48 protein-coding genes (2 of these 48 only partly in view) are annotated in these 57,453 nt (G+C 70.9%); 30 read left to right on the forward strand and 18 right to left on the reverse strand.

Going from position 1 to position 57,453, the window contains the following annotated elements; genetic code table 11:
* Positions 1-179 carry the final stretch of a MurR/RpiR family transcriptional regulator gene (locus tag ACH4YP_RS05380; protein ID WP_398490001.1) on the forward strand. Its footprint begins 709 nt before the window's first position, so 179 of the gene's 888 nt are visible here — the last part of the coding sequence; the start codon falls outside the window, past its left edge; its stop codon occupies positions 177-179.
* A 104-nt stretch (positions 180-283) separates the two neighbouring features.
* Complete coding sequence (locus ACH4YP_RS05385) at positions 284-868, forward strand: hypothetical protein (protein WP_398489508.1); 585 nt, start codon at positions 284-286, stop codon at positions 866-868.
* Positions 869-939: 71 nt separating this feature from the next.
* On the opposite strand, the gene ACH4YP_RS05390 is transcribed toward ACH4YP_RS05385, so the two are convergent.
* From ACH4YP_RS05390 to ACH4YP_RS05415, 6 genes are all read right to left on the reverse strand, one after another.
* Positions 940-1,314 (reverse strand): hypothetical protein, encoded by a 375-nt coding sequence (locus tag ACH4YP_RS05390; RefSeq protein ID WP_361061018.1) that lies wholly within the window; start codon positions 1,312-1,314, stop codon positions 940-942.
* Between the two features lie 64 nt (positions 1,315-1,378).
* Positions 1,379-1,861, reverse strand: coding sequence for a roadblock/LC7 domain-containing protein (locus ACH4YP_RS05395; RefSeq protein ID WP_361061020.1), 483 nt, complete (start codon positions 1,859-1,861; stop codon positions 1,379-1,381).
* A gap of 38 nt (positions 1,862-1,899) precedes the next feature.
* Positions 1,900-2,772 (reverse strand): transcriptional regulator, encoded by an 873-nt coding sequence (locus ACH4YP_RS05400; protein ID WP_398490003.1) that lies wholly within the window; start codon positions 2,770-2,772, stop codon positions 1,900-1,902.
* Positions 2,773-2,948: 176 nt separating this feature from the next.
* Positions 2,949-3,347, reverse strand: a complete 399-nt coding sequence (locus tag ACH4YP_RS05405) for a hypothetical protein (protein WP_055617535.1) — start codon at positions 3,345-3,347, stop codon at positions 2,949-2,951.
* A gap of 134 nt (positions 3,348-3,481) precedes the next feature.
* Positions 3,482-4,846: an APC family permease gene (locus ACH4YP_RS05410; protein ID WP_361061022.1), complete on the reverse strand. Its 1,365-nt coding sequence runs from the start codon at positions 4,844-4,846 to the stop codon at positions 3,482-3,484.
* Between the two features lie 115 nt (positions 4,847-4,961).
* The gene (locus ACH4YP_RS05415) at positions 4,962-6,479 is read right to left on the reverse strand and encodes a diaminopimelate decarboxylase (RefSeq protein ID WP_398489509.1); all 1,518 of its coding nucleotides are present in this window, start codon (positions 6,477-6,479) and stop codon (positions 4,962-4,964) included.
* A gap of 144 nt (positions 6,480-6,623) precedes the next feature.
* On the opposite strand from ACH4YP_RS05415, the gene hutU reads away from it, so the two are divergent.
* The 4 genes from hutU to hutI all read left to right on the forward strand — a co-directional run bounded on the left by hutU (position 6,624) and on the right by hutI (position 12,266).
* Positions 6,624-8,288 carry a urocanate hydratase gene (gene hutU / locus ACH4YP_RS05420; RefSeq protein ID WP_361061026.1) on the forward strand — a complete coding sequence of 555 codons (1,665 nt, stop codon included), beginning with the start codon at positions 6,624-6,626 and terminating at the stop codon, positions 8,286-8,288.
* Between the two features lie 170 nt (positions 8,289-8,458).
* On the forward strand, positions 8,459-9,667 hold the full coding sequence (locus tag ACH4YP_RS05425) for an allantoate amidohydrolase (RefSeq protein WP_398489510.1): 1,209 nt from the start codon (positions 8,459-8,461) through the stop codon (positions 9,665-9,667).
* Positions 9,664-11,025: a formimidoylglutamate deiminase gene (locus ACH4YP_RS05430; RefSeq protein ID WP_361053907.1), complete on the forward strand. Its 1,362-nt coding sequence runs from the start codon at positions 9,664-9,666 to the stop codon at positions 11,023-11,025. The genes ACH4YP_RS05425 and ACH4YP_RS05430 overlap by 4 nt, the downstream gene beginning before the upstream one ends.
* 41 nt (positions 11,026-11,066) lie before the next feature.
* Entirely contained in the window at positions 11,067-12,266 is a 1,200-nt protein-coding gene (gene hutI / locus ACH4YP_RS05435; RefSeq protein WP_398489511.1) for an imidazolonepropionase, read from the forward strand.
* Between the two features lie 25 nt (positions 12,267-12,291).
* Here hutI and ACH4YP_RS05440 read toward each other — a convergent pair whose 3' ends face one another.
* The 3 genes from ACH4YP_RS05440 to ACH4YP_RS05450 form a co-directional block, all read right to left on the reverse strand.
* Positions 12,292-13,641, reverse strand: coding sequence for a DUF418 domain-containing protein (locus ACH4YP_RS05440; RefSeq protein ID WP_398489512.1), 1,350 nt, complete (start codon positions 13,639-13,641; stop codon positions 12,292-12,294).
* A gap of 181 nt (positions 13,642-13,822) precedes the next feature.
* A complete protein-coding gene (locus ACH4YP_RS05445) occupies positions 13,823-15,400 on the reverse strand; it encodes a ricin-type beta-trefoil lectin domain protein (protein ID WP_398489514.1) in 1,578 nt (525 codons plus the stop codon).
* A gap of 380 nt (positions 15,401-15,780) precedes the next feature.
* Positions 15,781-16,680: an RNA polymerase sigma factor SigF gene (locus ACH4YP_RS05450; RefSeq protein WP_361054111.1), complete on the reverse strand. Its 900-nt coding sequence runs from the start codon at positions 16,678-16,680 to the stop codon at positions 15,781-15,783.
* 249 nt (positions 16,681-16,929) lie between these two features.
* Between ACH4YP_RS05450 and ACH4YP_RS05455 the strand changes: the two genes are divergently transcribed.
* The 6 genes from ACH4YP_RS05455 to ACH4YP_RS05480 all read left to right on the forward strand — a co-directional run bounded on the left by ACH4YP_RS05455 (position 16,930) and on the right by ACH4YP_RS05480 (position 22,637).
* Entirely contained in the window at positions 16,930-17,349 is a 420-nt protein-coding gene (locus ACH4YP_RS05455; RefSeq protein WP_361053919.1) for an STAS domain-containing protein, read from the forward strand.
* A 280-nt stretch (positions 17,350-17,629) separates the two neighbouring features.
* Entirely contained in the window at positions 17,630-18,133 is a 504-nt protein-coding gene (locus ACH4YP_RS05460; RefSeq protein WP_361053922.1) for an ATP-binding protein, read from the forward strand.
* Between the two features lie 320 nt (positions 18,134-18,453).
* A complete protein-coding gene (locus ACH4YP_RS05465) occupies positions 18,454-19,149 on the forward strand; it encodes an LPXTG cell wall anchor domain-containing protein (protein ID WP_398490005.1) in 696 nt (231 codons plus the stop codon).
* A 34-nt stretch (positions 19,150-19,183) separates the two neighbouring features.
* The gene (locus tag ACH4YP_RS05470; RefSeq protein ID WP_398489516.1) at positions 19,184-20,101 is read left to right on the forward strand and encodes a hypothetical protein; all 918 of its coding nucleotides are present in this window, start codon (positions 19,184-19,186) and stop codon (positions 20,099-20,101) included.
* Complete coding sequence (locus tag ACH4YP_RS05475; protein ID WP_398489518.1) at positions 20,098-21,282, forward strand: neocarzinostatin apoprotein domain-containing protein; 1,185 nt, start codon at positions 20,098-20,100, stop codon at positions 21,280-21,282. The genes ACH4YP_RS05470 and ACH4YP_RS05475 overlap by 4 nt, the downstream gene beginning before the upstream one ends.
* Positions 21,283-21,359: 77 nt before the next feature.
* A complete protein-coding gene (locus ACH4YP_RS05480; protein WP_398490006.1) occupies positions 21,360-22,637 on the forward strand; it encodes a hypothetical protein in 1,278 nt (425 codons plus the stop codon).
* 100 nt (positions 22,638-22,737) lie between these two features.
* Here the strand turns inward: ACH4YP_RS05480 and ACH4YP_RS05485 are convergent, their stop codons facing one another.
* The gene (locus ACH4YP_RS05485) at positions 22,738-24,234 is read right to left on the reverse strand and encodes an oligopeptide:H+ symporter (protein WP_398489520.1); all 1,497 of its coding nucleotides are present in this window, start codon (positions 24,232-24,234) and stop codon (positions 22,738-22,740) included.
* A gap of 501 nt (positions 24,235-24,735) precedes the next feature.
* Between ACH4YP_RS05485 and ACH4YP_RS05490 the strand changes: the two genes are divergently transcribed.
* Together ACH4YP_RS05490 and ACH4YP_RS05495 are read left to right on the forward strand one after the other, a co-directional pair.
* Positions 24,736-25,413 carry a response regulator transcription factor gene (locus tag ACH4YP_RS05490; protein ID WP_055614806.1) on the forward strand — a complete coding sequence of 226 codons (678 nt, stop codon included), beginning with the start codon at positions 24,736-24,738 and terminating at the stop codon, positions 25,411-25,413.
* 163 nt (positions 25,414-25,576) lie between these two features.
* The gene (locus ACH4YP_RS05495; protein WP_361053935.1) at positions 25,577-26,848 is read left to right on the forward strand and encodes an ATP-binding protein; all 1,272 of its coding nucleotides are present in this window, start codon (positions 25,577-25,579) and stop codon (positions 26,846-26,848) included.
* 20 nt (positions 26,849-26,868) lie between these two features.
* Here ACH4YP_RS05495 and ACH4YP_RS05500 read toward each other — a convergent pair whose 3' ends face one another.
* On the reverse strand, positions 26,869-27,465 hold the full coding sequence (locus ACH4YP_RS05500) for a GtrA family protein (protein WP_398489522.1): 597 nt from the start codon (positions 27,463-27,465) through the stop codon (positions 26,869-26,871).
* Positions 27,466-27,607: 142 nt separating this feature from the next.
* Between ACH4YP_RS05500 and ACH4YP_RS05505 the strand changes: the two genes are divergently transcribed.
* The 3 genes from ACH4YP_RS05505 to ACH4YP_RS05515 are packed head-to-tail and all read left to right on the forward strand — an operon-like array spanning position 27,608 to position 30,563.
* On the forward strand, positions 27,608-28,831 hold the full coding sequence (locus ACH4YP_RS05505; RefSeq protein WP_398489524.1) for a 5-(carboxyamino)imidazole ribonucleotide synthase: 1,224 nt from the start codon (positions 27,608-27,610) through the stop codon (positions 28,829-28,831).
* Positions 28,828-29,370 carry a 5-(carboxyamino)imidazole ribonucleotide mutase gene (purE, locus tag ACH4YP_RS05510; protein WP_398489526.1) on the forward strand — a complete coding sequence of 181 codons (543 nt, stop codon included), beginning with the start codon at positions 28,828-28,830 and terminating at the stop codon, positions 29,368-29,370. The genes ACH4YP_RS05505 and purE overlap by 4 nt, the downstream gene beginning before the upstream one ends.
* Positions 29,371-29,375: 5 nt before the next feature.
* A complete protein-coding gene (locus ACH4YP_RS05515) occupies positions 29,376-30,563 on the forward strand; it encodes a dipeptidase (protein ID WP_361053946.1) in 1,188 nt (395 codons plus the stop codon).
* Between the two features lie 30 nt (positions 30,564-30,593).
* Here ACH4YP_RS05515 and ACH4YP_RS05520 read toward each other — a convergent pair whose 3' ends face one another.
* A complete protein-coding gene (locus ACH4YP_RS05520) occupies positions 30,594-31,784 on the reverse strand; it encodes a methyltransferase domain-containing protein (protein WP_398489528.1) in 1,191 nt (396 codons plus the stop codon).
* A 90-nt stretch (positions 31,785-31,874) separates the two neighbouring features.
* On the opposite strand from ACH4YP_RS05520, the gene ACH4YP_RS05525 reads away from it, so the two are divergent.
* The 4 genes from ACH4YP_RS05525 to groL all read left to right on the forward strand — a co-directional run bounded on the left by ACH4YP_RS05525 (position 31,875) and on the right by groL (position 35,920).
* Complete coding sequence (locus tag ACH4YP_RS05525; RefSeq protein WP_361053952.1) at positions 31,875-32,780, forward strand: polysaccharide deacetylase family protein; 906 nt, start codon at positions 31,875-31,877, stop codon at positions 32,778-32,780.
* Positions 32,777-33,550, forward strand: coding sequence for a polysaccharide deacetylase family protein (locus ACH4YP_RS05530; protein WP_398489530.1), 774 nt, complete (start codon positions 32,777-32,779; stop codon positions 33,548-33,550). The genes ACH4YP_RS05525 and ACH4YP_RS05530 overlap by 4 nt, the downstream gene beginning before the upstream one ends.
* Before the next feature lie 296 nt (positions 33,551-33,846).
* Positions 33,847-34,155, forward strand: coding sequence for a co-chaperone GroES (gene groES, locus ACH4YP_RS05535; RefSeq protein WP_015035628.1), 309 nt, complete (start codon positions 33,847-33,849; stop codon positions 34,153-34,155).
* A 139-nt stretch (positions 34,156-34,294) separates the two neighbouring features.
* Positions 34,295-35,920, forward strand: a complete 1,626-nt coding sequence (gene groL / locus ACH4YP_RS05540; RefSeq protein WP_361053957.1) for a chaperonin GroEL — start codon at positions 34,295-34,297, stop codon at positions 35,918-35,920.
* A 137-nt stretch (positions 35,921-36,057) separates the two neighbouring features.
* Here the strand turns inward: groL and ACH4YP_RS05545 are convergent, their stop codons facing one another.
* The 3 genes from ACH4YP_RS05545 to ACH4YP_RS05555 all read right to left on the reverse strand — a co-directional run bounded on the left by ACH4YP_RS05545 (position 36,058) and on the right by ACH4YP_RS05555 (position 38,636).
* Complete coding sequence (locus ACH4YP_RS05545; protein ID WP_361053960.1) at positions 36,058-36,765, reverse strand: ester cyclase; 708 nt, start codon at positions 36,763-36,765, stop codon at positions 36,058-36,060.
* 195 nt (positions 36,766-36,960) lie between these two features.
* On the reverse strand, positions 36,961-37,734 hold the full coding sequence (locus tag ACH4YP_RS05550) for an SDR family oxidoreductase (protein ID WP_361053963.1): 774 nt from the start codon (positions 37,732-37,734) through the stop codon (positions 36,961-36,963).
* A gap of 224 nt (positions 37,735-37,958) precedes the next feature.
* On the reverse strand, positions 37,959-38,636 hold the full coding sequence (locus ACH4YP_RS05555) for an MOSC domain-containing protein (RefSeq protein ID WP_398489532.1): 678 nt from the start codon (positions 38,634-38,636) through the stop codon (positions 37,959-37,961).
* 79 nt (positions 38,637-38,715) lie between these two features.
* On the opposite strand from ACH4YP_RS05555, the gene ACH4YP_RS05560 reads away from it, so the two are divergent.
* Positions 38,716-39,612, forward strand: coding sequence for a LysR family transcriptional regulator (locus ACH4YP_RS05560; RefSeq protein ID WP_398489534.1), 897 nt, complete (start codon positions 38,716-38,718; stop codon positions 39,610-39,612).
* Between the two features lie 51 nt (positions 39,613-39,663).
* On the opposite strand, the gene ACH4YP_RS05565 is transcribed toward ACH4YP_RS05560, so the two are convergent.
* Positions 39,664-39,999 (reverse strand): WhiB family transcriptional regulator, encoded by a 336-nt coding sequence (locus tag ACH4YP_RS05565; protein WP_189837172.1) that lies wholly within the window; start codon positions 39,997-39,999, stop codon positions 39,664-39,666.
* A 379-nt stretch (positions 40,000-40,378) separates the two neighbouring features.
* Between ACH4YP_RS05565 and ACH4YP_RS05570 the strand changes: the two genes are divergently transcribed.
* The 4 genes from ACH4YP_RS05570 to ACH4YP_RS05585 all read left to right on the forward strand — a co-directional run bounded on the left by ACH4YP_RS05570 (position 40,379) and on the right by ACH4YP_RS05585 (position 45,236).
* Positions 40,379-40,990 (forward strand): response regulator transcription factor, encoded by a 612-nt coding sequence (locus ACH4YP_RS05570; RefSeq protein WP_003948568.1) that lies wholly within the window; start codon positions 40,379-40,381, stop codon positions 40,988-40,990.
* Positions 40,991-41,261: 271 nt separating this feature from the next.
* Positions 41,262-41,849 (forward strand): sigma-70 family RNA polymerase sigma factor, encoded by a 588-nt coding sequence (locus tag ACH4YP_RS05575; protein ID WP_055612680.1) that lies wholly within the window; start codon positions 41,262-41,264, stop codon positions 41,847-41,849.
* A gap of 641 nt (positions 41,850-42,490) precedes the next feature.
* Positions 42,491-43,996 (forward strand): IMP dehydrogenase, encoded by a 1,506-nt coding sequence (guaB, locus tag ACH4YP_RS05580; protein WP_361053974.1) that lies wholly within the window; start codon positions 42,491-42,493, stop codon positions 43,994-43,996.
* A gap of 115 nt (positions 43,997-44,111) precedes the next feature.
* Positions 44,112-45,236, forward strand: coding sequence for a GuaB3 family IMP dehydrogenase-related protein (locus ACH4YP_RS05585; RefSeq protein ID WP_143639123.1), 1,125 nt, complete (start codon positions 44,112-44,114; stop codon positions 45,234-45,236).
* 630 nt (positions 45,237-45,866) lie between these two features.
* Here ACH4YP_RS05585 and ACH4YP_RS05590 read toward each other — a convergent pair.
* Positions 45,867-47,072: a nucleotide sugar dehydrogenase gene (locus ACH4YP_RS05590; protein WP_326759670.1), complete on the reverse strand. Its 1,206-nt coding sequence runs from the start codon at positions 47,070-47,072 to the stop codon at positions 45,867-45,869.
* Between the two features lie 272 nt (positions 47,073-47,344).
* Here ACH4YP_RS05590 and ACH4YP_RS05595 point away from each other — a divergent pair, with 272 nt between their 5' ends.
* Complete coding sequence (locus ACH4YP_RS05595) at positions 47,345-49,051, forward strand: glycerol-3-phosphate dehydrogenase/oxidase (RefSeq protein WP_361053978.1); 1,707 nt, start codon at positions 47,345-47,347, stop codon at positions 49,049-49,051.
* Positions 49,052-49,186: 135 nt separating this feature from the next.
* Here ACH4YP_RS05595 and ACH4YP_RS05600 read toward each other — a convergent pair whose 3' ends face one another.
* Positions 49,187-50,308 (reverse strand): serine hydrolase domain-containing protein, encoded by a 1,122-nt coding sequence (locus tag ACH4YP_RS05600; protein WP_398489538.1) that lies wholly within the window; start codon positions 50,306-50,308, stop codon positions 49,187-49,189.
* 177 nt (positions 50,309-50,485) lie between these two features.
* On the opposite strand from ACH4YP_RS05600, the gene ACH4YP_RS05605 reads away from it, so the two are divergent.
* The 3 genes from ACH4YP_RS05605 to ACH4YP_RS05615 form a co-directional block, all read left to right on the forward strand.
* Positions 50,486-52,852 (forward strand): serine/threonine-protein kinase, encoded by a 2,367-nt coding sequence (locus ACH4YP_RS05605; protein WP_398489539.1) that lies wholly within the window; start codon positions 50,486-50,488, stop codon positions 52,850-52,852.
* A gap of 154 nt (positions 52,853-53,006) precedes the next feature.
* Positions 53,007-55,769, forward strand: a complete 2,763-nt coding sequence (locus ACH4YP_RS05610) for a protein kinase (RefSeq protein WP_398489541.1) — start codon at positions 53,007-53,009, stop codon at positions 55,767-55,769.
* A 200-nt stretch (positions 55,770-55,969) separates the two neighbouring features.
* Positions 55,970-57,453, forward strand: partial view of a protein kinase gene (locus ACH4YP_RS05615; RefSeq protein WP_398490007.1) — the 5' portion only. Its footprint extends 325 nt past the window's final position; only the first 1,484 of its 1,809 coding nucleotides appear in the window; its start codon is at positions 55,970-55,972; its stop codon lies beyond the right edge, outside the window.

Genomic DNA, 57,453 nt, shown 5'->3' on the forward strand with positions numbered 1-57,453 from the left:
TGTCCGACCTGCTGCTTCCCGCCGCCGTCGGGACCGGGCTCGCCTTCGACACGGCGTGCGCGCCGATGCTGCTCGGGCGGGTACTGCTGGAGGCGATGTGCGACGGGCTGCCCCAGGCGCAGGCACGCCTGGAGGAGTTCGACACGCGGGCCGCCGCACGGGGCCTGTTCGTCGAGTAGCGGTACAGCGGCGCCTTTTTTGGTCCGCTCTCAGACGTGTCTCACTTTTGCTCGCTAGCCTGCGTGCCCAAATGAGGCGTCGTCGAGTCGGTGAGGAGCGGATCGTGACGCGCGGAGGGCAGGGACTGGCGAGGGTGGCCGTCGTCGTACGGGCCGGGGCGGCGCCGTTGTGGTGGCTCGGGGTGATCTCGGCGGGTGTGGGTGCGCTGGTGCCCGGGATCACCGGGCGGCGGATCGGGGTGATGGCGGGAGCCGCGCTCTTCCTGATCACCGCGGCCGTGGTGGCCCTGGTACGGCACAGGCGGTACGTGGCCCTGGTGGGCGGGGCAGCCCGGGCCGGGAAGCACGACGTGCTCCAGGACCGGGCCGTGACGGTACGGAACTGGCGGCGCGGGCACCGGTGGTGGCTGCTGCTCGCCCTCGCGGGAGCACTGGGCTCGGCGTTCGCCGTACCCGCGGCCGGCGGGCTGCTGCTCGCCGGAGCCGGGACGGGCCTTCGCCTCAAGGCGGCCCGGATCGGCCGGCTCGAACGGGCGGCCGAGTCGCTCGTCTGGGTCCGCGTCGACTGGCTCGGGCGCGGCGCCGGAGTTCCGGCGGGCAAGCAGGTCAAGGGCTATCGCGCCACGGGGATCGCCGCGGGCGACGCCGCGCCCGGTGGGGCGCGGCGTCGGGGTGACGTGCTCGTCTAGGCGGCGTGCTTCCAGGGGTTCGGGCCGGGCGGGTGCCGGGGCCCGGCAGGTGTTCGGGCCCCGGGGCGGAGTCAGACCTCCAGGTCCGCCTCGATCTTCTTCAACTGGTGCCTTGCCATCGCGAGGTTGGAGCGCTTGGCGTCGAGGACCAGGTACAGGAAGAGCCCGTTGCCGCCGCGGCCCTTGATCAGCCGCAGCAGGTGGTACTGGTCGGACAGCGTGATCAGGATGTCCTCGATCTCGCCCTTGAGGCCCAGGTGCTCCATGGTGCGGATCTTGGCGCGTACGACGTCGGTGTTGCCGGCCGCCGCGACCGTGAGGTCGAAGCCCTTGCTGCCGCCGATCGTGCCGAGCGCCATGCCGCTGGTGTAGTCGACGAGAGCGGCTCCGGTCGCGCCCTCGATGGAGGCAAGGGCCTCTTTCAGAGCGGTTTCGGTGTTGGTCATGGTCGTGCCCGTCCTTTCGGTTCGGTGAGTTCGGACCGGTGGGTTCGGTCCGGTGGATCCGTGCTCAACGGCTCTTGCCGGTCGGCTCGGTGGTGGTGCGCGCGATGCGCGCGGTTCGGGTGCGGGGCGCGGTGGGCTTCGAGGGGGCCCGCGCGGCCGGTGTCGGCCGGCTCTCGACCGCCGCCTCGACGAGCTCCCCGATCCGGGCACCGGAGCGGCGCCCTTCGAGGTGCAGCCGGCCGACGTTCGCCCGGTCGCCGGCCAGCAGCGTCAGCACGGCGGAGGGTCCCGCCGCGTAGGTCGCCAGATAACCGTGCTCGCCGTGCAGCAGCAGTTCGCGGAAATCGCCCCGTCCGGTCGCGTCCGCCATACGCAGGGCGACTCCCAGCGCGGCGGCGGTGAGCGCGGCGAGCCCCTCGGGCTCCACGCCCGGGGTGTCCTGGGCCAGCACGAGGCCGTCGACGCTGGCCGCGAGGGCACCCGTCAGCTGGGGCACTCGGGCCCGCAACCGGTGCAGTTCGTCGAGGACTTCGGCCTCGGCCGCCATCAGTTGTCTCCTCTCGGCACGCTGTCGGAGCGCGCGGATCACAAGGCCTCCAAGGCGTCTCTGAGCCGGCGCAGCAGAGCGACGTCGGGATCGGCCGACGCCTGCGCCGCCTCCGCGGCCTGCGCGACCACCGTGGAGACGGGGGACAGGGGGGTTACGGGCGTTTCCGGCGCCCGGGATCCGTCCGGTCCGGACGGGACGGGCCCGGATTCGGCCGGCCCGGACCGGTCCGGGCCGGACGCGATGGATCCGGACGGGGCCGGCCCCGACACGATCGTCGGCGATCGCGTCGTCACGATTCCGGCGGCCGCGAGCCGTCGGAGGTCGACCAGGGTGTGGAACCCCGGACGGCCGAGCACCAGCGAGATGTCCGACGCCGTGCGCTCACCGTCCACCTGGTCGAGGACCGTGCGCTGACGCGGGGGAAGGACCGAGTCGACGGCACGGCCGGTCCGTACGAGCGGCCCGGTGTCCGTGCCCGGCTCCGGCCAGATGCGGTGCAGCAGCTCGCGACGCCGCAGCGTCTCCCGCTCCACCGCGTCCACGGAGACCGGCCGTACGGGACCGATCCAGTGCGCGACCCCGTAACGGAAGCGCGCCGGACCGCTGCTCGGGCCGAGTGTGAAGAACGCCGCGTCGTACAGCGCTCCCAGGTGGCACAGCTCAAGGGCGCCCGCCGTCAGTCGCCCGCTGTCCACCAGGAACCGTCCGACCCGCCGCTCGGCCCCCGCCTCCGAGACCGCCTCCCACCAGCCGTCCGAGCCCAGCGCGCCGCGGGTGGTGAGCAGCACGTCGAGCCCGGGTGTCGCGGGGCTCTCGGCGTGCACCACCTGGCCCTCGACCAGATACAGCACACCGCGTTCCCGCGTCAGGACGCCGGTGGCGCGCTCCTCGGCGAGACGGCTGAGCATCGGGCTGAGCGTGGACGGGACGCCGGACCGCGGTTCCGCGCGGTTCTGTGGGCCGCGGTCCGGGGAGGTACGGTCCGCCGCGACGTGGTCCGTCCCGACGGGATCCGCCGTGTCGCCGTCGGCCATGTCGTCGTCGGCTCTGTCGCGGCCGGGCAGCGGGCGTGCCTCCATCGTGGTCACCCCACCACCAGCCGTTCCGCCATCTCGCCCAGACGTATGCGGGCCAGCGCGAGATTGCCGTCCGAACGACCCAGCCACAGATGCAGGAACACACTGCTGTCGAATGTCGTACGGACGAAGCGCAGGACGTGGTAGCTGTCCTTGTTGCAGATGATGAGATCTTCGACCGGCGGCTGCCCGCCGGACCAGTCGGCTCCTTCCTCGGGGGCGAAGGCCTTGTGCTCCGCGGCCAGACGGGCGAGTTCCGCCGCCTCGGCCGCGGTGGCCTCGTGGTCTCCGTTGGGTGAGTCCCCGACCGTGCCAAGAGCCAGTCCGCTGGTCCAGTCGACCACCGAGGCTCCCCGGGCTCCGGGCAGTCTCATGGCCTCCAGCAGGCACTCGTCGATTCCGGGCACGGTGCTTCCCTCCCGCCCGTTGTGGTTCGGCTGAGTGACGCCGAAACTACGCAACGTATGCGCGAGGAGTGATGGTTCTGGCATTTTCCTGTGGAACATGCCAGCCGCTGGCTAGAGTGTGTGGATTTTGCCTCTCAGTCCTCGTTCCTTACACGCAACACCACCTTGTTCAGTGCCCACAGGCCCACCCCGACGGCCAGCAGCACTCCGGCGCGGATGTAAACGTCCGCGGGCCGGTCGGCCAGCGGGCCGGCGAGGATCAGGGCGGTGAGGGCGCCGAGCACCGGAAGCACGGTCGGCGTACGGAAATGGTGGTGATCGACGGGGTCGCGGCGCAGTACGAGCACCGCGATGTTGACCACCGCGAACACGCACAGGAGCAGGAACGACGTCGTGTCGCCCAGGCCCTCGATCTCGCCCGTGGAGACCAGCCCGATCGCGAGCACCGTCACGAAGGCGATGCCGACCACGGGTGTGCGACGCGTGGGCAGGACACGGGCCATGCCGCGCGGCAGGATGCGTTCGTTGGCCATGCCGTAACACAGGCGCGAGGCCATCATGATGTTGATCAGCGCGGAGTTGGTGACGGCGAACAGGGCGATGAGCGCGAAGAGTTTGTGCGGGAAGTCGACACCGCCCGCCTTCACGACCTCCAGCAGCGGGCCGCTCGAACCCTCCAGCACCTTGTGGTCGACCAGGAGCGACGAGACCAGCGCCACGAGTACGTAGATCGTGCCCGTGACCGCCACACCGATGAAGATCGCCCGTGGGAAGGTGCGGGCGGGATCCTTCGTCTCCTCGGCCATGTTCACCGAGTCCTCGAACCCGACGAACGCGAAGAAGCCCAGCGCCGTCGCGCCCAACACCCCTGTCATCAGGGCGTATCCGGTGCCGCCGGCCTCGAACTCGCCCAGCCGGGACGGCTCCCCGTCGCCGTTCAGCACGGCCCACGCGCCGATCGCGAGGATGATCACCAGGCCCGTCAGCTCGACCAGCGTCAGCACCACGTTCGTCTTCACCGACTCCGACACGCCCCGCAGGTTCAGGGCTGCCAGCAGCAGGATGAAGCAGATCGCTATCAGCGTCGGCGGCAGCGCGTCGCCCGTCAGCTCCGACAGGTAGTCGCCGCTGAACGCCCGGGCCGCCGCGCTCGCCGACGACAGGCCCGAGCACATCACCATGAACGCGACGATGAAGGTCAGGAAGGGGACCTTGAACGCCTTCTGTGTGTAGAGCGCCGCTCCGGCCGCCTTCGGATACTTGCCGACCAGCTCGACGTACGACGCGGCCGTCAGGATCGCCACGACGAAGCCGATGGCGAACGGCAGCCACAGCGCCCCGCCGACCTTCCCGGCGACCTTGCCGGTGGTGGCGTAGATGCCGGTCCCGAGGATGTCGCCGATCACGAAGAGGATCAGCAGCTTGGGACCGAGGACCCGCTTGAGCCCCGGCTCCTCGGCGGGCGCCGGTGTGCCCGCGGTGGTTTCTGCGGTGGACAAGAGAACCTCCCCCGATCGGTGATCCGTCCGGGGACGTCTTCCCTGTGCCGCGCGGTGGATGCCGGTCGGGCGCCGTCTCGGAGGTTCATCAGAGGGTCGCCCCGGCTCGGGCGCCTCAGAACGTGCCGGTCAGCGACCCCGCGTGCGCCCCTCCCGACTCCGCCACGATCTCGTCGAGCGTCTGCGGCGTCCGGACCACGGCGAACCGCACCCCGCCCGCCCCGTCGGGCCCGAAGCCGTGGATCCCGGGCCGCGCGAGGGAGTTGTACGCGTAGTGGTGCGCGAAGTAGTACGCCCCGGTGTCCAACGCGGCCGCGTAGTCGCCCTGTTCGAGCAACGGCATCGACCGCCCCTCCGCCAGCAGGTCGCCCGCGAAGCACGCGGGACCCGCCACGTCCTGCACCACGTCGGGCCCCGCCTTGGGCCGCCCCTTCGGGTCGTACGCGGCCACCCGCAGCGGCCAGGACTTCGGCGCGTACACCGTGCGGGCCGCCACCTGCACCCCCGCGTGCGTCACCGCGATCGCGCGCCCGCCGGCCGACTTCGCGTACTCGACCCGCGCCAGCACCACCCCGTGCTTGGCGAGCAGCGACCGCCCGAACTCGGTGACCAGCCCGTACCGCCCGTCGAACAGCCCTGGCACCGTCTCCGCGAGCAGCCGCGCGTACTCCTCGTACGTGGGCGTGTGGGTGTCCGAACCGAAGTTCACCGGCAGTCCGCCGCCGATGTCGAGCGTGTCGATCTGCCGCCGCCCGGCCCGCTCGTTGACCTCCTCCGCGAGCCCGTACGTCTCGGTGACCGCGCGTGCCATCAGCTCCAGCGGCATCCCCTGCGAACCGGAGTGCGCGTGCAGCCGGGTCAGCCACGGCCGGTCCAGATACGCCCGCACGACCCACTCGCGCGCCCCTTCGTCCCGCAGCGCCACCCCGAACTTCGAGGTCGCCGTCGCCGTCGACAGCGCCCCGATCGAACCCCCGCCGACCTGCGGATTCACCCGGATCCCGATGGGGGAGCGGGTCGAGGCCGAACGCACGAGGGCGTCGAGGCGGTCCAGCTCCTGCGGGTTGTCCGCGTTGACCGCGATGCCCAGGGCGAGTGCCTCCCGCAGCTCCGCCGGCGTCTTGGCGGGCGAGTCGAGGACCGTACGGGCCGGCGGGACCCCGGCCGCGCGGGCGAGGGCCAGCTCGCCCGGGCTCGCGACCTCCGCGCCGATGCCCTCCCGGTGCAGCAGCCGCAGCACGGGCACGAGCGGGGTCGCCTTCACGGCGAACGCGTGCAGCACGGGCGTGCCCGGTGCCGTCACCGCGTCGAAGGCCGCCCGCAGGGCCGCCGCGGAGGCCCGGATGCCGGTGACGTCGAGGAGCCCGATGATGGGGGTCGCGGGACCGACCAGGCCCTGCTCCACGGCCGCGCGAACGGCCTCGTCCCGCCGCGAGCCCCCGCCCACGGCAGGGCCCTGATCCCCGTCCGAACTGCCTCTCGGCTCACTGTCCGGAGTACTTCCGGGCTCACCGACCGCAGTGCCTCCCGGCTTCCCTTCCGGAGCGTACGGAACCGCGTCCAGCTTCTTCGTGGGGTCGTCCGGTTCTTCGCCCGTCGCGTCCGCGTCCCCTGTGCCTGTGTATGCCGCCATACATCCAGCCAAACATCCACGCCGCGCCCGTGCTGGCCCACGAAGGTATTGACTAGTTCTATTCAGGCGATCAGGATGTGAATATCGACTGAATGACCGGCACCACCCGTCCCGGAGCACTCACCAGCCGCCAGGAGGCAGACCATGTCAGGACCCCGCCCCGTCCGAGCACCGCGCGGAACGGAACTGAGCGCCCTGGGATGGCAGCAGGAAGCCGCCCTGCGGATGCTGCAGAACAACCTCGACCCCGAGGTCGCCGAGCACCCCGACAAGCTCGTCGTCTACGGCGGCACCGGCAAGGCCGCCCGCGACTGGCGCTCCTACGACGCCATGGTCCGTACACTGCGGACGCTCAAGCAGGACGAGACGATGCTTGTCCAGTCCGGCAGGCCCGTCGGCGTCATGCAGACCCACGAGTGGGCCCCGCGCGTCCTCATCGCCAACTCCAACCTGGTCGGCGACTGGGCGAACTGGGAGGAGTTCCGCCGCCTGGAGGCCCTCGGCCTCACCATGTACGGGCAGATGACGGCCGGATCCTGGATCTACATCGGCACCCAGGGCATCCTCCAGGGCACCTACGAGACGTTCTCCGCCGTCGCCGCGAAGAAGTTCGGCGGCACGCTCGCGGGCACGATCACCCTCACCGCCGGCCTCGGCGGCATGGGCGGCGCCCAGCCGCTCGCCGTCACCATGAACGACGGCGTCGCGATCTGTATCGACGTCGACCCGCGCGCCATCGAACGCCGCATCGAGCACCGGTACCTCGACGTGAAGGCCGACTCCCTGGAGCATGCCCTCCAGCTCGCCGTCGAGGCCCGCGACGCCCGCCGCCCGCTCTCCATCGGGCTCCTCGGCAACGCCGCCGAACTGCTGCCGCGCATGCTCGCCGAGGGCGCCCCCGTCGACATCGTGACCGACCAGACCTCGGCCCACGACCCGCTGGCCTACCTCCCCGTGGGCGTCGACTTCGACGACATGGCCTCGTACGCCGCGAAGGACCCGGCCGGGTTCACGACCCGTGCCCGTGAGTCCATGGCCCGGCACGTGGAGGCCATGGTCGGCTTCATGGACGCCGGCGCCGAGGTCTTCGACTACGGCAACTCCATCCGCGGTGAGGCCCAACTCGCAGGGTACGAGCGGGCGTTCGCCTTCCCCGGCTTCGTCCCCGCCTACATCCGCCCCCTCTTCTCCGAGGGCAAGGGCCCCTTCCGCTGGGCCGCCCTGTCCGGTGAGGCCTCCGACATCCACAAGACGGACAAGGCGATCCTCGACCTCTTCCCGGAGAACGAGTCGCTGCACCGGTGGATCAAGCTGGCCGGTGAGCGGGTGCACTTCCAGGGGCTGCCGGCCCGGATCTGCTGGCTCGGCTACGGCGAGCGGGACAAGGCAGGCGAGCGGTTCAACGACATGGTGGCGAGCGGCGAGCTGGCGGCCCCGCTGGCCATCGGCCGCGACCACCTCGACTGCGGGTCCGTCGCCTCTCCCTACCGGGAGACCGAGGCCATGCTCGACGGCTCCGACGCGATCGCCGACTGGCCGCTGCTGAACGCCATGGTGAACGTGGCGTCCGGGGCGTCCTGGGTGTCCATCCACCACGGCGGCGGTGTGGGGATGGGGCGGTCCATCCACGCGGGTCAGGTGTCGGTGGCCGACGGGACGAAACTGGCGGGGGAGAAGATCCGGCGCGTGCTGACGAACGACCCCGGGATGGGTGTCATTCGGCATGTGGATGCCGGGTACGACATCGCGGAGTCTGTTGCGGACGAGCGGGGCGTACGGATTCCCATGCGGGAAGGCGAGTCCGCGTGAGCCTGCCGTTCGGTGGGGAGCGGGACTCTTCTTCCCCCACCCCGCCCCTTCCCGAAACCATGGGCTCTGCCCCTGGACCCCGCCGGGGGCTCCGCCCCCGGACCCCCGATCGGCCTGAACGGCCTCGTCCTCAAGCGCCGGACGGGCTGAAGGGTTCCTCCTTCCTTGAGATGTGGCGGCAGTTGCAGCCCATCGGGCGGCACCCCGATTCCGGTGGGTACCGGCGGTTCGCCTGGACCGGGGCCGATCGGGACTGCCGGGAGTGGTTCGAGGCGCAGGCCCGGGGGCGGGGGCTGACCTATGAACTGGACCGGAACGGGAACCAGTGGGCCTGGCTCGGGGATCCCTCGGCTGGGGACGCCGTGGTCACCGGGTCCCACCTGGACTCCGTACCGGACGGCGGTGCTTTCGACGGCCCCCTCGGTGTCGTGTCGTCCTTCGCCGCGCTGGATGAACTGCGCAGCAGGAACGCGGAGTTCGCCAAGCCGCTCGCCATCGTGAACTTCGGTGACGAGGAGGGGGCCCGGTTCGGGCTGGCCTGTGTGGGGTCCCGGCTCGCGGCCGGGGAGCTCACCGTCGAGCAGGCGCGGCGGCTCCGGGACGGTGACGGCGTCAGCCTGCCGCAGGCGATGGAGGCCGCAGGCTTCGACCCGGACGCCATCGGGGCGGATCCCGAGCGCCTGGCCCGGATCGGCGCGTTCGTCGAACTGCACGTCGAGCAGGGCCGTGCCCTCGACCTCTCCGGCGACCGGGTCGGCATCGCGAGCGCCATCTGGCCGCACGGGCGGTGGCGGTTCGACTTCCGGGGCGAGGCCAACCACGCGGGGACCACCCGGCTCGTGGACCGCCGCGACCCGATGCTGTCGTACGCCGAGACCGTCCTCGCCGCCCGGCGGGAGGCAGCGCTTGCGGGTGCCGTGGCGACCTTCGGCAAGATCTCGGTCGAGCCCAACGGCGTCAACGCCATCCCGTCCCTCGTGCGCGGCTGGCTCGACTCCCGTGCCGCCGACCAGGCGACCCTCGACACGGTCGTGAGCGGCATCGAGAAGGCGGCCCGCGAGTACGCCGACGAACACGGGGTCCAACTGGACGTCGTACGGGAGTCGTTCACCCCCGTCGTCGAGTTCGAGCACGCCCTGCGGGACGAGATCGCCCGCATCCTGGGCAGGGAGAAGGAAGCGGACCTCAAGGTCCCCGTCCTCGGAACGGGCGCGGGACACGACGCCGGGATCCTCTCCGGAACCATCCCCACCGCCATGCTGTTCGTACGCAACCCCACGGGCGTCTCGCACTCGCCGGCCGAGTACGCCGCCGAGGACGACTGCGTGGCCGGGGTGACCGCACTCGCCGACGTACTGGAAGGGCTGGCCTGCACGTGAGCGCGCGAGGCACGACCTACTGGCTGGAGCACGCCTGGCTCGACTCCTTCGTCGAGCCGGGCGTGGCCCTGGACGTGGACTCGGAGGGGCGGATCGCCGCCGTCCGCACGGGCGTCGACGCCCCGCCCCCGGGCGCCGAGATCCTGCGAGGCTTGACCCTTCCCGGGCTCGCCAACGCCCACAGCCACGCCTTCCACCGCGCCCTGCGCGGCACCGTCCAGGTCGGCTCCGGCACCTTCTGGACCTGGCGCGAGATCATGTACTCCTTCGCGGACCGGCTGACCCCGGAGACGTACCACGCGCTCGCCCGCGCGGTGTACGCCGAGATGGCCCTCGCCGGAGTCACGGCCGTCGGTGAGTTCCACTACGTCCACCACGCGCCGGGCGGCACCCCGTACGCCGACCCGAACGCCATGGGCGAAGCCCTCATCGAGGCGGCTGCCGAGGCGGGCATCCGGATCACCCTCCTCGACACCGCCTACCTCGCCTCCGGCCTCCTCAACAAGCGCAGCGGGCAGCCCCCGAACCGGCACCAGCTCCGCTTCTCCGACGGCACCGCGGAGGCCTGGGCGACACGCTGTTCAGTTCTCAAGGACCGGGATCACGCACGGATCGGGGCCGCCATCCACTCCGTACGGGCCGTGCCCGCGGGGCAGTTGGCGACGGTGGCGCGGTGGGCCGAGGAGCGGCGGGCGCCACTCCATGTGCACCTGTCCGAGCAGACGGCGGAGAACGACGCCTGCCTGGAGGCGCACGGCTGCACGCCGACCCGCCTGCTCGCCGACCACGGGGTGCTCGGCCCGCGCACGACGGGCGTCCACAACACCCACCTCACCGACGCGGACATCGCGCTGCTCGGCGGCTCCACGACCGGCACCTGCATGTGCCCGACCACTGAGCGCGACCTCGCCGACGGCATCGGACCGGCCGTCGCGCTCCAGCGGGCGGGCTCGCCGCTCTCCCTCGGCTCCGACAGCCACGCCGTCATCGACCTGCTCGAAGAGGCGCGCGCCATGGAGCTGAACGAGCGCCTGCGCACCCGCACCCGTGGCCACTGGACGGCGGCGGCGCTTCTTCGCGCAGCCTCCGCGGACGGTCACGCGGCCCTGGGCTGGGACGACGCGGGCACGCTCGAACCCGGCGCGCTCGCCGACTTCACGACGATCGCGCTCGACTCGGTCAGAACAGCGGGGCCGGTGCCACGGCTCGGCGCCGAGACGGCCGTATTCGCGGCGACCGCGGCGGACGTGCGCCATACGGTCGTGGGCGGCCGGCACGTCGTACGCGACGGGGCCCATGCCCTCGTGCCGAACGTGCCGCAGGCCCTGGCCGACGCCGTCGAAGCCCTGCGCGCCTGATCCTCGCGCCCAGCCCGAGCCCGAGCCCCGACAAGGACGCCATGAGTACTGCGAACGGCACGACGAACGGCACTACGACCGTCATCACCAACATCGCCAGTCTGGTCACCAACGATCCCTCCCTCGGTGACGGGTCTCCCCTCGGTCTGATCCAGGACGCGGCCGTCGTCATCGACGGCGACCGCATCGCGTGGACCGGTGATTCAAGAGAAGCACCCGCCACTGACAATCGGGTCGACGCCGGTGGCCGCGCGGTGATCCCGGGCTTCGTCGACTCCCACTCGCACCTCGTCTTCGCGGGCGACCGCACCCAGGAGTTCAACGCCCGGATGTCCGGCCGGGCCTACAGCGCCGGCGGCATCCGTACGACCGTCGCCGCCACCCGGGCGGCGAGCGACGAGGAACTGGAACGCAACCTCACGCACTACCTCGCCGAGGCCCTGCGCCAGGGCACGACCACGTTCGAGACGAAGTCCGGCTACGGGCTGACGGTCGAGGACGAGGCCAGGGCCCTGCGCATCGCGTCCGCGCACACCGACGAGGTCACCTACCTCGGCGCCCACATCGTCTCCCCGGACTTCGCCGACGACCCCGCCGCGTACGTCGCGCTCGTCACCGGCGAGATGCTCGACGCCTGTGCCCCGTACGCCCGTTGGGTCGACGTCTTCTGCGAGAAGGGCGCCTTCGACGGCGACCAGGCCCGCGCGATCCTCACGGCCGGCAAGGCGAAGGGCCTGCACCCGCGCGTCCACGCCAACCAGCTCTCGTACGGCCCCGGAGTGCAGTTGGCCGTGGAGCTGGACGCCGCCAGCGCCGACCACTGCACCCACCTGACCGACGCCGATGTGGACGCCCTCGCGAGCGGCGACACGGTGGCGACCCTGCTCCCCGGCGCGGAGTTCTCCACCCGTGCCGAGTGGCCGGACGCCCGCCGCCTCCTCGACGCGGGTGCCACCGTCGCCCTCTCCACCGACTGCAACCCGGGCTCGTCCTTCACGTCCTCCGTGCCCTTCTGCATCGCCCTGGCCGTACGGGACATGCGCATGACCCCGGACGAGGCGCTGTGGTCGGCCACCGCGGGCGGAGCCCGAGCCCTGCGTCGCACGGACGTCGGCCGCCTCACCCCGGGCGCGTACGCCGACCTCGCGCTCCTCGACGCCCCGAGCCACGTCCACCTGGCGTACCGGCCGGGGGTACCGCTGGTCGACCAGGTGTGGCGGCGGGGCGTGCGCGTGGCCTGAGCGGGCCCCCGGGCGGGCCGATCACTCAGCCCGCCTTGGCCCGCGCCCCGTACATCAGCCGCCGCAGTACCGCCTCGGCCGGGCCCCGGCGCCCCGCGCGCTCCAGGGCGTACGCCCCCGCCACCGTGAGCAGCCAGACGCCGAACGCGAAGAGTGCCATGGTCCAGCTGGACAGGTGTTCGCCGAGGCCGAGCCCCCAGGCGGCCAGTGCGGGCGCGAAGAGCAGCGAGTGCGCGAGATAGCAGGACAGGGACCGCTTGCCGACCGCCGACACCGCCGTGACGACCGTGGCGCCAACCCCAACCCCAACCCCAACCCCAACCCCAACACCCGTACCCGCCCCGGCCCTCGCAGCCGTGCCCTGACTCGCGCCCGCCTCCACGCGTGCCCCGCGACCGCTCCACCAACGCACGAAGAGCGCGACGGCCGCGACGTAACCGAGTCCGGCGGCGTTGCCGGTGACGTCCCGGAGCAGGGTGAGCGCGCCCTCCTCGCTCTGTGCGTCGGCCGGTACGTCCAGGGCGCCGACGTGGGCGAGTGCGGCGGGCAGCGCGCCGAGCCAGCCGATCGTGACGCCGATGACGGCTGTGCGGCGCAACAGGGTCCGATGGTTCCCGGGCTCCTCCAGGACGCGGCGGCGGGCCGCCCAGAAGCCGAGCAGGAAGACGACGTATCCGCCGCCGACCAGTGCCAGCGCGGAGGCCAGGAACGTGACGAACAGCCCGGTCTCCAGCCGGGTCCCGGCCGCCGTGAGCCAGTTCCCCTCCTGTGCGGCGTACGCCAGGAAGCCGGGCTCCGCGCCCGCGTCCCCGAGCGTGCCCAACTCGCCCCGGAGCAGGGCCGATACGACGGGCTGGGCCGCGAAGAACACGAGCAGCACGGCACCGACGCAGATCCACCGCTTCAGCGCGCGTTCGCTCCGCCGCAGGAAGACCAGACCGAGTACGAGGCTCAGCACTCCGTAGTAGCCGACGATGTCGCCCGCCATCAGCAGGGTGGAGTGCAGGAGCCCGATGACGATCAGCCACAGACTGCGCCTGCGCAGGATCCCGGCGGCGCCCCGCTCGGAGTTTCCTGCCGCGGTCTGCCGGAGGAAGAGCTGCATCATCCCGTAGCCGAAGAGGAACGCGAAGAGCGGATAGACCCGCAGGTCCAGCACGATGATCATGGTGAACTGCACGGCGTGGTCGAGCCATGAACCGTCCGAGGGCTGCCAGCCCGAGGGGCCGCGCCGGGCCGCCCAGAGGTGGAAGGCGGTGTTGGACAGCACGATGAGCAACAGCATGATCCCGCGTGCGAGGTCGGGTGCGAGCGCCCGTTCCTCGGCCCGCACGCCCCCGCGCCGCACCGGCGTCTCTTCGCTCGTGGTCGTCATGCCCTCAAGTTAGGAAGGGCGTGACCCGGGCGATATCGGTCGGCGGTCCAGCGACGTACGACCAAGGGATGAGACTGAGTCTGGGGACCGCGACCAAAGTCGCCGCGGAACGTCCCGTCGCTGCGAAACGCCCTCGGCCAGGCCCCGGCGAGCAACCCCGGCCCGGCGCCCGCCCAGATGCTCAGGCCGGCCCCGCCCCCGCCCGCCACAGCTGCTCCGGCCGCCCCGTGTCCGGGGCCAGGTCCAGGCCGTCGTCGCCGTACGGAGTCAGCGTGTGGTCCGGGGCGACGGCCGGGCGGACGGCGCCGTCGGCGGACACCGCGAACCGCAGGTTCACGGCGTTGCGGCCGCCGAGCGAGTCGCACTCCCAGATGCCCACGCCGTCGTCGGTCGCGCCGCGGCTGTCCAGACAGAAGTCGGGGTCCGCGTACGACTGCAGCGCGCCCCGGTCGGTGTCGACGCGCCAGCGCTGGGTGCCGGACGAGGAACAGGGGGCCGTGACGACGTCCGTGCCCTTCTCCATGTCGCCGTCCAGGATGTCCAGACAGCGGCCGGTGGAGCGGTTCACGACCTGGGCGTAACCGCCGTTCGGAGGCGGCGCCGGGGCGGACGCCGGGTGGGACGGGCTCGGGGACGCCGGCTTCGACGGGCGCGAACTCCTCGTCGGGGACGGGGAATCGGTGCCGCCCGTGGGGGAGGCGGACGGTGCCGTCGGGACCGTGGCCGTCACCGTGACGGCCGGCGGAGGCACCACGGTCCCCGCGCTTCCCGCCGTGTCGGACGCTGAGCCGCCCGAGAAGAGGAGGAAGAACAGCAGCGGGGCCAGGGCGACCCCGAGCGCCGCGGAGGCCAGCACGAGGCGGCGGGAGGGCGGCCAGGCCCTCAGGGAACCCCAAGTGGCCGACTCCGTCCGCACGGTGGCGCGCGAGCGGGCCACCGCGCCCGTGCCGTACGCCGTGCCGCCCCACGGCAGCAGGCCCTCGGCCAGGCCCGTGTGCGGGTCGTCCCGCAGCGCGGACAACTCCTCGTACGCGGTGGCGCAGTGCGCGCACTCGGCCATGTGGGCGCGCAGATCCGTGCTGTGGCGGGGGCTGTCGGGGCGTACCGACTCCTCGATCAGGCGGCGGAAGTCCTGGCAGCGCGGATCGCCGGAGGCGGCGAGATGGCTCTTCAGGAAGGACGCGCGCAGGGCCTGGACCGCCGGCTCCGTCCCGTACGTCACGTCCTCGCGGGTGAGTCCCAGCAGGCCCGCCGTGTTCTCCTCGGGCTCCCGCTCCACGATCCCGTACCAGGCGAGGCCCTGGACCCGGGAGGGGAGCGACCGGAACGCGTCGAGCAGCGGCGGCGTCGGGCCCTCGGGACCGGCCGTGCGCAGCCGCGCGAGCAGTCCGGGGTCGAGCCGGCCGGCCCGTTCGTCCCCGGCCCAGGTGACGGCCACCCGCCCCGCCAGCAGCAGGAGTTGGTGCCGCCAGGGGCCGCCCGGGTCGGAGCCGCGCGCGGTCTCCTGGGCCGCCAGGGCGAACGCCCGGTCCGTCAGCTGCCGCGCCGCGGAGTCGACGGTGGTGCACAGGCGGGCGTACGCGAGGACCGCCGGCCGATGGCGCACGCGCAGTTCGCGCAGTGCCGCGTACGCGGTCCTGGTGTCCGCGCGCAGCAGCTCGGTGAGCCGCGCGTCGGCAGCGCCCGCGTGCACGCCACCCCCGCCTTCGCCCCGGCTCCCGGCGTCATCGCCGGTCCCCTGCCCCTCGCCCCGAACCATGCACGTGCCTCCCTGCGCCTCCGCGCCTCACCCGCCGGACAACTGACATACCAGCCAGTTTGGCGGGTGACCATAGTGATGGAAGGCGACCAGTGAGGAAAGGGGTTCCCGCGGGTAACTCGGGGACCGCGAGGGCCTGAACCCGGGCGATCCGAGGGCCTGGACCCGAGCGGCCAGAGGGCACGGACCCGCGCGATCCGCCGCCCGGAAACCGCATGCCCCGCGGACCGGAAGCCGCGTCCCCCCTGGACAACGCACTCGGGGCCGGGCCGGATCATCCGGCCCGGCCCCGAGCGCACATCTACGCGCCCTGTGTGCCGGTACGACCTCACACCCTCTGCGGTGGTGCGGTGGTGCGGTGGTCGCGGCGAGGGCGACCGTCACTCCTCGACGGTCAGGCCCCTGCGCAGCCGTACCAGCGTCCGCGAGAGCAGTCGCGAGACGTGCATCTGCGAGATGCCCAGTTCGTCACCGATCTCGGACTGGGTCATGTTGGCGACGAACCGCAGGGACAGGATCTGCCGGTCGCGCGGCGGGAGTTCGGCGATCAGCGGCTTCAACGACTCGACGTACTCGATGCCTTCGAGCCCGTGGTCCTCGTAGCCGATCCGGTCCGCCAGCGCGCCCTCGGAGTCGTCCTCCTCGGGCTGGGCGTCGAGCGAGCTGGCCGTGTAGGCGTTGGACGCCGCCATGCCCTCGACGACCTCGTCGTTCGACAGCCCCAGACGCTCCGCCAGCTCTCCCACCGTCGGAGCGCGGTCCAGTTGCTGCGCGAGTTCGTCGCCCGCCTTGGCCAGGTCGAGGCGGAGTTCCTGCAGTCGGCGGGGTACCCGCACGGACCATGAGGTGTCGCGGAAGAAGCGCTTGATCTCGCCGACGATGGTCGGCATCGCGAAGGTCGGGAACTCGACGCCACGGCTGAGCTCGAACCGGTCGATCGCCTTGATCAGGCCGATCGTGCCGACCTGGATGATGTCCTCCATCGGCTCACTGCGGGAGCGGAACCGGGAGGCGGCGAACTTCACCAGGGCGAGATTGAGTTCGACCAGGGTGTTGCGTACGTACGAGTAGTCGTACGTACCTTCTTCCAGCGACTCCAGCCGCTCGAAGAGGGTCTTGGACAGGGCCCGTGCGTCCACTGGCCCGACCTCGTCAAAAGGCGGGATCTCCGGAAGTCCGGCGAGGCCGACGTTCTCGTCGGCGGACTCGTCTTCCAGTCGTTCCAGAGGGGGTGTCGACGTCGCCCTCTGGGACTGCGATGCGTCGAGCCGGGGTGACATGGTGTCCTCCATCGTTCTCGGCATATGGCTGCCGATGCCAATACGTGCACTGCGGTGTGCGGCGCCTCCAAAGCCGGCCGTGTCGAAAACTGTCTCTACTAGCCCTACCCGCTTTCGCGACTCTCTCGCAAGTGTGTTTCATAGTGAAATGTCCGTTTCTTGGCGGTTGTTCGGGTGTTGAAGAGTGCAGGGAAGGCGTAGGGTTCGAGGGCGTATCAACAGCCACGACGGTCGGAAGAGAGACACGGCATGGACCGCGGGACGGTCGGCAGCGCACAGTCGGGCCGGCTTCTGGTCGAGGTGCGGGAAGAGGGCGCCAGCGCCGTCGTGACCCCGGCCGGTGAGTTGGATCACCATACGGCGGATCTACTGCGCGAACCGATCGAGGATTGCCTCGACCGCGGGTTCGCGCGGCTCGTCGTGGACTGCTCCCGGCTGGAGTTCTGCGACTCCACGGGGCTGAACGTACTGCTCGGCGCCCGGCTGAAGGCCGAGGCCGCGGGCGGCGGGGTCCATCTGGCGGGCATGCTGCCGGTGGTGTCCCGGGTCTTCGAGATCACCGGGGCGGAAGCCGTCTTCACCCTCCACGACACGCTCGAAGAGGCTCTGAGCGATCCCGGATCCAACGGGTCCGAGGCCGGAAAACCTGAGCCCGACCCGGGCGACTAGTCGCCGCGAGGCGCTCCTCTGAGGCAAAGTTATGCCTCGGTTGTGTCCGTGTGATCAGCGCGTTACCAGAGTCACAGCATCCATGCCGAATAAGTGGGTGTTCTGACGGTTCGGTCGGGCAGGAGACACCCTGAATATGTCAACAGACCGAACGGCAAGCGCGCGGCAGTCACCGGACGACTCCCGGATCCAGAGTGTCCCTGAGCTTTCCGAATGTCCTGAATGTGCTGAGTACTGAGTCTTGAATCGTGAACTGGTGAATCGGTGAGGTGAAGCGCTGATGAGCACCACCCGGCCTTACCCGCCGGGCGACCGCGGCCCGGAACCGGGTGACGGCGGCGCTTCCGGGTCGCCTCCGGGCGGCACGCCCGTCGTGCGTCGGGCCCGTCGGCTGAACTTCGACGGCGCGAGCGGGGTCGTCCCGCTCGCCCGCGACTTCGCCCGCCAGGCGTTGTACGAGTGGGGCTGGCTGCCCGCGGCCACCGCCGACCAGCGGGCCGCGGCCGAGGACGTTCTGCTGGTCGTCTCCGAGTTGGTCACGAACGCCTGTCTGCACGCCGAGGGCCCGGACGAGCTCTCGATCGCCTGCGAGAACAAGGTGCTCCGTGTCGAGGTCTCCGACCGGGGGTCGGGTCAGCCCGCCCCGCGCACGCCGCACCGGGCCGGCCGGCCCGGTGGCCACGGGATGTTCATCGTGCAGCGGCTGTGCCTGGACTGGGGCGTGATCCGTTCGGCCGGGGTCGCGGGCAAGACGGTCTGGGCGGAGCTCGGGGCGCCGGCGTAGCCGTTCCGCCGGGTTTGGCGTTGCCGGCCGGGTGCGTGCCCTGTGCGGGTGCGCCGTGGCTTGTCGCGCCCCGCGGTCAAGCCGCACATGTCACCGCCCCGCGCCTCTTCGGGGCGCCTGTGTCCAGGTCCCTCCGGGGGTTACCCGTGGTTCAGGCTTTTCCCCTTCCCTCACTTGATGCGCGTCGGATCCCCACGGATCCGGCGCGCACTTTGTCTTCCCTCGGCAAGGCCCCGGGCGTACCTTGACGGCCGATCTGATGTGCCGTCAGGAACGCCATCAGGAAAGCCTTCAGGAACGAGGGGACCGTGTCATACCGGATGTACCCGAAACGAACCGCCGCGCTCGCGTCCGCCGCGGCCCTGGCCGGCTCGGCGGTGCTGATGGCCGCCCCCGCTGCCCGGGCCGACGTGGTGGACGTCAACTACCAGTGCAAGACACCCATCGGTGACAAGTCGGCCGTCTCGCCCATCGACATCAAGGGCGTCAAGAGCGGCAGCGGCTACCAGATCACGATGACCTTCGAGAAGGGCGTCTCGTCCAGCCCCGTGGACCTGGGCAAGGGCGCGATGAACCCGAGCGCGGTCATCAAACTGGGCGGCGCCGACACCGGCACCCTGGCGGTCAAGGGGCCCGCCAACCCGGAGACCGTGCCCGCCAACACCCCGATCAAGATCACCGACCTCACGGGTACGTACACCCCGAAGAAGACCGGCAAGGTCACCTTCACGCCGGGTGTGCTGACCATCAAGGCCCTCGGTACGACGACCACGTGCACGCCCTCCAACGCGCCGAAGGTCTCGCTGACCCTGGACGTCACCGCGGCCGGCGGCGGCACGACGGGCACGACCGGGACGACGGGCTCCTCGCAGGACGCCCCCGCGGGCGGCGAGGAACTCCCGCAGACCGGCCCCGAGGACTCCGCGATCGCCCTCGGCACGCTCGGCGGCACGGTGCTGCTTGCGGGCGCGGCCGGAGTGCTGTGGCTGACCCGGAGGAACCAGGCCCACCGCTGACCCGCACGTCCCGCTTCTGGTTTCGGAGCCGCCGATGCCGTTCGTACCGTCCGCCGCCCGTGTGCTCTGTCTCGCCGCCGTCGTACTTCTGGCCGTCGCTCCCACCGCCGCGGCCGACGGCGGCTGGTCCGTCGTGCCGTCGGCAGGCGGGCGGGACGCACGGCCGTACTTCTACGCGGAGGGCGTGCCCGGCACGGTCCTGCGGGACACGGTGTCGGTGCTGAACCCGGGCGGGAAGCCGCTCACCGTACGGCTCCGGGGAGCGGACGCCGACAACACGAGGAACGGCGGATTCTCCGTGCGGACCAGGGCGACGGACACCGGTGCCTGGATCACCTTCGCCGAGCGGACGGTGCGGATCCCGGCCCGTACCCGCGCGGACGTGCCGTTCACCGTGAGCGTCCCGGCGGGCGCCACGCCCGGCGACCACCCCGGCGCGATCGTCGCGAGCGCCACCGGCCGGACCTCGGCCGTACGCGTCCAGCTGCGGGTGGCGGGCCCGACCCTCGCCGCGCTCACCGTCGAGCACGTACGGGTCACCGGTGGGCGCATCTCGTACGAACTGGTCAACCGCGGCACCACCGTGCTGACCCCGAGACTCGCCGTACGCGCCGAGGGGCTCTTCGGCGAGGTGCTGGACCGGGCCCCGCGCACCCTGCCCGTCGAACTGCTCCCCGGCCGCCGCGTCAAGCTCACCGAACCCTGGCCCCACCCGCCCGCGATCGACTCCGTGGACGTCGAGGTCACGGTCACGGCGGCGGGCGGGGCGCACGACGAGGCGGGCGCGTCGGCGCGGTTCGTGCCGTGGGGAACGGTGGCGGGCACGGCGATCGGGCTCGCGATGTGTGCGGCCGGCGGCCACTGGTTCGTACGACGTCGTGGGCGGCCTCGGGAGACACCGGACGCCGGACAGCCGCGTACGGAAGTCGAGTTGACGGGAGCGGTGACGTGAGCGCGAGAAGAGGGGTGCGGATTCCGGCGGTTGTCGTGGTGCTCGCGCTTGTTCTGTTCCCCATGGCCGGGGCGACCGCCTCGGCGGCCGAGAAGCCGGCGGTCAAGCTCTCCAAGTCCCAGGCGGGGACGGGCGGTTCGATCACCGTGAGCGGTACGGGGTGGCGGCCGAACGCGCTGCTCATGATGCTGATCTGCGGGCAGTCCTCGACCGACCGGGGCGTGATCGGCGGGACCAACTCCTGTGCCAACGCGGACGGCCGGGCCGTCACGACCGACGCGAAGGGCGCCTTCAGCAAGAAGCTGCCGGTCGCCGAGCCGCCCAAGCCGTGCCCCTGCGTGGTGCACGTCGCGACGGTCACCGGGGAGAAGGCGGAGGCGGACGCCCCGTTCCTGGTAGCCGGACACGACGTGGAGCCGCTGCCCAAGCAGGACAGCGGCGGACGGCTCTCGGTGCTCACCGACACCCGGCTCGACGGGTCGAGCGGCCTGCTCGCCTGGTTCGGTGCGCCGCCGTCCCGCAAGCTCGTCTTCACCGTCGGCAACGTCGGCACCAGCGCCGTCAAGAACCCCGTCTTCCAAGTCGGCACCTCCCACGGCGTGTTCGCCCCGCAGTGGGAGGAACAACAGTGGCGCGGCACCATCGGGCCCGGCGAGAAGGAACGGATCACCCTGCCGGTCGAGCTGACCACAGGCGCGCACGGCAACTACACGGTCTCGCTCAAGTTCGGCGGCAAGGTGCTCGCCGAACAGCCGTGGGGCGTGGGGCGGCCCTGGGGCGTGACGCTCTTCTGGATCCTGGTCTGTGTCGTCGTACCGGCCGCGCTCTTCCGGATCGGGATGGCCGTGGTCGACCGGATGCGGCCGAGCGGATCCGCCGGCCGTGCCGGGCGCTTCGGCGCGGGCCGGAGCGGGCGTGCGGGGCGTCCCGGCCGCGGTGCGCACGGTGTGCGGCGCGGCGGTCTCCGGCTGCCCGAAGTCACCCTGCGCATGCCGAAGTCGATCCTCACGCCGGCCTCCCCGGAGTCCGAGGCCGACACCACGACAGGTACGCCGTCGCGTACGAACCCGACCCTGCCCTGGTTCACCCCGGACACGGATCCGGGGGCGGCTGAGGCCGATCAGCTCTCCGCACCGCACGAGAACAGTCCGACGACCCCCACCACGAAGGGAAACACGTGAGCACGCAACGGAGAGTCCGGCCGGGGCCGACGCGGCCCAGAGGCAGCCGGAGAGCGGGCGCGGCCGGGGTCGCGATGATGCTCGGCGGTGCGGGAGTCCTGCTGGGCGTGGCCGCGGCGCCGGCCCAGGCCGCCGAGGTGTCCTACGCGACCGACTGCGTACCGCCTCCGGCCGCCGGGCTGCCGACGGTCAAGGGCACCACCAAGGTGGAGGTCACCGCGCCGGCCACGGCGAAGGTCGGTGACGAGGTCGAGGTGGTCTGGAAGTTCACCCAGGCCGCGTCGAAGAACCCCGACCTCATCGACCTGCCCGCCAACTCGGTCCAGCCGTCCGGCACCCTCAAGGCGGCCGGCGCGCAGGCCGCGTCCATCGCGATGCAGGGGCCGCGCGAGAACCCGGCGATTCCCAAGGGCGGGGCGATGGTCCTGTCCGACATGAAGGGAAAACTGAAACTGACCACGGCGGGCGAGGTGACGCTGACGCCGGACGCGTACGCCATCAACGCCTTCTCGACGGACACGAAGTGCACGCCGACGGAGGCGGTGAAGCCCGCGGCGACGATCAACGTCACGGCGGGGGAGGGGACTCCGCCTCCCGGGTCACCCGGTCCCACCGATCCCACGGATCCCGCCAGCCCGCCGCCGACGAGCGACGAGCCGACCCCGACCCCGACCGAGAGCGAGACCGGGGGCGGCGGGGAGACCGACTTCACGGGCAAGGAGGTCAAGATCCCCTACGCGTGCAAGACGCCGATCGGCGACAAGAACGCGACCTCTCCCGTGCAGATCAACGCCAAGAAGGACGGCGGGAGTTACGACCTCACCGTCAAGTTCAAGGGGTCCGTGATGGACAGCCCCGCCGACATCCCGGCGGACTCGGTCAAGCCGTCGATGGAGGTCGCGTTGGGCGGTGCCGACACGGGCACGGTCCATGTCGAGGGGCCGACGAACGCCGAGGCGATCAAGTCCGGGGATCCGATGGTGATCTCCGACATGACCGGCACGTACAAGCCGGGCGCCGACGGGGAGTCGACGCTCTCGCCGGGTGTGCTGACGGTGAAGGCGCTCGGGACGACCACGGTGTGCACGCCGGAGACGAACGTGGTGTCGTTGACGCTGGACACGTCGGCCCAGCCGGGGGGTGCCGCCGGTGGGAGTGGCTCCGCCGGTGGGACCGGGACGTCGGGTTCCGGTGGGTCCGGTGACTCCGGCGGAGGGCTGGCCGACACGGGTGCCGATGACAGTGGAGGGCTGCGGGCGCTCGGGCTCGTCGCCGGGACCGCGATCCTGCTCGGCGGGGCCGTGTTCACGTTCATGCCTCGGAGGCATGGGCACGCTTCGCGTCGAACGCCGTAGGGGTTGAGCGTCGCGGGGAACTGCGGGCCCGTTGTGGCCGATCGCGCAGTTCCCCGCGCCCCTGAAAGACTGCGCAGTTCCCCGCGCCCCTAACAACCCGTCAACGGACGTCGCCCATCAGTGACTTGACCTTGTTGCGGTACATGTGGACCGCGACGCCGGCGATGACGGCGAGGGTGGCTTCCAGGGTGACCACGCCCATGCCGTTGAGGTCGACGCCCGCGATGGAGAGCAGGCCCGTGGTGGCGTCGCCGGCGGTGACGGCGAGGAACCAGACGCCCATCATCTGGGAGGCGTACTTTGCGGGGGCCATCTTCGTGGTGACGGAGAGGCCGACCGGGGAGATGGTCAGCTCGCCGACGGTCTGCACGAAGTAGATGGCGACCAGCCACATCGCGGCGGCCTTGTGACCGCCCTCGGCGATCGACAGGGGAGCCAGGAAGAGGAAGAACGACGCGCCGACCAGGACCAGACCCGAGGAGAACTTCACGATCGTGCTCGGCTCCCTGCCGGCGCGGTTCAGCGCCAGCCAGGCCCAGGCGAAGACCGGGGCCAGGGCCATGATCAGCACCGGGTTCACCGACTGGTACCAGGAGACCGGGAACTCCCAGCCGAACACGGTGTTCTCGGCCGACGACTCGGCGAAGATCGACAGCGTGGAGCCGCCCTGGTCGTAGATCATCCAGAAGACGGCCGCGGCGACGAAGAACCAGATGTACGCGGACATCTTCGACTGCTCGACACGGTCCAGGGACTTGTCCCGCTTGATACGGGCGATGACCCAGACCGGGATGACCAGGCCGAGGACGGTCAGCGGAACCAGGATCCAGTTCAGCGTGTAGTGACCGGAGAAGCCGACGGCGGAGTAGAAGACCGCGGCGACGGCCAGCCACAGCAGACCCTTGCGCAGCGTCGAGGCCTTCTCCGCGGCGGACAGCGGCGTCGGGACGACGTCGGAGCGCGTGTCGAGGTGACGGCGGCCGAGCAGGAACTGGGCCAGGCCCAGCGCCATGCCGAGCGCGGCCAGCGCGAAGCCCAGGTGCCAGTTGACGTTCTCGCCGATGGTGCCGATGACCAGCGGCGCGGCGAACGCGCCGAGGTTGATGCCGATGTAGAAGACGGTGAAGCCGCCGTCACGGCGCGGGTCGTCCGGGCCGTCGTAGAGATGGCCGACCATCGTCGAGATGTTGGCCTTCAGCAGCCCCGAGCCGATCGCGACGAGGCCGAGACCGGCGTAGAACGTGCCGGACGACGGCAGCGCCAGCGTCAGATGGCCGAGCATGATCACCAGGCCGGCGACGGCGACGGTCCTGCGGGGGCCGAGCACGCGGTCCGCGAACCAGCCGCCGGGGAGGGCGAGCAGGTACACGAGGGACAGGTACACCGAGTAGATCGCGGTCGCGGCGGTCGCGCTCAGGTGCAGGCCGCCGGGGGCGACCAGGTACAGCGGGAGGAGTGCCCGCATGCCGTAGTAGGAGAAACGCTCCCACATCTCGGTCATGAAGAGAGTGGCCAGTCCGCGGGGGTGGTCGAAGAAGGTCTTCTCGGAACCGGGGGTGCCCGGAGAGACCGAGTCCTTCGTCAGGCTGGACGCCATGGTCGTTCCTTGCTGGTCGGGACGCGCTGCAGAGCGTCGCGCGCCCGGTGGGGGAGGCGGCCGGCACCGGCGGGGAAGGCCGTCCCGCCCCACGCCCACGGGGAGTCCGCTCAAGGTCCTCGGAGCGGTGGACGGCGACCACCGGGATCCACGCCCCGCACGCGTCCTCGCGCCCGGGGCCCGGCCACAGGTCATTCCATTCGAGGCTGGTAGACACCAGCCCGCACACAAAAGAGACCTTCGGCGTCAAGCTCCCGCCAAAGGTCCCCGCGTGGTGCTACAGGCGTCTGGTCACCATAAGGCCCCATGGCATGGCATTGCCGCATATGACATGACTTGAGAGATGGATCACAGGTATGGATGGAACTATGCGCCTGAATCGAAGGCCGTTCATAGATTTACACCCCTAACCCACAGGGTTGCACCTTCCGCGCGGCGCGGGCGAATCACAGGTGTCGATCACCCTGTCTGCACTGGTCCGCGGCGGACTACCATCAGTTCATGACCCGAGTACTGCTCGCCGAGGACGACGCGTCCATCTCGGAACCCCTGGCCCGCGCCCTGCGCCGGGAGGGGTACGAGGTTGAGGTACGCGAGGACGGCCCCACCGCGCTCGACGCCGGCATCCAGGGCGGCATCGACCTGTGTGTGCTCGACCTCGGGCTGCCCGGCATGGACGGCCTGGAGGTGGCCCGGCGGCTGCGCGCCGAGGGGCACACCGTGCCGATCCTCATCCTGACCGCGCGCGCCGACGAGGTGGACACGGTCGTCGGCCTGGACGCCGGCGCCGACGACTACGTCACCAAGCCGTTCCGCCTCGCCGAACTGCTGGCCCGCGTCCGGGCCCTGCTGCGGCGCGGCGCGGCCGAGCCCCAGCAGCCGCCCGCCACGCACGGGGTGCGCATCGACGTCGAGTCGCACCGGGCCTGGATGGGCGAGGAGGAGCTCCAGCTCACCGCCAAGGAGTTCGACCTGCTGCGGGTTCTCGTCCGGGACGCCGGGCGGGTCGTCACGCGTGACCAGCTCATGCGCGAGGTGTGGGACACCACCTGGTGGTCGTCCACGAAGACCCTCGACATGCACATCTCGTGGCTGCGGAAGAAGCTGGGCGACGACGCCGCGAATCCGCGGTACATCGCGACGGTACGAGGCGTCGGGTTCCGCTTCGAGAAGAGCTAGGCCGTCACCGCCGGGCCGCGTGTCATCGCCGTCGTGACGGTCGGTGAACGCGCGGGCCGCGGGCCGGGTGTGGCTGGTCGCGCAGTTCCTCGCGCCCCTGAGGGGCGCGGCCCCGAGGGGGCGTGCCCCCAGCCCTGAATGGATCAGTTGCCCGGAGGGACCTGTGCGTCGCCGTCTCATCAGTTCCACCCTGGCCGTCGTGCTGGTCGTGGTCGCCGTGTTCGGGGTCTCGCTCGTCATCGTCGAGACCCGCACGATCAGCGACAGCGCCCAGGAGCGCGTGGAGACCGAGGCGGTGCGGCTGGCGAGCATCGTCGACAGCCGCATCCTCGGTGACGAGAAGATCAGCGCGAGGATCCTCAAGGACCAGGTCGCCGACGACCGGTACGCCCGCATCGAGATCCCGGGCCGCGCCGCCATCCACATCGGCACCAAGCCCACGGGGGACGTCACCACCTCCAGCCGTGAGGGCGAGGAGGGCGAGACGGTCACGGTCCAGGAGCCCCGTTCCGCGGTCACCCGGGAGATCGGCCGTACGCTCCTGCTCATCGCGGCGGTCGCCCTGCTCGCGGTGATCGCCGCCGTGCTCCTCGCGGTACGCCAGGCCAACCGGCTCGCCTCCCCGCTGACCGACCTCGCGGAGACCGCCGAGCGGCTCGGGTCCGGGGATCCGCGGCCGCGCCACAAGCGCTACGGAGTCCCGGAGCTGGACCGCGTCGCGGACGTCCTGGACGGCTCCGCCGAGCGCATCGCCCGCATGCTGACCGCCGAGCGGCGCCTCGCGGCCGACGCCTCGCACCAGCTGCGTACGCCGCTGACCGCGCTGTCCATGCGCCTGGAGGAGATCACCCTCACCGACGACCCGGACATCGTGAAGGAGGAGGCGACCATCGCGCTGGGCCAGGTCGAGCGCCTCACGGACGTGGTCGAACGGCTCCTGACGAACTCCCGGGACCCGCGCAACGGCTCCGCCGTCACCTTCGACCTGGACGAGGTCATCAAGCAGCAGCTCGCCGAGTGGCGCCCGGCCTACCGCAACGCGGGCCGCGCGATCGTCAACTCGGGCAAGCACCGTCTGCAGGCCGTCGGGACGCCCGGAGCCGTGGCCCAGGTCCTCGCCGCGCTGATCGAGAACTCGCTGATGCACGGTGGCGGCACGGTCGCCCTGCGCACACGCGTCGTCGGCAACCAGGCTGTGATCGAAGTCACCGACGAGGGGCCCGGCGTGCCGGCCGATCTCGGTGCCCGGATCTTCGAGCGGGCCATCAGTGGCCGCAACTCCACGGGGATCGGGCTCGCCGTCGCCCGTGACCTCGCGGAGGCCGACGGAGGGCGCCTGGAGATGCTCCAGGCCCAGCCTCCGGTGTTCGGGCTGTTCCTGTCGCGTACGCCGCTCAAACGGCCGCAGGACGGCGAGGAGCAGACGGTTCGCTGAAAGTCGGCCCGAAAAGATCCCTAGCGCACGCGCTGGACCTGGCGGAACTCGCGGGTCGGGCGGTCCTCGCCCTCCAGGTACGCCTGGCGCTCCTGGTCGAGGTAGGGCTCCGGGTTCTCCAGGAACGATTCCGCGCTGGCCACGGCCTCACGCGCCGGAGCGGCCCGGAAGACCCAGGTGCGGTAGGACCAGAAGCGGAAGAGCGTCGCGATCCCGATGCCGACGAACTTGAAGACGTTGCTGGCGAGGGGGCTGTCCAGCCCGAGCCCGTACGTGGCGGCGTAGAGGAAGCCGTTCTCGATGACGAGGCCGATCGCGCTGAACAGCGCGAACAGCATCAGCTCCTTCGTGCGGCCGCTCTTGTCGCGATCGCGGTACGTGAAGTACCGGAAACCGATGTAGTTCGAGACGATCGCGACGACCGTGGCGATCACACTGGCCCGCACGACCTGCAGATCCGTGGTACTGCGGACGAGGTTGAAGGCGATCAGGTTGACCAGCAGACCGGCCCCGCCGACCGCGCCGAACTTGGCGACCTCCCTGGTCAGCCGGTCGATCCGCATGCGGACAGCACTGGGCGGCCTGGCATGAGCCCTGCGTTTACCACCTTTGCCCATGGTGTCGCCCAGCCCCCGTCTCGTCGGATACGTCAATTTCGTCAACCTTCGTCGACTCCGCCATGCTAACCAGCGGTTCCCTTCGGTGCCCGGCTTGGACTCGAATATGTGGCCGGGATGTGATGAACATGCGGAACTTCCGATGATCATGCGTGCGACAGGGGTGCCCCGGTACGGCCGATACCCTGGGGGCGTGACGTTCCCGGTAGTCGGCATGGTCGGCGGGGGGCAGCTCGCTCGTATGACACACGAGGCGGGCATCCCGCTCGGCATCAAATTCAAGCTCCTCAGTGACACCCCCCAGGAGTCCGCGGCGCAGGTGGTCGGTGATGTCGTCATCGGCGACCACCGCGATCTCGACACGCTGCGGGCCTTCGCGCGGGGCTGCGACGTGATCACTTTCGATCACGAACACGTACCCACCGAGCATCTGCGTGCCCTGGAGGCGGACGGCATTCCCGTGCGCCCGGGGCCCGACGCGCTCGTACACGCCCAGGACAAGGGCGTGATGCGCGCGAAGCTCGACGAGATCGGCGTGCCGTGCCCGCGGCACCGGATCGTGAGCGATCCGGCCGACGTGGCGGCGTTCGCGGCGGAGGGGCTTTCTGAGGGAGTCGAGGGCGACGGCTTCCCGGTCGTCCTCAAGACCGTCCGCGGCGGCTACGACGGCAAGGGCGTGTGGGTCGTGCGGTCCGCGGCGGACGCCGAGGACCCCTTCCGGGCCGGCGTCCCGGTCCTCGCCGAGGAGAAGGTCGACTTCGTCCGGGAGCTGGCCGCCAACGTCGTACGGTCGCCGCACGGCCAGGCCGTCGCCTACCCCGTCGTCGAGTCCCGGCAGGTCGACGGCGTCTGCGACACGGTGATCGCGCCCGCGCCCGGCATCTCCGACGAGCTCGCGCTGCGCGCCGAGGAGCTGGCCCTGCGCATCGCGAAGGAACTCGGCGTGGTCGGCCACCTCGCCGTGGAGCTCTTCGAGACCCGTGGACCCGACGGGAAAAACGGCATCCTCGTGAACGAGCTGGCCATGCGCCCGCACAACTCCGGCCACTGGACCCAGGACGGCGCGATCACCTCCCAGTTCGCCAACCACGTCCGCGCGGTCCTGGACCTGCCCCTCGGCGATCCGCGCCCGCGCGCGAAGTGGACGGTCATGGTGAACGTCCTGGGGGGCGACTACCCCGACATGTACTCCGCGTACCTGCACTGCATGGCCCGCGACCCCCAGCTCAAGATCCACATGTACGGCAAGGACGTGAAGCCCGGCCGCAAGGTGGGCCACGTCAACACCTACGGCGCCGACCTGGACGACGTCCTGGACCGCGCCCGCCACGCAGCCGCCTACCTGAGAGGCACGATCACCGAATGACCACGTCCGCAGATTCGCCCGTAGTCGGCATCGTCATGGGTTCGGACTCCGACTGGCCCGTCATGGAAGCGGCCGCGCAGGCCCTCGACGAGTTCGAGATCGCGTACGAGGTCGACGTGGTCTCCGCGCACCGGATGCCGCGCGAGATGATCGCGTACGGCGAGGAGGCGGCCGGGCGCGGCCTCAAGGTGATCATCGCGGGCGCGGGCGGAGCGGCCCATCTGCCGGGCATGCTCGCCTCGGTGAGCCCGCTGCCGGTGATCGGCGTCCCGGTGCCGCTGAAGTACCTCGACGGCATGGACTCGCTGCTCTCCATCGTGCAGATGCCGGCCGGCGTCCCGGTCGCCACGGTCTCGGTCGGCGGCGCGCGCAACGCGGGCCTGCTGGCCGCCCGCATCCTCGCCACGCAGGACGCCGAACTCCTCGGCCGGATGCGCGAGTTCCAGCAGGAACTCAACGACCAGGCCACAGAGAAGGGCAAGCGCCTGCGCTCCAAGGTCGAGACCGGCGCGGGCAACGGCTTCGGATTCGGGAAGTGACCGGCGTGCCTACTGAGGACTCCCTGGACCGCGCCCGCGCCCTGCTCGCCGACCACCCCGTCGTCGACGGCCACAACGACCTCCCCTGGGCGCTGCGCGAGCAGGTCCGCTACGACCTCGACGCCCGTGACATCGCCGTCGACCAGAGTGCCCATCTGCACACGGACCTGGCACGGCTGCGCGCGGGCGGTGTCGGCGCGCAGTTCTGGTCGGTGTACGTGCGCTCCGACCTGCCCGGCGCGGTGACGGCGACGCTCGAACAGATCGACTGCGTACGGCAGTTGATCGCGCGCTACCCCGCCGACCTGCGCGCCGCGCTGACGGCCGCCGACATGGAGACGGCCCGCGGCGAGGGCCGTATCGCCTCGCTGATGGGTGCCGAGGGCGGTCACTCGATCGACAACTCCCTCGCCACCCTGCGCGGGTTGTACGAGCTGGGGGTCCGCTACATGACCCTCACCCACAACGACAACATCGCGTGGGCGGACTCGGCGACGGACAAGCCGTCCGTCGGCGGCCTGTCGCCCTTCGGCCACGAGGTCGTACGGGAGATGAACCGCCTGGGCATGCTCGTGGACCTCTCCCACGTGGCCGCCACGACGATGCGGGACGCGCTGGACACGTCCGTCGCGCCGGTGATCTTCTCCCACTCGTCCTCGCGCGCGATCTGCGACCACCCGCGCAACATCCCGGACGACGTGCTGGAGCGCCTGCCCGCCAACGGCGGTGTGGCGATGGTGACTTTCGTGCCGAAGTTCGTCCTCCAGGCCGCCGTCGACTGGACGGAGGCCGCCGACGAGAACATGCGCGAGCAGGGCTTCCACCACCTCGACACGACCACCGAGGCGATGAAGGTCCACCGCCTCTTCGAGGAGTCCAACCCCCGCCCCGTCGCGACCGTCCCGACGGTCGCCGACCACCTCGACCACATGCGCGAGGTCGCGGGCGTCGACCACATCGGCATCGGCGGCGACTACGACGGCACGGCGTTCACGCCCGACGGCCTCGGCGACGTCTCCGGCTACCCGAACCTCATCGCGGAACTCCTGGACCGCGGCTGGTCGTCCACCGACCTCGCCAAGCTGACCTGGCAGAACGCGGTCCGGGTGCTGGGCGCCGCGGAGGACGTGGCCCGCGACGAGCAGTCCCGCAGGGGCCCGTCGAACGCGACCCTGGATCAACTGGACGGCTAGCTACGGCGGTTGTCGGATGGTCAGAAGCGGTTACGCGGGTGCGGGGTGCCCCAGCAGCATGGTCGGGGCGCCCTTCACCCGGGTCAGGAACACGGTCGCCGAGTTGGGCCCCTGCGGCTTCACCTTGCGCCGCAGCTCCTCCGGCTCGACGGCCGAGCCACGCTTCTTGACGGTGAGGACACCGACCCCGCGTTCCCGCAGCAGCGCCTTCAACTTCTTCACGCCGAAGGGGAGTTGGTCGGTGATCTCGTAAGCGGTGGCGTAGGGCGTGGCCTTCAGCGAGTCCGCGGTGACGTAGGCGATGGTCTCGTCGACCAGCCCGCCGCCGTCCAGCTCCTCGGCGACCTCCGCGACCAGATGCGCCCGGACGACGGCTCCGTCGGGCTCGTACAAGTACCGCCCCAGAGGCCGCACTTGGGGATCGGGCAGCCCCCGGCCGACGAGGGTCCGCGGCCCGGGCAGCAGAGTCGCGCGTACGGACCCGGCCTCGCCCGTGCCGAACCACAGCACGGCCTCCTTCACGTCCCCGGAGTCCGAGATCCACTCGGCCCCGGCCTCGGCGGGGACGGTCTCGTGCGGAATCCCGGGCGCGATCTTCAGCGCGGCGAGCGGCGCTTCGAGAGCGGTCCGCACGGCCCACGACAGCGGCGGCGAATAGGCCTCGGGATCGAAGACGCGCCCACGCCCGCCCCGCCGCGCCGGATCCACGAACACGGCGTCGTACGCGGCCGTCTCGACCTCCGTGACATCCGCCTCGCGCACCTCGAAGAGCTCGCCGAGCCCGAGCGCCTCGGCGTTCGCCCGCGCCACGGCCGCCGTCAGCGGGTCCCGGTCGACGGCGAGCACCCGGATCCCGGCCCGGGCGAGCGCGATCGCGTCACCGCCGATCCCGCAGCACAGATCCGCCACGGACCGCACGCCGAGCTCCTGGAAACGCCGGGCCCGGTACGCGGCGACGCTCGCCCGGGTCGACTGCTCCACCCCGTTCGGCGTGAAGTACATCCGCCCCGCGTCCGCCGCGCCGAACTTCGCCACGGCCCGCTGCCGCAACCGCGCCTGCCCGAGCGCCGCCGACACGAGCCCGACAGGATGCTCCCGCCGCAGCCGGGTGGCGACGGCCAGCTCCTGGGCGGGTTCGGTGTCCCGCACCTCGTCGAGCAGGGCACGCCCTCGGTCGGTGAGCAGGGCGGCGAATGAGGAGAGGGGATCGAGGTCGTTCACCGACCCATTGTGGGCCAGTCGGTGGACGGCAAGGTCCGGACGGCGGTGTCGACGCCTGGTGAGGGGTCTGACCTGTGAGTATCCGGACCTATGCGACTTGTGCGACAAAATTATAGAAACCTCTCACGCACCGCAGTCACGCTACTGACCGTCACCGCCCTCGCGGCCGGCTGCGCTGAAGCAACCCCCACCACTGTCAAGCCCGCCCCAGGCCAGCAACTCCTGAAGGCCCCACCGGCCCGAGCCATGGACACGTACGCCACCAAGCTGCGCCAGGAGCAGCGCGCCCGCGCCACCGCGGCGAAGAAGTGGGGGCTGGCCAAGCCCCCACTGCCCGCACCCCCCGCTCCCGGCAAGAAGCCCGACATCAGCACCCGCAAGGGCTTCGAGGTGGACGACCACGAGGGCCTGCCGCCCGTCTTCACCACGATTCCCACCAAGGACAAGGTCGTCTTCCTCACGATCGACGACGGCGCCGAGAAGGACCCGGCGTTCCTGCGGATGATGAGCGAGCTGAAGGTCCCGTACACGGCCTTCCTGAGCGACTACCTGGTCAAAGATGACTACGGCTACTTCAAGCAGATGCGGGACAAGGGCGTGGTCCTGAACAACCACACCCTCAACCACCGCTATATGCCGAACCTTTCCTACGAACGGCAGAAGAGCGAGATCTGCGGCATGCAGGACGTGATCGAGAAGCGCTACGGCAAGCGCCCGGCCCTCTTCCGCCCGCCCTTCGGCAACTACAACGAGGACACCCTGCGCGCGGCCAGGGCCTGCGGCATCAAGGCGGCCCCGCTGTGGAACGAGGAGGTCTTCGTCGACCGCTGGGACTACCGCGAGTTGGACCGGGACCTCCACCCCGGCGACATCGTTCTCAGCCACTTCCGCGGCAAGGAGCATTGGAAGGGCACGATGCCGGACATGGTCCGACGGTTCCTGAAGCTGGTCACGGACAAGGGGTACGCGGTGGCACGCATCGAGGACTACCTGTGAGGAAGCGGCCGGCCGCCGCCGCGGCACTGCTCGCGGGCCTGGTCTGCCTGGCCGGCTGCGCCCAGTCCGTGGACCCCATCGAGCGGCTGGGCAAGAAGGCCGCGCAGAAGGTACGCACGTACGGCCCCACCGAGGACCCGTACCGCCGCTGGGGTCTGACCGCTCCGCTGGCCCCGGCGCCGAAGCCGCCCGACCGGCGGCCCTCCGCCCGCACCGCGGGACCGGGCCTGCCGCCCGTCGTCGACCGCGTCCGCACCCGCGACCGGGTCGTCTTCCTGACCTTCGACGACGGCGCCGAGAAGGACCCGCAGTTCGTCGACATGGTCCGTGAACTGCGGCTGCCGGTCACGATGTTCCTCACGGACAGTGTCGTCGGGCCGGGGTACGCCCACTTCGGCAGGCTCCGCGCGGTCGGCGCGACCGTACAGAACCACACGCTCGACCACCCGTACCTGCCGGGACTCCCGTACGCCGGCCAGCGCGCCGAGATCTGCGGCCAGCAGGAGAAGCTCAAGCAGCGCTTCGGCATCCGCCCCCGGCTCTTCCGCCCGCCCTACGACGACTACAACACCGACACCCTGCGCGCGGCCGCCGACTGCGGACTGTCCGCCATCGTCCTCTGGCGCGACCCCGACCACCTCGCCCCGGGCGACATCCTGCACTGCCCGGAAGGCGAGAACGGCACGACTCTCACCGACGCGACGACCACCATGCTGAAGCGCATCCAGGGGGAGGGGTTCACGGTGGCGCGGCTGGAGGATTACCTGTAGCCCTCAGCCCGTCCGGCGTTTGAGGACGAGGCCGTTCAGGCCGAAAGGGGGGTCTGGGGGCGCAGCCCCCAGGGGCGTTCACCCCTGGCACCGGGCGCCGAACACCCCCTGACCGCCGGAGGTAATTGGCACTCCGCTTGACCGAGTGCTAATCGCAGTCATAGTCTCAGGCCTGGCACTCACCGCAGGAGAGTGCCAATAGCGACGGGCAGGTCCGGCACCCGCGACGACGGATCCACCTGGTCGCCACCTCAGACAGTTAACCCCGTGAGATCTCCGAAGGGGGAGGTCGGATCGTGACGACCACCAGCTCCAAGGTTGCCATCAAGCCGCTCGAGGACCGCATTGTGGTCCAGCCGCTCGACGCCGAGCAGACCACGGCCTCTGGCCTGGTCATCCCGGACACCGCCAAGGAGAAGCCCCAGGAGGGCGTCGTCCTGGCCGTGGGCCCGGGCCGCTTCGAGAACGGCGAGCGTCTTCCGCTCGACGTCAAGACCGGCGATGTCGTGCTGTACAGCAAGTACGGCGGCACCGAGGTGAAGTACAACGGCGAGGAGTACCTCGTCCTCTCGGCTCGCGACGTGCTCGCGATCGTCGAGAAGTAGTTCACCCGGCACCACCAGCATTCCCGGCATTACCAGCATTGCAGTGAACTGCGCCCCTGGCCCCCGCGACCTTATGAAGCCGGGCGTCGGGGGCGCGGTTCGTTTCACCCACGTTTTCCGAGAGGGCTGAACCGCTCCCATGGCGAAGATCCTGAAGTTCGACGAGGACGCCCGTCGCGCCCTCGAGCGCGGCGTCAACAAGCTTGCCGACACGGTCAAGGTGACGATCGGCCCCAAGGGCCGCAACGTCGTCATCGACAAGAAGTTCGGCGCACCCACCATCACCAACGACGGTGTCACGATCGCCCGCGAGGTCGAGCTCGACGACCCGTACGAGAACCTCGGCGCCCAGCTGGTGAAGGAGGTGGCGACCAAGACCAACGACATCGCGGGTGACGGTACGACCACCGCCACCGTGCTGGCCCAGGCGCTCGTCCGCGAGGGCCTGAAGAACGTCGCCGCCGGCGCGTCCCCCGCCCTCCTGAAGAAGGGCATCGACGCGGCCGTCGCCGCGGTCTCCGAGGAGCTCCTCGCGACCGCGCGCCCGATCGACGAGAAGTCCGACATCGCCGCCGTCGCCGGTCTGTCCGCCCAGGACAGCCAGGTCGGCGAGCTCATCGCCGAGGCGATGGACAAGGTCGGCAAGGACGGTGTCATCACCGTCGAGGAGTCCAACACCTTCGGTCTGGAGCTGGACTTCACCGAGGGCATGGCCTTCGACAAGGGCTACCTGTCGCCGTACTTCGTGACGGACCAGGAGCGCATGGAAGCCGTCCTGGACGACCCGTACATCCTGATCCACCAGGGCAAGATCTCCTCCATCCAGGACATGCTGCCGCTGCTGGAGAAGGTCATCCAGACCAACGCCTCCAAGCCGCTGCTGATCATCGCCGAGGACGTCGAGGGCGAGGCCCTGTCGACCCTGGTCGTGAACAAGATCCGCGGCACGTTCAACGCCGTCGCCGTGAAGGCCCCCGGCTTCGGTGACCGCCGCAAGGCGATGCTCGGTGACATGGCCGCGCTTACCGGCGCCGAGGTCATCGCCGAGGAGGTCGGCCTCAAGCTCGACCAGGTCGGCCTCGACGTGCTGGGCACCGCCCGCCGCGTCACCATCTCGAAGGACGACACGGTCATCGTCGACGGCGGTGGCGACACCGGCGCCGTGGCCGGCCGTGTCAACCAGATCAAGGCCGAGATCGAGAACACCGACTCCGACTGGGACCGCGAGAAGCTCCAGGAGCGCCTCGCGAAGCTGGCCGGCGGCGTGTGCGTCATCAAGGTCGGCGCCGCCACCGAGGTGGAGCTCAAGGAGAAGAAGCACCGTCTGGAGGACGCCATCTCCGCGACCCGCGCCGCGGTCGAGGAGGGCATCGTCTCCGGTGGTGGCTCCGCGCTCGTCCACGCCGTGAAGGTCCTCGAGGGCAACCTCGGCAAGACCGGCGACGAGGCCACCGGTGTGGCCGTCGTCCGCAAGGCCGCCGTCGAGCCGCTGCGCTGGATCGCCGAGAACGCCGGCCTGGAGGGTTACGTCATCACCTCCAAGGTCGCCGAGCTCGACAAGGGCCAGGGCTTCAACGCCGCGACCGGCGAGTACGGCGACCTGGTCAAGGCCGGCGTCATCGACCCGGTCAAGGTCACCCGCTCCGCCCTGGAGAACGCCGCCTCCATCGCCTCCCTGCTCCTCACGACCGAGACCCTGGTCGTCGAGAAGCCGGCCGAGGAAGAGGGCGACGCGGGCCACGGCGGTCACGGCCACTCCCACTAGGCACGAGCCCACTGGGCGTAAGCCGCTTTCGGGCAGCCCGAAGGGGCGTACGTCCCTGTAGGCGCCCGGCGAAGGCCCGGTACCCCGTGTCGAGGGGTGCCGGGCCTTCGTGCTGTCGTCGCCGCGGCCCGGCGCGGTCAGACCTCCAGCTGGTCCAGCGCCCCGAGCTGGTCCATCAGCCCCAGCCGGTCGTACTGCCACCACCCCTCGGCGACCTTGCCGTCCTCGCGGCACCGGTGAATGGTCATGCCGGTCATGGTGACCTGCTTGCCGTCGGCCGGTATCCCCATGAAGTCACCCTTGTGGGTGCCGTTCCAGGTCCAGCGCGTACAGACCCGGTCGCCGTCGGAGATCTGGTCCTCGATGGTGAACGCGAAGTCGAAACCGGCCCGCCACATCTCCACCTCGCGGCGCATGGCGTCCATCCCGATCACGTCCTGCTCGTTGGACGGATCATGGTCGTGGTAGTTCTCCGCGACGGTCTCGTCCCACGACGGCAGAGTGCCCTTCCCGGCGAGCAGTCCGAAGAGATTGCGGACGCTGGCCTTGTAGAGCCGCTCGTCCCGCACCACCTCCAGATCCGTGAACGTCGGCATTTCGTCACAGAGCGCCACCATCTCCCGGAAGATCCGGTCGGTCTCCGGAAGGTTCGAGTTCCGCATCGCCTCCTCGAACGACGGAAACTCCACGATCTCGATGAAGTGCGACGCGTCGTGCCGGTCCTTCCCGATCACGTTGTGCGTCGCGGTCCGCTTGCCCTTGGTCTGTTCGACCCAGGTGTCCATCAGCCGGTTCATCTCGTCGATCCGGCTGGTCTTGCAGTCGATCAGCTGCACGAAAGTCATGGCGCCGCCTCCCGGCACTTCGAGTCCGGTTGAATACGCCCATTTTAGTGAAAATCCCCTCCAGCCGTATTCGGCCGAAGGGGATTCCGTCTGTGGCTGTGTCTGTGGCTGTGTCTCTGCCCGTGCTCGTGCCTGTTTCCGCGCCGCCTCTGCCGTCGCCTAAGTGCCCGTCCGCGTCACCGCCCACCACCGGGCTCACTTCGGCCCGTACTTCCGCCCCGTCTTCGAGGTGATCCCGCTGAGCAGCGCCCTGGGTGTCACCTTCGCGACACCCATCAGGGCCTTGTAGCGCGGGTCCGGAATGGACAGCGACTTGCCCCGCGCCAGGTCGGCGAGCGCGGCCGTGACCACCTTGTCGGCGTCCAGCCACATCCAGTTCGGGATGTTGTCCGTGCCCATCCCGGCCCGCTCGTGGAACTCGGTCCGCACGAACCCGGGACACAGCGCCATCAGCCGGACGCCGCTGCCGGACAGGTCCTTCGCCACGCCCTGCGTGAACTGCACGACCCACGCCTTCGACGCCCCGTACGTACCGCGCGGCACGAACGCGGCCGTGGACGCCACGTTGACCACACCGCCGCGCCCGCGCGCCCGCATGGACTCGGCCGCCGCCGACGTCAGCCGGAGCACCGCCTCGCAGTGCACCTTGAGCATCTTCAGCTCGTCCGCCATCGGTACGTCCAGATAGAGGCCCTTGTTGCCGAAGCCGGCGTTGTTGATCAGCAGGTCGACTGCGTGCTTGCGGTCCGAGAGGCGGGCGGTCACCGCCTCGATGCCCTCGTCCGTCGCCAGGTCCGCCGTCAGCACCTCCGCCTCGATGCCGTGGCGGTCGTGCAGTTCCGTCGCCTGCTCGGCGAGCCGTTTCTTGTCACGCGCCACCAGCACGAGGTTGTGCCCGTCGGAGGAGAGCCGCCGCGCGAACGCGGCACCGATGCCCGCGGTCGATCCCGTAATCAGAGCCGTTGTCATGGCCCAAGATTAGTGACCTTGCTCATGCTGTCCGTACGTCGAACGACCCGAAAGCGCACCCGACGGCTGTCCCTTCCCCACAACCTCCACAACGACGAACTGCCCCGTCGTCCCCGGGCCTTCGCGGGGCGGCGGACGGTGGTGGGTTTCGCACGGAGTGTCCGGGCCGGCCACCCGCCGGTGCCGGGCCCCGCCAACTCACCCGGCGGAACGGCGGTCTCGGCTCACTTCGCGTCCCGGCCGTACTTCTCCACGTACTCCCGCGCCTTCTTCAGCGCCTCCGGGTGCAGCGCGTCCCCCGCCTCCAACATCCTTGGCAGCAGGCCCCGTTCGGTCGTGACGGCGCGGAACTGGAGGGCGACGGTCACCTCGTGATCGGGCCGGTGGACGATCTCGATCGGGTCGCCCGCCCGCAGCTCACCCGGCTCGATCACCCGCAGATACGCACCGGGCGCGCCCTTCGCGGTGAACCGTTTGACCCACCCCTTCTCGCCCAGATGGCCCTGGAAGGTGAGACAGGGAATCCGGCCCGAGGTGACTTCGAGTACGACCTCGGAGCCGACCCGCCAGCGCTCCCCGATCCGCGCGCCGGACACGTCGAGGCCCTCGGTCGTGAGGTTCTCCCCGAACGTTCCACTGGCCAGGGGCCGCCCCAGCTCGCGCTCCCAGTCGTCGAGGTCCTCGCGCGCGACGGCGTACACGGCCTGGTGATCGCCGCCGTGGTGCCGCAGCTCGCACACCGCGTCCCCGGCGAGCCCGCTCGCGCCGACCCCCTTGGGCCCGGGCGCGGACACCCGCACCGGCCCGTCGACCGGCCGTTTGTCGATCCCGGTCACGCCCTCCGCCTGGTCCGTGTAGTCGACGGCCTTGGGGTGGCCGAGGTTCAGAGACAGAAGCTTCATGACTGCACGCTAGACGGTACGAGCCAAAGCTTCGACGCGATATTCGTCGCCGTATCCAAGATTCGCTTATGCTCGGAGGGTGATCGAGGCCCGTCATCTCCGTGTGCTGCGCGCCGTCGCCGCCACCGGCTCCTTCTCGGCGGCGGGGCGCGAACTGGGCTGCACCCAGCCCGCCGTCAGCCAGCAGATGAAGGCCCTCGAAGCCTCCGTCGGCACGCCCCTGCTGATCCGCACGGGCCGCGAGATGCGACTGACCCAGGCCGGTGAGGCTCTCGTACGGCATGCCGCGGGCATCATCGCCGGGCTGACGGCCGCCGAGGAGGAGGTCGCCGCGATCGCCGGCCTGCGGGCCGGCCGGGTCCGGCTCGTCTCCTTCCCCAGCGGCAGCTCCACGCTCGTACCGGCCGCGCTCGCCGCCCTGCGCGCCGCGCACCCCGGCACCCGCGTCTCCCTGGAGGAGGCCGAGCCGCCCCGCTCGGTCGAGATGCTGCGCGAGGGCGACTGCGACGTCACGCTCGCGTTCCGGTACGAGGGCGCGGCGGGCGCCGAGGAGTGGGACGACCTGGTGGTGCGGCCCCTGCTCAAGGACCGGATCGTGGGCCTGGTCCCCGAGGGGCACCGGCTGGCCCGCGCACGGACGGTCGCCATCGGTGAACTCGCCGACGAGCCGTGGATCGCCGGCTGCCCCCGCTGCCGCGGCCAGCTGGTCGAGGTCTGCGAGCGCGCGGGCTTCACACCCCGTATCGACTTCGCGACCGACGACTACCCGGCCGTGGTCGGCCTGGTCGGAGCGGGCCTCGGGGTCGCGGTCCTGCCGGAGCTCGCCATCGAGTCCGTACGCCCCAGGGGTGCGCGCACGGTGATGGTCGAGCCTGCCTTGCGGCGGGAGATCGTCGCGCTCACGCTGCCGGACCTCGCCCAGGTGCCCGCGGTGGCGGCCACGTTGGATCAGCTGGCCCGGGCCGCGGCGCGCTGACCCGCCGGAAAGTAGGGGCACGCGCGCGTGCCCATTCGAAGAAACGTTCCTTCAGTGGTGTGACGGAGTGCCTCCGCCGGACGTCGACGCCGACGCCGAGACCAGGCGGTTGCGCGCCCGGCCCATGAGTTCCTCGCGCTCGTCCTCGGTGAGGCCGCCCCAGACGCCGTACGGCTCGCGCACCGCCAGTGCGTGCGCCGCGCACTCCGCGCGTACCGGGCACCTCATGCAGACCTCTTTGGCCGAGTTCTCACGAGCGCTCCGTGCCGCACCGCGCTCGCCCTCGGGGTGGAAGAAGAGCGAGCTGTCGACCCCGCGGCAGGCCGCGAGGAGCTGCCAGTCCCACAGATCCGCGTTCGGTCCGGGAAGGCGGGAGAAATCTGCCATTGCTTTGTCCCCTTGTAGCCGTTCTGGGCGGTTACGTGCCCATGACCGTACATCTACGATCTAAGGAGATGAAAATATGACTCATTGCAAAACTAGCCCCAGACACCAGTAAATGGGAAGAAAAGCGGCTAAATGGGGCATAGGTTGTGATGAAACCTTGAGGGTCCGCCGTGGGTGTCTCCACCGTGTCCGTGCCCTCACGTAGAGTGCCGAACGTGGCTCACCGCCCCGTAACTCTTTCGGGTGACCGTCGTTGGTAGTGCGGAGCGGTTGAAAGAACAAGCGCTCGGGCAAGCGTCCGAGAGCGTCAACCGCACAGGTGACGATTCGTACCAGCCTGGAGGCTCAAGGTGACGCGCATCAGCTGCGGAGGACGGCCATGACATCCGTCCTCGTCTGCGACGACTCCCCGCTTGCCCGAGAGGCGCTCCGCCGTGCGGTGGCGACCGTGCCCGGCGTAGAGCGCGTGACCACGGCGGCCAACGGCGAGGAAGTCCTCCGCCGCTGGGGTGCCGACCGTTCGGACCTGATTCTGATGGACGTACGCATGCCCGGTCTGGGCGGCGTGGAGACGGTCCGGCGGCTGCTGTCCGCCGACCCCGGTGCGCGCATCATCATGCTCACCGTCGCCGAGGATCTGGACGGTGTCGCGCTCGCGGTCGCCGCCGGTGCCCGCGGCTATCTCCACAAGGACGCCTCCCGGGCGGAACTGCGTGCGACCGTCACCCAGGCTCTCGCCGACCCGACCTGGCGGCTCGCGCCGCGCAGGCTGCGGTCGGCCGAGATGGGTGCCGCGCCGACGCTCACCGCGCGTGAGATCCAGGTCCTGGAGGGCATGAGCCACGGCCGGTCGAACGCGGAGATCGGTCGTGAGCTGTTCCTCTCCGAGGACACCGTCAAGACCCACGCCCGACGGCTCTTCAAGAAACTCGGCGCCTCGGACCGCGCGCACGCGGTGGCGCTCGGGTTCCGATGGGGCCTGGTCCGCTAGGTGAACCGCCGCGGGGGTACGGGTGTCCCCGCCCGCCGCAGGGCGGGTGGGGCCGGGCCCGACAGGGGATCGAAATGGGCCGTTCGGGCGCCCGATCCCCGTTTCCCGGCGGATGCCGCATCCTTGAGGTGTGGAGTTCCTCGGGAACGAGTCGGTCGAGCGGGAGGGGAGGGCGCAGGAGATGAGTTCCGGCGCACCTGCTCATAACGCTTCGGTGCACAACTACGGACGCGGTGCCACGGACAGGACGACGCCAAGGCACCATGGACCGATGCGTGACGACGAGGCGGCCACTGCCCAAGGGGCAATCGGTGCGCTCGTCCATCGTGCGGTCGACGGAGACGAGCAGGCCACGCACGACCTGCTCGCCCATGTCCATCCCCTCGCGATCCGCTACTGCCGCACACGTCTGTCCCGACTGCCGGGTGACGCACGGCACTTCGTGGAGGACCTGGCGCAGGAGGTCTGTGTCGCGGTGCTCCTCGCACTGCCGCGGTACAAGGACACCGGGCGCCCCTTCGAAGCCTTCGTCTTCGCCATCGCCGCGCACAAGGTCGCCGATCTGCAGCGCGCCGCGATGCGCCATCCCGGCTCGACGGCGGTGCCGTCGGACGAGATGCCCGAGCGGCCGGACGACTCGCTCGGCCCCGAGGAACGTGCCCTCCTCAGCAGCGACGCCGAGTGGGCCAAGAAGCTCATGGCCAACCTCCCCGAGAACCAGCGGGAGCTTCTGCTGCTGAGGATCGCGGTGGGCCTCACGGCCGAGGAGACGGGCCAGATGCTGGGCATGTCACCGGGCGCGGTCCGGGTGGCCCAGCACAGGGCGCTGAGCCGTTTGCGGGCACTGGCGGAGCAGTAGGCGGGCGGCCTTGGCGGGCTTCTGAGTACGAACCCTGGGCGGTGCGCCGACTTGAGCGCGGCGCCTGGGCGGGGCTCTGGTTCCGGGGCGTGGCGCTTGGGTCGGGCTCCGGTTCCTGGGTGTGGCGCTTGGGTCGGGCTCCGGCTTTTTGAGTGCGGCTTCTGGGTGGGGCGCCGGGCCGACGTGCGGTTGGACGACGGGTGCGCCGGGTCGGCGTGCGGTCGGGATGCGTGCGCCAGGTCGGCGTGTGGTCGGCCGACTGGTGCGTCTGGTGCGTCAAGTCGACGGACGCGTCGCACGGCCGGTGCGCCAAGCCGACGTGCGGCCGGACGGCCGGTGCCAAGCCGACGGTCGGGTGCGCCGGGGGCGGTGGATCGCCGGGGCCCCTTTCGGCAGGGTGGGTTTTCTCATGAGTACGGCAAATTTTTTCCGCCGTCCCGGGCGAGGTGTGGGGCGGCGACGCGGGGCACGGCCCGCCCAAGGCCCGTGCCCCCGGCCGGTGGGCGCCGGATGAACGCGGCGGTCGTCCTCCACGTACGAAGCCACGAAGCCCAGGGGCACCCGTAACCGTGGAATGAGAGAGCCATGCTTCCCGTTAGCATGGACATCCGCACCGATCAAGGCCATTTGGGGAAGGTGTCATGACTGCAAACGTCGACGGAGTGCCCGAGAAGTTCGCGACACTCGGGCTGACCTACGACGACGTGCTGCTGCTGCCGGGCGCGTCCGAGGTGCTGCCGGGCGCGGTCGACACCTCGTCCCGGATCTCCCGCAACGTGCGCGTGAACATCCCGCTGCTGTCCGCGGCGATGGACAAGGTGACCGAGTCGCGCATGGCGATCGCCATGGCACGGCAGGGCGGTGTCGGCGTACTGCACCGGAACCTGTCCATCGAGGACCAGGTCAACCAGGTCGACCTCGTGAAGCGCTCCGAGTCCGGCATGGTCACCGACCCGATCACGGTGCACCCGGACGCGACGCTCGCCGAGGCCGACGCCCTGTGCGCCAAGTTCCGGATCAGCGGCGTGCCGGTCACCGACGGCAACAAGAAGCTGCTCGGCATCGTCACCAACCGCGACATGGCCTTCGAGACCGACCGCTCCCGTCAGGTGCGCGAGGTCATGACCCCGATGCCCCTGGTCACCGGCAAGGTCGGCATCTCCGGCAACGACGCCATGCAGCTGCTCCGCCGCCACAAGATCGAGAAGCTTCCGCTGGTCGACGACGCGGGCATCCTCAAGGGCCTCATCACGGTCAAGGACTTCGTGAAGGCCGAGAAGTACCCGAACGCGGCCAAGGACGGCGAGGGCCGTCTCCTCGTGGGTGCCGCGGTCGGCGCGAGCCCCGAGGCCCTGGACCGGGCGCAGGCGCTCGCCGAGGCCGGTGCGGACTTCCTGATCGTCGACACCTCGCACGGGCACAACAGCAACGCCCTCAACTGGATGGCGAAGATCAAGTCGAGCGTCGGCGTCGACGTGATCGGCGGAAACGTCGCCACCCGTGACGGCGCCCAGGCGCTTGTGGACGCCGGTGTCGACGGCGTCAAGGTGGGCGTGGGCCCCGGCTCGATCTGTACCACCCGCGTGGTCGCCGGCATCGGCGTCCCGCAGGTCACCGCCATCTACGAAGCCGCCCTCGCGGCCCGCGCCGCGGGCGTCCCGGTGATCGGCGACGGCGGACTGCAGTACTCCGGAGACATCGGCAAGGCGCTCGCCGCCGGCGCCGACACGGTGATGCTCGGCAGCCTCCTCGCCGGCTGCGAGGAGTCGCCCGGCGAGCTGCTCTTCATCAACGGCAAGCAGTTCAAGTCGTACCGCGGCATGGGCTCGCTCGGCGCCATGCAGTCCCGCGGCCAGGGCAGGTCGTACTCGAAGGACCGCTACTTCCAGGCCGAGGTCGCCTCCGACGACAAGCTCGTGCCCGAGGGCATCGAGGGCCAGGTGCCCTACCGCGGCCCGCTGGCCAACGTGCTGCACCAGCTCGTCGGCGGTCTGCGCCAGACCATGGGCTATGTCGGCGCCGCCTCCATCGACGAGATGGAGACCAAGGGCCGCTTCGTACGGATCACGTCGGCGGGGCTCAAGGAGAGCCACCCGCACGACATCCAGATGACGGTCGAGGCGCCGAACTACAGCCGTAACCAGTAGTCGCCACCCAGCCGACACCTGAGACGAGGGCGGTCCCGGAGCATCCGGGACCGCCCTCGTCATGGGTGTCGGGGATACTGGGAGGCGCAGAAGCGAAGAGGGAAAGGCCACACACGTGACTGAGATCGAGATCGGGCGCGGCAAGCGCGGCCGCCGGGCGTATGCCTTCGACGACATCGCCGTCGTCCCGAGCCGCCGTACGCGAGACCCGAAGGAGGTCTCGATCGCCTGGCAGATCGACGCCTACCGCTTCGAGCTGCCGTTCCTGGCCGCCCCCATGGACTCGGTCGTCTCGCCGGCCACCGCCATCCGTATCGGCGAGCTGGGCGGCCTGGGCGTCCTGAACCTCGAAGGCCTCTGGACGAGGTACGAGGACCCGCAGCCGCTCCTCGACGAGATCGCGGAGCTGGACGTGGACTCCGCGACCCGCCGTCTCCAGGAGATCTACGCGGCTCCCATCAAGGAGGAGCTGATCGGGCAGCGCATCAAGGAGGTGCGCGACTCGGGCGTGGTCACCGCGGCAGCGCTCTCCCCGCAGCGCACCGCCCAGTTCTCCAAGGCCGTCGTGGACGCGGGCGTCGACATCTTCGTCATCCGCGGTACGACGGTGTCGGCCGAGCACGTGTCCGGTGCCTCCGAGCCGCTGAACCTGAAGCAGTTCATCTACGAGCTGGACGTCCCGGTCATCGTCGGCGGCTGCGCCACGTACACGGCGGCCCTGCACCTGATGCGTACGGGCGCGGCCGGTGTCCTCGTCGGCTTCGGCGGCGGCGCCGCGCACACCACGCGCAACGTGCTGGGCATCCAGGTCCCGATGGCCACCGCGGTCGCCGACGTGGCCGCGGCCCGCCGCGACTACATGGACGAGTCCGGCGGGCGGTACGTGCACGTGATCGCGGACGGCGGTGTCGGCTGGTCCGGCGACCTCCCCAAGGCGATCGCCTGCGGCGCCGACTCCGTGATGATGGGCTCCCCGCTCGCGCGCGCCACCGACGCGCCCGGCCGGGGTCACCACTGGGGCATGGAGGCCGTCAACGACGAGCTGCCGCGCGGCAAGAAGGTCGACCTCGGCACGGTCGGCACCATCGAGGAGGTCCTCGCCGGACCCTCGCACACGCCTGACGGTTCGATGAACTTCTTCGGCGCGCTGCGGCGGGCCATGGCCACGACCGGCTACAGCGAGCTCAAGGAGTTCCAGCGGGTCGAGGTCACGGTGGCGGACTCGCAGCACAAGCGGTAGCCGCACGGCGCTTCGAGGGGCCCGGGCCGGGGTGGTCCGGGCCCTTTCGTGTGCCCAACTGGGCCTCGTGGGGCGCGTTTTGTGATGGGGGGCGCGTGGTTGCGTTCAGGGCGAATGCGCGCTGGACGGTCGTGTCGAGGCGATAGCGTCCCTGTTCGGCGCCCCAGTTGTGTGGGGTGCCCCCTTCCAAGGACATGGTTCCGGACCCCGGCCGTCGGGGCCCGGCCCGAGTTCCGACGTGCTGCCCACCGGGCCTCTGGGTGGCGTCGTGGAAGGGGGCGCCCATGGGCCGCCATCGCAAGCCCACCCGCTGGGACCGGATCCGTCTGTGGACGGTGAAGTGCCGGAGGAGGTGGATCTTGCGAATTTTCGGATGGTGAGCGGCCGCCCCCATCACAACTAGGGGCGGACACTCCGTGAACCATCCTGGAGCCTGCCGCAGTACCCGCTGCGGTGGGCTCCACCTTTTGTGAGCGGCCGCCCCCACACACTAGGGGCGGCACACTCCGTGAACCATCCTGGAGCCTGCCGCAGTGTCCGCTGCGGTGGCCTCCACTTTTGTACGGTACCGGCGTGGAGCGCTCTGTGCCACCAGCCCCAGAGGCTCGGGACTGCCCCGCGCGCCCCCGGTCACAACCTGTGCGCCGCCCCCGTGGGCGTAGCCCCCCGCGTGTCCAGCAGCAGCTGTGCCTTCACCGACAGCCCCTGCAGGTCGTACGTTCGATGCTGCTGGAGCAGGATCGTCAGGTCCGCGTCGGCGGCCGCCTCGTAGAGGGAGTCCACGCGGGGGACCGGGCGGTCGAGGATGCTCCAGGACGGGACGAGCGGGTCGTGGTAGCTGACGGCGGCGCCGAGTTCCATCAGGCGGGTCGCGATCTCCTTGGCGGGGGAGCCCTGTTGGTCGGCGTGGTCGGGCTTGTAGGTGACGCCGAGGAGGAGCACGCGTGCGCCGCGGGCGGACTTGCCGTGCTCGTTGAGGAGCGTGGCCGCGCGCTGGATGACGTACTGGGGCATGTGGTTGTTGACCTGCTGGGCCAGTTCGACCATGCGCAGGGAGCGGGTCCGCGGGCCCGCGAGGTCCCGGGGGACGGCGTGGCCGCCGACGCCGGGGCCGGGGCGGAAGGCCTGGAAGCCGAACGGCTTGGTCTCGGCGCAGCGGATGACGTCCCACAGGTCGACGCCCAGGTCGTGGCAGAGGACCGCCATCTCGTTGACCAGGGCGATGTTGACGTGCCGGTAGTTGGTCTCCAGGAGCTGCACTGTCTCCGCTTCCCGTGGTCCACGCGCGCGTACCACCTTGTCGGTGAGGCGCCCGTAGAAGGCGGCGGCCGACTCGGTGCAGGCGGGGGTGAGGCCGCCGATGACCTTCGGGGTGTTGGCGGGGGTGTGGTCGCGGTTGCCCGGGTCGACGCGGCTGGGTGAGTACGCGAGGTGGAAGTCGCGGCCCGCGCGGAGGCCGGATCCCTCTTCGAGGAGCGGACGGAGGAATTCCTCTGTCGTACCCGGGTATACGGGTGACTCCAGGATCACCGTGGTGTGCGGGCGCAGGTGTGCGGCCAGGGTGCGGGCGGCGTCGGCCAGTTGGCCCAGGTCGAGCGCGCCGTCCGCGCCACGCGGGGTCGGCGCGCAGATGACCGCGGTACGGACACGGCCGAGTTCGGCCGGGTTGGTGGCCGGCCGGAAGCCCGTCGAGAGCATCCGGCGCAGGTCGGCGGCGGCCAGCGGCGCGGGGTCGCCGCACTGGTAGCCGAGTGTGGAGATGCCGGCGCTGACGGCGGCCTGGGCCAGGGGCAGGCCGAACTGGCCGAGACCGATGACGGCGAGATCTGCGGGCATGGCGGTGGGCCGTCCTTCCCAATAACCGAAGGGGGACAAGGGCGCAAGCCCTGTGGACAGAACGGGCGAGTGCAATGTCAGACTAGGAGTAAATATGACCGATTTGCGGGATTGCTCGGCTGTGTTTCTCCGGAAGTCACCGAGAGATATCCACAGGCGGACGGCTGGTGGTGGCCGAAGGCGGGCAACGGGTTGAGAATTTGGGCATGGGGGATGTGAGCCGGGCCTCGCCGGACGGGTGAGCCCGGCGTGACAGACAGCGGGAGGCAACTGTGCGGACAGCGACACTGGGACCGGCGGAGCGCGCCGAGTCACTCGCGGGAATGGCCGAGCACGAACTGGATGTGCTGGTCGTGGGAGCAGGCGTGGTCGGCGCGGGCACGGCGCTGGACGCCGTGACCCGCGGCCTGTCCACCGGCCTGGTCGAGGCGCGTGACTGGGCGTCGGGCACGTCGAGCCGGTCGAGCAAGCTGATCCACGGAGGCCTGCGCTATCTGGAGATGCTCGACTTCCCGCTCGTACGGGAGGCGCTGAAGGAGCGCGGGCTGTTGCTGGAGCGGCTCGCGCCGCACCTCGTGAAGCCCGTCGCCTTCCTGTATCCCTTGCAGCACAAGGGCTGGGAGAGGTTGTACGCGGGTTCGGGCGTCGCGCTCTACGACGCGATGTCGATGGCGCGCGGCCACGGGCGCGGCCTGCCGATGCACCGTCACCTGTCACGCCGTCACGCGCTGCGTGTCGCCCCCGCCCTGAAGAAGGACGCCCTGGTCGGGGCGCTGCAGTACTACGACGCGCAGATGGACGACGCCCGTTACGTGGCGACCCTGGTGCGCACGGCGGCGGCGTACGGAGCGAAGGTCGCCAACCGCGCGCGCGTGACCGGCTTCCTGCGCGAGGGCGAGCGTGTCGTCGGCGCCAAGGTGCAGGACGTCGAAGGGGGCGGGGAGTACGAGATCCGCGCCAAGCAGGTCGTCAACGCCACCGGGGTGTGGACGGACGACACGCAGGCGATGGTGGGCGAGAGGGGACAGTTCCACGTCCGGGCGTCCAAGGGCATCCATCTGGTCGTACCGAAGGACCGGATCACCTCGACGACCGGGCTGATCCTGCGTACGGAGAAGTCCGTGCTGTTCGTGATCCCCTGGGGCCGGCACTGGATCATCGGGACGACGGACACCGGCTGGGACCTCGACAAGGCCCATCCGGCGGCGTCCAGCGCGGACATCGACTACCTGCTGGAGCACGTGAACTCGGTGCTCGCGGTGCCACTGACGCGTGATGACGTGGAGGGCGTGTACGCGGGGCTGAGGCCGCTGCTCGCCGGTGAGTCGGACGCCACGAGCAAGCTGTCGCGCGAGCACACCGTGGCGCATCCGGTGCCGGGGCTCGTGGTCGTGGCGGGCGGCAAGTACACGACGTACCGGGTGATGGCCAAGGACGCGGTGGACGAGGCGGTGCACGGGCTCGACCAGCGGGTCGCGGAGTGCGTCACCGAGGACATCCCGCTGATCGGAGCCGAGGGGTACCGGGCGCTGTGGAACGCGCGAGCGCGGATCGCCGCGCGGACGGGGCTTCATGTGGTGCGCGTGGAGCACTTGTTGAACCGGTACGGGGCGCTCGCGGAGGAACTGCTCGACCTCATCGCCGCGGACGCCTCGCTGGGCGAACCGCTGCCCGCCGCCGAGGACTATCTGCGCGCCGAGATCGTCTACGCCGCCTCGCACGAGGGGGCACGGCACCTCGACGACGTGCTGACACGGCGGACCCGCATCTCGATCGAGACCTTCGACCGGGGTACGCGCAGCGCGCGGGAGGCCGCGGAGCTCATGGCGCCGGTGCTGGGCTGGGACAAGGACCAGATCGAGCGCGAGGTCGAGCACTACGAGAAGCGGGTGGAGGCGGAGCGGGAGTCGCAGCGGCAGCCGGACGACCTGACGGCCGACGCGGCTCGGCTGGGGGCGCCGGACATCGTGCCGTTGTAGCGCAGCGGTCCGGTTGCGGTGTGGGCCGCGCCGCGGTTCGGCTGTGGTGGCGGTCCGGGAGCCCGAGCGGGGGTCTCCCGGGTGTCACCCGAACGAGTGTCCTGGGCTGGGATCTCTGCTCGGGACCTGGTCGTTCTACGGGGTGCGGGGGCAGAACTCGGCGGCGAGCAGCGCCGGTTCGAGGTCGGGGTCTGCGATCGCGTCCGTGTTCACGCGGAAGGTGAGGACGCGACGGGCGTCGAGAGTGGCTGCGGTCCGGACGTAGCTGCCGGTGATGCGGCCGTTGTGTCCCCACACCGTGGTGCCGCACGGAAGTTTCTCGGAGTAGAGGCCCATGCCGTACAAGCCGTGTGCGGTGCTGGTGTCGAGCATCTCGCGCAGTTGGCGGGGCGGCAGCAGGTCGCCGCGGAGCAGGGCCGCGTAGAAGCGGTTCAGGTCGGCGAGCGTGGTGACCAGCTCGCCCGCCGCGCCGGCCACGCGCGGGTCCAGATCGGTGACATCGGATCCGTCGGCGGCGTACGCGCGGCCGTGCGGGTCCGGCAGGGAGCGACGGGCGCCTGGGAACGAGGTGCCTGTCAGATGGAGGGGAGTGATGATGCGGCGCTCGGCCTCGGTGGCGTACGAGCGGCCGGTGACCTGCTCGACGACCATGCCGAGCAGCACGTAGTTGGTGTTGGAGTACTCGAAGCGGCCGCGCTCGGCCGGGGGGTGGGCGATTGCGATACGGACGGCCTGGAGAGGCGTGAGGGAGAGGGTGCCCTTGGTGTCGGCGGTGAAGTCGGCGAGGCCGCTGGTGTGGGTGAGCAGGGCGCGCAGGGTCAGGGCGCGACCGTCGTTGCCCGAGCCGCGCACCAGGCCCGGCAGATGGGCGTCCACCGAGTCGGACAGGGACAGACGGTGCTCGGCGGCCAGTTGAAGGACGACCGTCGCGACGAACGACTTGGTGATGCTGCCGGCGCGGAAGTGGTCGGCGGGCCGGATGGCGTCGGCCGGGCGGATGCCGTCGGCGGGGCGGACGGTGCCGGTCGGGCCGGCGGCGTCGGTCGGGACGGCTGTCGTGGGGGCTTCCACGTGGGCGAAGTGGGAACCGGAACCCTCGTCGGTCAGCAGGGCGGCGGCCGGGATCCTGCCTTGGGTGACGAGGCGGGTGAGGGCGGTATCCACCGCCGGGGGCGCGGGAGTTGTCGAGGTGGTCGAGGCCAGGACAAGGAGAACCAGGGACACAGGAAGAGTCAGTAGCGTCCTCAGAGGCGGCATGAGGTCCTTCCTTGTCGCCGCTCATCATGAGGGACGGGCTCGGCCGGGTGGCGGGCGGGGCAGGTGAGGGGCGGCGCGGGGAAGGAATGCTTCCGCGAGGGGGCACCCGGGGCGTCGGACGGTGGTCGGGTGGGTGACAATGGAGGCTCTGTCAGGGCGGGTTGCATGAGGGGACGCATGTCGGAGGCGGAGCGCGCGGGAGCATCCCGGCAGGACGAGAGCGATCGTCTTCTCGCCGGGCGATACCGGCTGGGAGGAGTCCTCGGCCGCGGTGGTATGGGCACCGTGTGGCGGGCCAAGGACGAGACGCTGGGCCGGACGGTCGCGGTCAAGGAACTGCGGTTGCCGGCGCGGATCGACGAGGACGAGAAGCGGCGGCTGATCACGCGGACCTTCCGTGAGGCCAAGGCCATCGCGCGGATCCGGAACAACGGCGCGGTGACGGTCTTCGACGTGGTCGACGAGGACAACCGGCCGTGGATCGTGATGGAGCTCGTCGAGGGCAAGTCGCTCGCCGAGGTCATCCGCGAGGACGGGCTGCTCACGCCGAAGCGTGCGGCCGAGGTGGGGCTCGCCATCCTCGACGTGCTGCGTTCGGCGCACCGCGAGGGCATCCTGCACCGGGACGTGAAGCCGTCGAACGTGCTCATCGCCGAGGACGGCCGGGTCGTGCTCACCGACTTCGGTATCGCACAGGTGGAGGGCGACCCGTCCATCACCTCGACCGGCATGCTCGTCGGCGCGCCCTCGTACATCTCGCCCGAGCGCGCGCGTGGGCACAAGCCCGGTCCCGCGGCCGACCTTTGGTCGCTCGGCGGGTTGCTGTACGCGTCGGTGGAAGGCGTGCCGCCGTACGACAAGGGGTCCGCCATCGCGACGCTCACCGCGGTGATGACGGAGCCGATGGAGCAGCCCAAGAACGCCGGGCCGCTGGAGACGGTCATCTACGGGCTGCTCGTCAAGGACCCCGAGCAGCGGCTCGACGACGCCGGGGCCCGGGCGATGCTCACCGAGGTGATCCACGCGCCCGAGCCCAAGGAGGACGAGCCGGAGCCGCCGGACGTGACGAAGGTCGTGCCGTTGCCGGAGCTTCCGGTGGACGCCGCCCCTGCCAAGAAGAGGAGTTCGGGCGGCAGGGCCGCGGGCGGGAGCAAGAAGGGCGAGGAGCCGGTGGAGCGGTTCCGCGGCGCCCTGCGTTCCGTGCGGAAGGGCAAGGGTGCTGCCGCTGCCGCAGCGGCAGCGGGTGCTGCCGCGGTGACCGCAGCAGGGAAGACCGCAGCCGGGAAGGCCGGAGCAGGGAAGACCGGTGCAGGGAAGACCGGTGCAGGGAAAGCCGGTGCGGAGAAGGTCGGTGCGGAGAAGGCCGACGCCGAAAAGGGTGCGAACGCTGCGAACGCCGAGGGCGCCGCGAACGCCGAGGGCGCCGAGGCCCCGGCGGCCCCGGCGGCTCCGGCGGCTCCGGCGGGGGCGGACGGCAAGGTTGCCAAGGCTTCGAACTCGGCCTCAGCTTCGGCCTCGGCCGCTCCTGAGGCCTCCCCCTCTCCCTCTCCCTCTCCCTCCGACCCCGTTTCGCCCTCCCCCTCCTCCGCCGGCGCCGGCGCTGCTTCTGGGTCGGTCTCTGAGGCTGCTGTTCCTCGCTCTGCCTCTTCGGGTGCGGCTGGTTCGGCCAAGGGGCGGGATTCTGCTGCCTCCGAGGTGAACTTCAGTTCGGTGGGCGGGGGTTCGGGTGGTGCCGGGGACACGCATCCGCGGACCGTCGCGCCCAGGGCGTCGCTCATCGATGTGGTGCCCCGGCGGACGTTGGTGATCGTCGCCGTGGTCGTCGTGCTGGCCGTGCTGGGCACGATCCTCGCCGTCACGCTCAGTGGCGACGACTCCGGGAGCAAGGAGAACAAGGGCGGCGACGACAAGTCGACGTCCAGCGGGGCGAGTGCGGGCAGCGACACCAAGCAGGACGAGAAGAGCGGTAACGAGAAGAGCGGTGCCGAGAAGGACAGCGGAGAGAAGACCGACTCCGCAGGCGGGGGCGTGAACTCCGGCGGTTCGCCGACCGCGAGCGCTTCGAGCGAGACCGGTGGTTCGAACGACGACTCCGGCAGTGGTTCGGGAGACGGCGCCGCGGAGACGTACAAGAGCGGGCAGGGGTTCTCGATCGGGCTGCCCAAGGGGTGGAAGTACGAGTCCACGAGTGCGGCCGGGGCCCGGTTCGCCGGTCCTGACGGGCAGAAGCTGCTGGTCGGGTGGACCGCGACGCCCAAGAGCGACCCGGTGGCGGACTGGAAGAACCAAGAGCGGTTCATGCAGCGGCCGCAGTACAAGCGCATCCGAATAGAGAAGGTGGACTACCGCGGCTGGAACACGGCCGACTGGGAGTTCACCTACGTGGATGGCGGGACCCAGTACCGGTCGATAGACCGAGGGTTCGTCGTCAACGGCAGCCTCGGATATGGGCTCATGTACACCGCGAAGGGCTCGAAATGGGACACCGAGCTTCGTAAAAACACGTGGCGGACGCTGACGAAGTCGTTCGAACCGAAGTCCTGAGGGGCACGAGATTCCTGAGATCTCGTATCTCCTCACTGTGGGTTGCCTACGGCACGTATCGTGAGTGGTTGCGGACCGTACGCAGCCACATCTGCAGCCACAACGGGACGCATGGCGAACGGAATTGACCAACCGGGCGGCCGGGGGAGGCATCGTGGACGACTATGCGGGACGGGTACTCGCCGACCGTTACCGTCTGCCGCTGCCGCCGTCGGACGAGTACGAACTCGCCGAGACCCGGGCCTTCGACACGTACAGCGGACAGGAAGTCCTGGTCCGGCAGGTGCCGTTGCCCGAGATCGTCGAGGCGGAGGTGCTCGACGCGGACGGGCTGCCCGACGGGTTCGTGGCCCGGGACGCCGGAGTGCGGCGGCCGTCCGCGCGGACCACACGGCGGCCCACCGAACCGGCGGTGCGGCGGGCGATCGAGGCCGCGCAGGCCGCGGCCCAGATCCCCGACCATCCGCGGCTCGACCAGGTCTTCGACGTGTTCGCCGAGGGCGGGTCGTTGTGGATAGTGAGCGAGATGGTGTCCGCGCGGCCACTGGCGGCGCTGCTCGCGGAGCGGCCGCTGAGTCCGTACCGGGCCGCGGAGGTGGCCTCCGACGTGCTGACCGCGCTGCGGGTGCTGCACGGCCACGGATGGGTGCACCGGAACATCACCGCGCGCACGGTGCTCGTCTGCGACGACGGGCGCGTGATGCTCACGGGGCTTGCCGCGGGGGCCGCGGAGGAGGCGCTGTGCGGGTACGACCCGGTGCCGACCGCCGACGGTGAGGGTGAGACGGGCGGCTCCGGACCGGCCGGCGGTCCGCCAGGTCGGACGGGCTCGGCCGGCCCGGCCGGTGCGGCTGGTCCCACAGGCTCGTCCGGGCCTCAGGGTCAGCTCGGTCAGCATGGGCGGCACGGGCAGTCCCAGCAGGGCGGTTCCGGTGGTGTGCCCGGTGCGCGGGTTGCCGGTGGCGGTCGTGCCGCCGTCGAGGCCGTGCCCGGAGGCGGCGGAGAGCTGTCGCCCGTCGGGCGGGCACAGGCGTCGGCCGCGGGGCAGCGGGCGCTGGACGCCGGCGGTGATGTGCGGGCCGCGCGGGCCGGGGCCATCGCGGCCTACCGCGCGGGCGCGCGGGCCGCGGCCCGGGTGCAGGAGGAAGAGCGGGGCGGCCGGAACGCGGCGTTGCCCGCGCCGCGGTCTCAGCCCGCAGAGGTCGAGGCCGAGGTCGGACAGACCTCCGGGTTCGGAGTGGAGCACACCTCGACGCCGGGGCAGATCGCCGACCCGTACGGGGTGGGGCGGTCCGGTTCCTGGCACGGCGCGGCGCCGCGTCATGGTGCGCCCGAGCTGGACGGACACGGGCAGAACCAGCCTCCCGCGCTGCCCGGGCCCGGCGCAGGAAGCAGCGGCAACGGGGGCAACGGCAGCGGAGTGCCGGGTCACGGTGACGGCTCCGGATTCCCCGGGAACGGCAACGGCGTGTCCCACCCCGGGAACAGCAACGGCATCGCCGGCCACTTCGCCAACACCTCTGGCCCCGACTACGGCACGGACCCTGCGCACACCGCGGACCTCGGCCACACCACCCACACCGCCACCGAGGCCCCCACCCAGTGGAGTCGGCTGACCGGCGCCGATCCCGCGCCCGCCGCCCATCGGGGCCCCGCCACCGCCCTGGCGGCCGAGCGGGCCCGGCAGGCGCGGATGGCTGTCGTCGGACCGGTCACCGAGCGCTGGGCGCCAGAGCAGGCCGGGCCCGTGCACGAGAACTGGCAGTTGGCGGCGCCGATTGGGCCCGCGACCGACCTGTGGGCGTTGGGGGCGCTGCTCTTCCGGGCCGTTCAGGGGCACGCGCCCTACCCCGAGGAGAACACCGCCGAGCTGGTGCAGCTGGTGTGCGCCGAGCCGCCCGCGTTCGCCGAGGAGTGCGGGCCGCTGCGGCCGGTCGTGGAGTCGTTGCTCCGCCAGGACCCCACCGAGCGGCTGGACTTCGAGGAGCTGCGCGGCTGGCTGCGTTCGCTGGTGCGGTCGGCGCCCGAGCCGGAGGCGGGGACGTACGTCGTGGCGGCGCCGCCCGTGGATCCCAAGCGGCTGCCCGTCGTGCGCCGCCGGGGCGAGCTCGTCCGCAGGCGCCGCGCCGGACTGCCCGACACCAGCCCGCACGGCCGCCACAAGCGGTCCAGGCGGGAGGCCAAGCCCCGCCGGCTCGGCCGCACGCTGCTCCTGTTGATACTGCTGGTCATGGCGGCGGCCGTTGCGTATGCCGTGGCCTTCATGCCGAAGTCCGACAACGCCGGTGAGCGGACCGGTTCCGCGGGGGACGTCGTCACTCCGACGCCGGGGCACTCGGCCGACACGGACACCGGCACGGACGGGAACGCGGGCGCGGACCCGCAGGACGAGAAGTCGCCGAGCAAGGAGAACAGCCCGACGCAGTCGTCCAGTTCCAGCACCCAGACCACCGGACCCGAGGTCGCGCAGGGCTTCACCGTGCGCAAGGACTCCGAGGGCTTCCGCGTCGCGGTCGCCAACGGCTGGGACCGGACGGGGAAGAACGGCCGCGGTCAGATCGTCTACTCCCAGGGCGACTTCGAGCTGCTGGTCGTGCCCGGCCGCGACACGACCAGTGAGTACGGCACCGATCCGATGACGTACCAGCGTGAGGACGAACGCGAGTTGCAGCCGTTCCGCGACTCGACGTGGGCCACGTCCAGCGGGATGCGGCGCATCGAGGTCGGCGGACGGACCATGGCCGAGGGGCAGTTCACCTGGCAGGACTCCCAGGGGCGCGAGGTCTTCGTACGTAATCTCGCGATCATCGTCGGCGGGCGGTACCACGTGGTGCAGGTGCTTGGTCCGGAGGCCGAGCGGGACGAGGTGACGCGGCTCTACGAGCAGGCGTCGGCGAGCTATCAGGCCACCGGCTGAGACCTGTCGGGAGACCTGTCAGGCCACCGAGTGACGTCCGACTGACGTCCGGCTGACGTCCGATTGCCGGGCGGCAAGCGCCTGTTCAGGCCCCGATGAACCGTCACAGTGCTGTCTCCGTAGGGACCCGCCGGTTCCCTGGGCGGAGGCCGGTCCCTAGTCTGACCCTGTCAAGAGCATTGCGGGGAAACGTGAATCAGATGCAGGGCCTGCTGTTGTCGGGGCGCTACCGGCTCGTCGACTCCATCGGCAGTGGCGGCATGGGCCGGGTGTGGCGCGCGCACGACGAGGTGCTGCACCGGGCCGTCGCCATCAAGGAGTTGACGGCCGCGCTCTATGCGGCGGACAGCGACCAGGCCGTGCTCCTCGCCCGGACCCGGGCCGAGGCGCGCGCGGCCGCGCGGATCAACCACTCGGCCGTCGTCACCGTGCACGATGTGCTGGAGTACGACGGCCGCCCGTGGATCGTGATGGAGCTGGTCGAGGGCGGCTCGCTCGCCGACGCGGTCAAGGAGTCAGGTCGCGTCGAGTCCCGGGAGGCGGCGCGAATCGGGCTGTGGGTGCTGCGCGCGCTGCGGGCCGCGCACGCAGCGGGAGTACTGCACCGCGACGTCAAGCCCGGCAACGTACTGATCGCCGACGACCGGCGCGTCCTGCTCACCGACTTCGGGATCGCACAGGTCGAGGGCGACACGACGATCACGCGCACCGGGGAGATCGTCGGCTCGGTCGACTATCTGGCGCCGGAGCGCGTACGCGGCCACGATCCGGGTCCTTCCTCCGATCTCTGGGCGCTCGGCGCGACGCTCTACACGGCGGTCGAGGGGAGGTCTCCGTTCCGGCGGACGACCCCGCTGACCACCATGCAGGCCGTGGTCGGCGAGGAGCCCGACGAGCTGACGCACGCCGGCGCGCTCGGGCCCGTCATCGCCGCGCTGCTGCGCAAGGATCCCGCCGAGCGGCCCGGTCCCGAGGAGGCCGAGCAGATGCTCGCCGAGGCCGCGGAGGGGCGCGCACCGAACTCGGCGCAGGCCTATGTGCCGACGGAACATGTGGCCACCTCATACGAGTCCGGTGCGTCCCCTCAGGCTCCCGAGTCGCCCACGCCCCAGGGCACGTACGGGCCGGCCCATGCCGCGTACGGGCCTCAGGGAACGTACGGTGGCCCGCAGGGTGCGCACGGGACCCAGGGAGGACCTGGCACTCCCGGCGACTCCGGCGGCCATGCCGCCTACGGCAGCCACCTCGCGCACGACACCTACGGCAGCCACGGCCGTCCCGTGCCCGACCACGTCGCCACCATGAACCAGCCGACGGCCGCCGGGACGCAGCGCCGCAAGGTCAGCACGCTCGTCCTCGTCGTCATCCTGGCCGCGCTCGTGGGCGGCGGAGGCGTCGCGGCGATGCTGTACGCGGACGGGTGGGGCAGCAAGGGCGACTCGTCGTCCTCGTCCCCCGACCCGTCCTCCTCCACGCCGTCGTCCTCGGCGGGGGAGACGGACGACGGGCAGGGGAACCAGACCCCGGGCACCGGCACCGGCGGCGTGCCGGACGGCTGGGAGCGCGTCAACGACCCCCAGGGTTTCAGCCTTGTCCTGCCCAAGGGCTGGAAGCGGCAGACCGAAGGCGCTCAGATCGACTACACGCCCGACAACGGCGAGCACTTCGTCCGCATCGCCATCGA

It is taken from the genome of Streptomyces sp. NPDC020747, assembly GCF_044334695.1.
GTDB lineage: Bacteria > Actinomycetota > Actinomycetes > Streptomycetales > Streptomycetaceae > Streptomyces.

Bases quoted from the DNA above. Each gene is read 5' to 3' on its own strand.
- ACH4YP_RS05390 (WP_361061018.1), bottom strand. From the start codon at position 1,314: ATGACCAACACCGAAACCGCTCTGAAAGAGGCCCTTGCCTCCATCGAG.
- ACH4YP_RS05395 (WP_361061020.1), bottom strand. From the start codon at position 1,861: ATGGCGGCCGAGGCCGAAGTCCTCGACGAACTGCACCGGTTGCGGGCC.
- ACH4YP_RS05400 (WP_398490003.1), bottom strand. From the start codon at position 2,772: ATGCTCAGCCGTCTCGCCGAGGAGCGCGCCACCGGCGTCCTGACGCGG.
- ACH4YP_RS05415 (WP_398489509.1), bottom strand. From the start codon at position 6,479: ATGGCGGCATACACAGGCACAGGGGACGCGGACGCGACGGGCGAAGAA.
- hutU (WP_361061026.1), top strand. From the start codon at position 6,624: ATGTCAGGACCCCGCCCCGTCCGAGCACCGCGCGGAACGGAACTGAGC.
- ACH4YP_RS05425 (WP_398489510.1), top strand. From the start codon at position 8,459: ATGTGGCGGCAGTTGCAGCCCATCGGGCGGCACCCCGATTCCGGTGGG.
- hutI (WP_398489511.1), top strand. From the start codon at position 11,067: ATGAGTACTGCGAACGGCACGACGAACGGCACTACGACCGTCATCACC.
- ACH4YP_RS05440 (WP_398489512.1), bottom strand. From the start codon at position 13,641: ATGACGACCACGAGCGAAGAGACGCCGGTGCGGCGCGGGGGCGTGCGG.
- ACH4YP_RS05445 (WP_398489514.1), bottom strand. From the start codon at position 15,400: ATGGTTCGGGGCGAGGGGCAGGGGACCGGCGATGACGCCGGGAGCCGG.
- ACH4YP_RS05450 (WP_361054111.1), bottom strand. From the start codon at position 16,680: ATGTCACCCCGGCTCGACGCATCGCAGTCCCAGAGGGCGACGTCGACA.
- ACH4YP_RS05455 (WP_361053919.1), top strand. From the start codon at position 16,930: ATGGACCGCGGGACGGTCGGCAGCGCACAGTCGGGCCGGCTTCTGGTC.
- ACH4YP_RS05460 (WP_361053922.1), top strand. From the start codon at position 17,630: ATGAGCACCACCCGGCCTTACCCGCCGGGCGACCGCGGCCCGGAACCG.
- ACH4YP_RS05465 (WP_398490005.1), top strand. From the start codon at position 18,454: ATGTACCCGAAACGAACCGCCGCGCTCGCGTCCGCCGCGGCCCTGGCC.
- ACH4YP_RS05470 (WP_398489516.1), top strand. From the start codon at position 19,184: ATGCCGTTCGTACCGTCCGCCGCCCGTGTGCTCTGTCTCGCCGCCGTC.
- ACH4YP_RS05480 (WP_398490006.1), top strand. From the start codon at position 21,360: ATGCTCGGCGGTGCGGGAGTCCTGCTGGGCGTGGCCGCGGCGCCGGCC.
- ACH4YP_RS05485 (WP_398489520.1), bottom strand. From the start codon at position 24,234: ATGGCGTCCAGCCTGACGAAGGACTCGGTCTCTCCGGGCACCCCCGGT.
- ACH4YP_RS05490 (WP_055614806.1), top strand. From the start codon at position 24,736: ATGACCCGAGTACTGCTCGCCGAGGACGACGCGTCCATCTCGGAACCC.
- ACH4YP_RS05500 (WP_398489522.1), bottom strand. From the start codon at position 27,465: ATGGGCAAAGGTGGTAAACGCAGGGCTCATGCCAGGCCGCCCAGTGCT.
- ACH4YP_RS05505 (WP_398489524.1), top strand. From the start codon at position 27,608: ATGATCATGCGTGCGACAGGGGTGCCCCGGTACGGCCGATACCCTGGG.
- purE (WP_398489526.1), top strand. From the start codon at position 28,828: ATGACCACGTCCGCAGATTCGCCCGTAGTCGGCATCGTCATGGGTTCG.
- ACH4YP_RS05525 (WP_361053952.1), top strand. From the start codon at position 31,875: ATGCGACTTGTGCGACAAAATTATAGAAACCTCTCACGCACCGCAGTC.
- groL (WP_361053957.1), top strand. From the start codon at position 34,295: ATGGCGAAGATCCTGAAGTTCGACGAGGACGCCCGTCGCGCCCTCGAG.
- ACH4YP_RS05545 (WP_361053960.1), bottom strand. From the start codon at position 36,765: ATGACTTTCGTGCAGCTGATCGACTGCAAGACCAGCCGGATCGACGAG.
- ACH4YP_RS05550 (WP_361053963.1), bottom strand. From the start codon at position 37,734: ATGACAACGGCTCTGATTACGGGATCGACCGCGGGCATCGGTGCCGCG.
- ACH4YP_RS05555 (WP_398489532.1), bottom strand. From the start codon at position 38,636: ATGAAGCTTCTGTCTCTGAACCTCGGCCACCCCAAGGCCGTCGACTAC.
- ACH4YP_RS05565 (WP_189837172.1), bottom strand. From the start codon at position 39,999: ATGGCAGATTTCTCCCGCCTTCCCGGACCGAACGCGGATCTGTGGGAC.
- ACH4YP_RS05570 (WP_003948568.1), top strand. From the start codon at position 40,379: ATGACATCCGTCCTCGTCTGCGACGACTCCCCGCTTGCCCGAGAGGCG.
- ACH4YP_RS05575 (WP_055612680.1), top strand. From the start codon at position 41,262: ATGCGTGACGACGAGGCGGCCACTGCCCAAGGGGCAATCGGTGCGCTC.
- guaB (WP_361053974.1), top strand. From the start codon at position 42,491: ATGACTGCAAACGTCGACGGAGTGCCCGAGAAGTTCGCGACACTCGGG.
- ACH4YP_RS05590 (WP_326759670.1), bottom strand. From the start codon at position 47,072: ATGCCCGCAGATCTCGCCGTCATCGGTCTCGGCCAGTTCGGCCTGCCC.
- ACH4YP_RS05600 (WP_398489538.1), bottom strand. From the start codon at position 50,308: ATGCCGCCTCTGAGGACGCTACTGACTCTTCCTGTGTCCCTGGTTCTC.
- ACH4YP_RS05605 (WP_398489539.1), top strand. From the start codon at position 50,486: ATGTCGGAGGCGGAGCGCGCGGGAGCATCCCGGCAGGACGAGAGCGAT.